This is a genomic window from Nocardioides turkmenicus (genome assembly GCF_011045035.1).
Classification (GTDB): domain Bacteria; phylum Actinomycetota; class Actinomycetes; order Propionibacteriales; family Nocardioidaceae; genus Nocardioides; species Nocardioides turkmenicus.
Genome location: NZ_JAALAA010000003.1, coordinates 1 through 56,320 on the forward strand (window position 1 = coordinate 1; position 56,320 = coordinate 56,320).

General features: G+C 69.5%; 53 protein-coding genes and 1 riboswitch (1 of these 54 cut by a window edge). Of the genes, 23 read left to right on the plus strand and 30 right to left on the minus strand.

The features are described from left to right. Nucleotides 1–272 precede the first annotated feature (272 nt). The 3 genes from lepA to G5C66_RS03925 are packed head-to-tail and all read right to left on the minus strand — an operon-like array spanning nucleotide 273 to nucleotide 3,486. A complete protein-coding gene (lepA, locus tag G5C66_RS03915; RefSeq protein WP_165109661.1) occupies nucleotides 273–2,126 on the minus strand; it encodes a translation elongation factor 4 in 1,854 nt (617 codons plus the stop codon). A 22-nt stretch (nucleotides 2,127–2,148) separates the two neighbouring features. Continuing rightward, nucleotides 2,149–3,084 (minus strand): glycoside hydrolase family 25 domain-containing protein, encoded by a 936-nt coding sequence (locus G5C66_RS03920; protein ID WP_165109662.1) that lies wholly within the window; start codon nucleotides 3,082–3,084, stop codon nucleotides 2,149–2,151. Nucleotides 3,085–3,117: 33 nt separating this feature from the next. After that, a complete protein-coding gene (locus G5C66_RS03925; RefSeq protein WP_165109663.1) occupies nucleotides 3,118–3,486 on the minus strand; it encodes a YciI family protein in 369 nt (122 codons plus the stop codon). A 25-nt stretch (nucleotides 3,487–3,511) separates the two neighbouring features. Here G5C66_RS03925 and G5C66_RS03930 point away from each other — a divergent pair, with 25 nt between their 5' ends. Continuing rightward, nucleotides 3,512–4,756 carry an RNA polymerase sigma factor gene (locus tag G5C66_RS03930; protein ID WP_165109664.1) on the plus strand — a complete coding sequence of 415 codons (1,245 nt, stop codon included), beginning with the start codon at nucleotides 3,512–3,514 and terminating at the stop codon, nucleotides 4,754–4,756. Here G5C66_RS03930 and G5C66_RS03935 read toward each other — a convergent pair. Next, entirely contained in the window at nucleotides 4,729–5,172 is a 444-nt protein-coding gene (locus tag G5C66_RS03935; RefSeq protein WP_165109665.1) for a hypothetical protein, read from the minus strand. The genes G5C66_RS03930 and G5C66_RS03935 overlap by 28 nt on opposite strands. Nucleotides 5,173–5,358: 186 nt before the next feature. Here G5C66_RS03935 and G5C66_RS03940 point away from each other — a divergent pair, with 186 nt between their 5' ends. The 7 genes from G5C66_RS03940 to G5C66_RS03970 all read left to right on the plus strand — a co-directional run bounded on the left by G5C66_RS03940 (nucleotide 5,359) and on the right by G5C66_RS03970 (nucleotide 12,092). Further along, nucleotides 5,359–6,936, plus strand: a complete 1,578-nt coding sequence (locus G5C66_RS03940; protein WP_165109666.1) for an alkaline phosphatase D family protein — start codon at nucleotides 5,359–5,361, stop codon at nucleotides 6,934–6,936. A gap of 76 nt (nucleotides 6,937–7,012) precedes the next feature. Beyond that, entirely contained in the window at nucleotides 7,013–7,315 is a 303-nt protein-coding gene (locus tag G5C66_RS03945) for a hypothetical protein (RefSeq protein WP_165109667.1), read from the plus strand. Next, the gene (locus G5C66_RS03950) at nucleotides 7,315–8,370 is read left to right on the plus strand and encodes a hypothetical protein (protein WP_165109668.1); all 1,056 of its coding nucleotides are present in this window, start codon (nucleotides 7,315–7,317) and stop codon (nucleotides 8,368–8,370) included. The genes G5C66_RS03945 and G5C66_RS03950 overlap by 1 nt, the downstream gene beginning before the upstream one ends. Beyond that, on the plus strand, nucleotides 8,367–8,864 hold the full coding sequence (locus G5C66_RS03955; RefSeq protein WP_165109669.1) for a DUF4919 domain-containing protein: 498 nt from the start codon (nucleotides 8,367–8,369) through the stop codon (nucleotides 8,862–8,864). Before G5C66_RS03950 ends, G5C66_RS03955 begins: the two co-directional genes overlap by 4 nt. Further along, entirely contained in the window at nucleotides 8,864–9,934 is a 1,071-nt protein-coding gene (locus G5C66_RS03960; protein WP_165109670.1) for a hypothetical protein, read from the plus strand. The genes G5C66_RS03955 and G5C66_RS03960 overlap by 1 nt, the downstream gene beginning before the upstream one ends. Nucleotides 9,935–10,027: 93 nt before the next feature. Further along, the gene (locus G5C66_RS03965) at nucleotides 10,028–11,104 is read left to right on the plus strand and encodes a WD40 repeat domain-containing protein (RefSeq protein WP_165109671.1); all 1,077 of its coding nucleotides are present in this window, start codon (nucleotides 10,028–10,030) and stop codon (nucleotides 11,102–11,104) included. Nucleotides 11,105–11,147: 43 nt separating this feature from the next. Continuing rightward, a complete protein-coding gene (locus tag G5C66_RS03970; protein WP_165109672.1) occupies nucleotides 11,148–12,092 on the plus strand; it encodes a phosphotransferase family protein in 945 nt (314 codons plus the stop codon). On the opposite strand, the gene G5C66_RS03975 is transcribed toward G5C66_RS03970, so the two are convergent. Then, a complete protein-coding gene (locus G5C66_RS03975; RefSeq protein ID WP_165109673.1) occupies nucleotides 12,077–13,936 on the minus strand; it encodes an AMP-dependent synthetase/ligase in 1,860 nt (619 codons plus the stop codon). The two genes, G5C66_RS03970 and G5C66_RS03975, sit on opposite strands and share 16 nt — an antisense overlap. Nucleotides 13,937–14,244: 308 nt before the next feature. Between G5C66_RS03975 and rpsT the strand changes: the two genes are divergently transcribed. Beyond that, nucleotides 14,245–14,505: a 30S ribosomal protein S20 gene (gene rpsT, locus G5C66_RS03980; protein WP_165109674.1), complete on the plus strand. Its 261-nt coding sequence runs from the start codon at nucleotides 14,245–14,247 to the stop codon at nucleotides 14,503–14,505. 305 nt (nucleotides 14,506–14,810) lie between these two features. On the opposite strand, the gene G5C66_RS03985 is transcribed toward rpsT, so the two are convergent. Then, nucleotides 14,811–15,320 carry a DinB family protein gene (locus tag G5C66_RS03985; protein ID WP_165109675.1) on the minus strand — a complete coding sequence of 170 codons (510 nt, stop codon included), beginning with the start codon at nucleotides 15,318–15,320 and terminating at the stop codon, nucleotides 14,811–14,813. A gap of 213 nt (nucleotides 15,321–15,533) precedes the next feature. On the opposite strand from G5C66_RS03985, the gene G5C66_RS03990 reads away from it, so the two are divergent. Then, a complete protein-coding gene (locus G5C66_RS03990; RefSeq protein ID WP_165109676.1) occupies nucleotides 15,534–15,716 on the plus strand; it encodes a hypothetical protein in 183 nt (60 codons plus the stop codon). Here G5C66_RS03990 and holA read toward each other — a convergent pair. From holA to G5C66_RS04060, 14 genes are all read right to left on the minus strand, one after another. Next, nucleotides 15,707–16,690, minus strand: a complete 984-nt coding sequence (gene holA / locus G5C66_RS03995) for a DNA polymerase III subunit delta (protein WP_165109677.1) — start codon at nucleotides 16,688–16,690, stop codon at nucleotides 15,707–15,709. The two genes, G5C66_RS03990 and holA, sit on opposite strands and share 10 nt — an antisense overlap. Before the next feature lie 29 nt (nucleotides 16,691–16,719). Then, on the minus strand, nucleotides 16,720–18,957 hold the full coding sequence (locus G5C66_RS04000; protein ID WP_241248230.1) for a ComEC/Rec2 family competence protein: 2,238 nt from the start codon (nucleotides 18,955–18,957) through the stop codon (nucleotides 16,720–16,722). 47 nt (nucleotides 18,958–19,004) lie between these two features. Next, nucleotides 19,005–19,898: a helix-hairpin-helix domain-containing protein gene (locus G5C66_RS04005; protein ID WP_165109679.1), complete on the minus strand. Its 894-nt coding sequence runs from the start codon at nucleotides 19,896–19,898 to the stop codon at nucleotides 19,005–19,007. 116 nt (nucleotides 19,899–20,014) lie between these two features. Further along, nucleotides 20,015–20,875, minus strand: coding sequence for a DegV family protein (locus G5C66_RS04010; RefSeq protein ID WP_165109680.1), 861 nt, complete (start codon nucleotides 20,873–20,875; stop codon nucleotides 20,015–20,017). 419 nt (nucleotides 20,876–21,294) lie between these two features. After that, nucleotides 21,295–22,083, minus strand: coding sequence for an aminotransferase class IV (locus G5C66_RS04015; RefSeq protein WP_165109681.1), 789 nt, complete (start codon nucleotides 22,081–22,083; stop codon nucleotides 21,295–21,297). Between the two features lie 165 nt (nucleotides 22,084–22,248). Then, complete coding sequence (leuS, locus tag G5C66_RS04020) at nucleotides 22,249–24,732, minus strand: leucine--tRNA ligase (RefSeq protein ID WP_165109682.1); 2,484 nt, start codon at nucleotides 24,730–24,732, stop codon at nucleotides 22,249–22,251. A gap of 556 nt (nucleotides 24,733–25,288) precedes the next feature. Then, nucleotides 25,289–26,344: a lipoate-protein ligase small subunit gene (locus G5C66_RS04025; protein WP_338144059.1), complete on the minus strand. Its 1,056-nt coding sequence runs from the start codon at nucleotides 26,342–26,344 to the stop codon at nucleotides 25,289–25,291. Nucleotides 26,345–26,383: 39 nt separating this feature from the next. Continuing rightward, entirely contained in the window at nucleotides 26,384–27,703 is a 1,320-nt protein-coding gene (locus G5C66_RS04030; RefSeq protein ID WP_165109683.1) for an aminotransferase class V-fold PLP-dependent enzyme, read from the minus strand. 56 nt (nucleotides 27,704–27,759) lie between these two features. Continuing rightward, nucleotides 27,760–27,873: riboswitch (SAM riboswitch) on the minus strand. Between the two features lie 88 nt (nucleotides 27,874–27,961). Continuing rightward, complete coding sequence (locus tag G5C66_RS04035; protein ID WP_241248231.1) at nucleotides 27,962–30,442, minus strand: transglycosylase domain-containing protein; 2,481 nt, start codon at nucleotides 30,440–30,442, stop codon at nucleotides 27,962–27,964. Nucleotides 30,443–30,569: 127 nt separating this feature from the next. After that, complete coding sequence (gene katG / locus G5C66_RS04040) at nucleotides 30,570–32,720, minus strand: catalase/peroxidase HPI (RefSeq protein ID WP_165109684.1); 2,151 nt, start codon at nucleotides 32,718–32,720, stop codon at nucleotides 30,570–30,572. Nucleotides 32,721–32,745: 25 nt separating this feature from the next. Next, nucleotides 32,746–33,177: a transcriptional repressor gene (locus tag G5C66_RS04045; protein ID WP_165109685.1), complete on the minus strand. Its 432-nt coding sequence runs from the start codon at nucleotides 33,175–33,177 to the stop codon at nucleotides 32,746–32,748. A 63-nt stretch (nucleotides 33,178–33,240) separates the two neighbouring features. Further along, nucleotides 33,241–34,422 carry an MFS transporter gene (locus G5C66_RS04050; protein WP_165109686.1) on the minus strand — a complete coding sequence of 394 codons (1,182 nt, stop codon included), beginning with the start codon at nucleotides 34,420–34,422 and terminating at the stop codon, nucleotides 33,241–33,243. Between the two features lie 50 nt (nucleotides 34,423–34,472). Then, entirely contained in the window at nucleotides 34,473–35,924 is a 1,452-nt protein-coding gene (locus G5C66_RS04055; RefSeq protein WP_165109687.1) for a protein kinase domain-containing protein, read from the minus strand. Between the two features lie 8 nt (nucleotides 35,925–35,932). Then, entirely contained in the window at nucleotides 35,933–37,036 is a 1,104-nt protein-coding gene (locus G5C66_RS04060; protein ID WP_165109688.1) for a serpin family protein, read from the minus strand. Between the two features lie 76 nt (nucleotides 37,037–37,112). Between G5C66_RS04060 and G5C66_RS04065 the strand changes: the two genes are divergently transcribed. From G5C66_RS04065 to G5C66_RS04075, 3 genes are all read left to right on the plus strand, one after another. Further along, entirely contained in the window at nucleotides 37,113–38,000 is an 888-nt protein-coding gene (locus tag G5C66_RS04065) for an oxygenase MpaB family protein (protein WP_165109689.1), read from the plus strand. 86 nt (nucleotides 38,001–38,086) lie between these two features. Beyond that, the gene (locus tag G5C66_RS04070) at nucleotides 38,087–39,709 is read left to right on the plus strand and encodes an alkaline phosphatase D family protein (RefSeq protein WP_165109690.1); all 1,623 of its coding nucleotides are present in this window, start codon (nucleotides 38,087–38,089) and stop codon (nucleotides 39,707–39,709) included. 64 nt (nucleotides 39,710–39,773) lie between these two features. Continuing rightward, entirely contained in the window at nucleotides 39,774–40,802 is a 1,029-nt protein-coding gene (locus G5C66_RS04075; RefSeq protein ID WP_165109691.1) for a VanZ family protein, read from the plus strand. Between the two features lie 18 nt (nucleotides 40,803–40,820). Here G5C66_RS04075 and G5C66_RS04080 read toward each other — a convergent pair whose 3' ends face one another. Both G5C66_RS04080 and G5C66_RS04085 read right to left on the minus strand, forming a co-directional pair. Continuing rightward, nucleotides 40,821–41,213: a hypothetical protein gene (locus tag G5C66_RS04080; protein ID WP_165109692.1), complete on the minus strand. Its 393-nt coding sequence runs from the start codon at nucleotides 41,211–41,213 to the stop codon at nucleotides 40,821–40,823. Further along, nucleotides 41,207–41,683, minus strand: a complete 477-nt coding sequence (locus G5C66_RS04085) for a hypothetical protein (RefSeq protein WP_165109693.1) — start codon at nucleotides 41,681–41,683, stop codon at nucleotides 41,207–41,209. Before G5C66_RS04085 ends, G5C66_RS04080 begins: the two co-directional genes overlap by 7 nt. Before the next feature lie 56 nt (nucleotides 41,684–41,739). Here G5C66_RS04085 and G5C66_RS04090 point away from each other — a divergent pair, with 56 nt between their 5' ends. After that, on the plus strand, nucleotides 41,740–42,315 hold the full coding sequence (locus G5C66_RS04090) for a DUF6199 family natural product biosynthesis protein (RefSeq protein WP_165109694.1): 576 nt from the start codon (nucleotides 41,740–41,742) through the stop codon (nucleotides 42,313–42,315). A 16-nt stretch (nucleotides 42,316–42,331) separates the two neighbouring features. Here the strand turns inward: G5C66_RS04090 and G5C66_RS04095 are convergent, their stop codons facing one another. The 4 genes from G5C66_RS04095 to G5C66_RS04110 all read right to left on the minus strand — a co-directional run bounded on the left by G5C66_RS04095 (nucleotide 42,332) and on the right by G5C66_RS04110 (nucleotide 46,375). Continuing rightward, nucleotides 42,332–42,709: a hypothetical protein gene (locus tag G5C66_RS04095; RefSeq protein ID WP_165109695.1), complete on the minus strand. Its 378-nt coding sequence runs from the start codon at nucleotides 42,707–42,709 to the stop codon at nucleotides 42,332–42,334. Nucleotides 42,710–42,813: 104 nt separating this feature from the next. Beyond that, nucleotides 42,814–43,422 (minus strand): hypothetical protein, encoded by a 609-nt coding sequence (locus G5C66_RS04100; protein ID WP_165109696.1) that lies wholly within the window; start codon nucleotides 43,420–43,422, stop codon nucleotides 42,814–42,816. Nucleotides 43,423–43,442: 20 nt separating this feature from the next. After that, nucleotides 43,443–46,070 carry a hypothetical protein gene (locus G5C66_RS04105; RefSeq protein ID WP_165109697.1) on the minus strand — a complete coding sequence of 876 codons (2,628 nt, stop codon included), beginning with the start codon at nucleotides 46,068–46,070 and terminating at the stop codon, nucleotides 43,443–43,445. Continuing rightward, entirely contained in the window at nucleotides 46,067–46,375 is a 309-nt protein-coding gene (locus tag G5C66_RS04110; protein WP_165109698.1) for a hypothetical protein, read from the minus strand. Before G5C66_RS04110 ends, G5C66_RS04105 begins: the two co-directional genes overlap by 4 nt. Before the next feature lie 316 nt (nucleotides 46,376–46,691). Between G5C66_RS04110 and G5C66_RS04115 the strand changes: the two genes are divergently transcribed. The 4 genes from G5C66_RS04115 to G5C66_RS04130 are packed head-to-tail and all read left to right on the plus strand — an operon-like array spanning nucleotide 46,692 to nucleotide 48,912. Beyond that, complete coding sequence (locus G5C66_RS04115; protein ID WP_165109699.1) at nucleotides 46,692–47,021, plus strand: PadR family transcriptional regulator; 330 nt, start codon at nucleotides 46,692–46,694, stop codon at nucleotides 47,019–47,021. A 3-nt stretch (nucleotides 47,022–47,024) separates the two neighbouring features. Further along, entirely contained in the window at nucleotides 47,025–47,396 is a 372-nt protein-coding gene (locus tag G5C66_RS04120; protein ID WP_241248232.1) for a DUF1048 domain-containing protein, read from the plus strand. Next, nucleotides 47,393–48,154: an ABC transporter ATP-binding protein gene (locus G5C66_RS04125; protein ID WP_165109700.1), complete on the plus strand. Its 762-nt coding sequence runs from the start codon at nucleotides 47,393–47,395 to the stop codon at nucleotides 48,152–48,154. The genes G5C66_RS04120 and G5C66_RS04125 overlap by 4 nt, the downstream gene beginning before the upstream one ends. Continuing rightward, the gene (locus G5C66_RS04130; protein WP_165109701.1) at nucleotides 48,151–48,912 is read left to right on the plus strand and encodes an ABC transporter permease; all 762 of its coding nucleotides are present in this window, start codon (nucleotides 48,151–48,153) and stop codon (nucleotides 48,910–48,912) included. Before G5C66_RS04125 ends, G5C66_RS04130 begins: the two co-directional genes overlap by 4 nt. 27 nt (nucleotides 48,913–48,939) lie before the next feature. On the opposite strand, the gene G5C66_RS04135 is transcribed toward G5C66_RS04130, so the two are convergent. Beyond that, nucleotides 48,940–49,740: a metallophosphoesterase family protein gene (locus G5C66_RS04135; RefSeq protein ID WP_165109702.1), complete on the minus strand. Its 801-nt coding sequence runs from the start codon at nucleotides 49,738–49,740 to the stop codon at nucleotides 48,940–48,942. A 37-nt stretch (nucleotides 49,741–49,777) separates the two neighbouring features. Here G5C66_RS04135 and cobU point away from each other — a divergent pair, with 37 nt between their 5' ends. Further along, nucleotides 49,778–50,317 carry a bifunctional adenosylcobinamide kinase/adenosylcobinamide-phosphate guanylyltransferase gene (gene cobU / locus G5C66_RS04140; protein WP_165109703.1) on the plus strand — a complete coding sequence of 180 codons (540 nt, stop codon included), beginning with the start codon at nucleotides 49,778–49,780 and terminating at the stop codon, nucleotides 50,315–50,317. On the opposite strand, the gene cobS is transcribed toward cobU, so the two are convergent. From cobS to G5C66_RS04155, 3 genes are read right to left on the minus strand one after another with little or no spacing between them, the layout of a single operon-like run. Continuing rightward, nucleotides 50,314–51,087, minus strand: a complete 774-nt coding sequence (gene cobS, locus G5C66_RS04145) for an adenosylcobinamide-GDP ribazoletransferase (protein ID WP_165109704.1) — start codon at nucleotides 51,085–51,087, stop codon at nucleotides 50,314–50,316. The genes cobU and cobS overlap by 4 nt on opposite strands. Continuing rightward, the gene (gene cobT / locus G5C66_RS04150) at nucleotides 51,087–52,136 is read right to left on the minus strand and encodes a nicotinate-nucleotide--dimethylbenzimidazole phosphoribosyltransferase (protein WP_338144060.1); all 1,050 of its coding nucleotides are present in this window, start codon (nucleotides 52,134–52,136) and stop codon (nucleotides 51,087–51,089) included. Before cobT ends, cobS begins: the two co-directional genes overlap by 1 nt. 19 nt (nucleotides 52,137–52,155) lie before the next feature. Beyond that, nucleotides 52,156–52,899: an IclR family transcriptional regulator gene (locus G5C66_RS04155; protein WP_165109705.1), complete on the minus strand. Its 744-nt coding sequence runs from the start codon at nucleotides 52,897–52,899 to the stop codon at nucleotides 52,156–52,158. 69 nt (nucleotides 52,900–52,968) lie between these two features. Between G5C66_RS04155 and pcaH the strand changes: the two genes are divergently transcribed. The 4 genes in view from pcaH to pcaDC are tightly spaced (at most 8 nt apart) and all read left to right on the plus strand, a layout consistent with a single transcriptional unit that may run on beyond the window. Continuing rightward, nucleotides 52,969–53,745, plus strand: a complete 777-nt coding sequence (pcaH, locus tag G5C66_RS04160; RefSeq protein ID WP_165109706.1) for a protocatechuate 3,4-dioxygenase subunit beta — start codon at nucleotides 52,969–52,971, stop codon at nucleotides 53,743–53,745. Further along, nucleotides 53,742–54,317, plus strand: a complete 576-nt coding sequence (gene pcaG, locus G5C66_RS04165; RefSeq protein WP_338144061.1) for a protocatechuate 3,4-dioxygenase subunit alpha — start codon at nucleotides 53,742–53,744, stop codon at nucleotides 54,315–54,317. Before pcaH ends, pcaG begins: the two co-directional genes overlap by 4 nt. A gap of 8 nt (nucleotides 54,318–54,325) precedes the next feature. Continuing rightward, nucleotides 54,326–55,585 carry a lyase family protein gene (locus G5C66_RS04170; RefSeq protein WP_165109707.1) on the plus strand — a complete coding sequence of 420 codons (1,260 nt, stop codon included), beginning with the start codon at nucleotides 54,326–54,328 and terminating at the stop codon, nucleotides 55,583–55,585. Then, nucleotides 55,582–56,320, plus strand: partial view of a bifunctional 3-oxoadipate enol-lactonase/4-carboxymuconolactone decarboxylase PcaDC gene (gene pcaDC, locus G5C66_RS04175; RefSeq protein WP_165109708.1) — the 5' portion only. The gene runs 419 nt beyond the window's last position; the window shows 739 of its 1,158 coding nt (coding positions 1–739); the start codon lies at nucleotides 55,582–55,584; its stop codon lies beyond the right edge, outside the window. Before G5C66_RS04170 ends, pcaDC begins: the two co-directional genes overlap by 4 nt.

Genomic DNA, 56,320 nt, shown 5'->3' on the forward strand with positions numbered 1-56,320 from the left:
GCCGCCGCCCCGATACAGGCGAAATCTTTTCTCGATCGGGTGCCGGGTCAAGGATGGCCGAAGGCCACCGCGAAGCGGCGCCCGAAGGGCGTCCTTGACGCGGCGGCTGATCGAGAAACACTCAAAGAACGGGTCGGCGGCGAACCCTGAAACGAAAACACAGTCGCCAAACCGAGGTGGTCTCGACAAGCTCGACCACCGAAAGGCGAAACCCTGTTGGTCTCGACACGCCTCCGCCCAGCGGCTCCGGCGGCTCGACCAGCGGGGAAGCGTTACTTCTTGTCGTTCGACGGCTGAGTGGTCGAGAGCGCAGCGACGAAGGCCTCCTGAGGAACCTCGACGCGACCGACCATCTTCATCCGCTTCTTGCCTTCCTTCTGCTTCTCGAGCAGCTTGCGCTTACGCGAGATGTCACCGCCGTAGCACTTGGCGAGGACGTCCTTGCGGATGGCGCGGATGTTCTCGCGGGCGATGACGCGGGCACCGATGGCGGCCTGGATGGGCACCTCGAACTGCTGCCGAGGGATGAGCTCCTTGAGCTTGCCGGCCATCATCACGCCGTACCCGTATGCCGCGTCGCGGTGGACGATGGCGGAGAAGGCGTCGACGGGCTCGCCCTGCAGCAGGATGTCGACCTTGACCAGGTCGGCGGCCTGGTCGCCGGAGAACTCGTAGTTGAGCGAGGCGTAGCCCTTGGTCTTCGACTTGAGCTGGTCGAAGAAGTCGAAGGCGATCTCGCCCATCGGCAGGGTGTAGCGCATCTCGACACGGTCCTCGGAGAGGTAGTCCATGCCCTGCAGGGTGCCGCGCTTGTTCTGGCACAGCTCCATGATGGTGCCGATGTAGTCCGACGGCGCCAGGATGGTGGCGTTGACGACGGGCTCGCGGACCTCGTTGATCTTGCCCTCGGGGAACTCCGAGGGGTTGGTCACGATGTGCTCGGTGCCGTCCTCCATGATCACGTCGTAGACCACGTTGGGCGCGGTCGAGATCAGGTCGAGGTTGAACTCGCGCTCGAGCCGGTCGCGGGTGATCTCCATGTGGAGCAGGCCGAGGAAGCCGCAGCGGAAGCCGAAGCCGAGCGCGCCGGAGGTCTCCGGCTCGTACGTCAGCGCAGCATCGTTGAGCTGGAGCTTGTCGAGCGCCTCGCGCAAGTCGGGATACTGGTCGCCGTCGATCGGGTAGAGCCCAGCGAAGACCATCGGGTTGGGGTGGGAGTAGCCACCGAGCATCTCCTCGGCGGGCCGCCCGTTGTTGGTGACGGTGTCACCGACGCGCGACTGGCGCACGTCCTTCACGCCGGTGATCAGGTAGCCGGTCTCGCCGACGCCGATGTGATCGGCCTTCACCGGCTCCGGCGAGATCACGCCGAGCTCGAGCATCTCGTGGACGGCGCCGGTCGACATCATCTTGATCTTGTCGCGGTGTTTCAGGGAGCCGTCGAAGACCCGGACGTACGTCACGACACCGCGGTAGGTGTCGTAGACCGAGTCGAAGATCAGGGCGCGCGCGGGCGCGTCCGGGTCACCCACCGGGGGCGGGGTCTGCGCCACGATCTCGTTGAGGAGTGCCTCGACGCCGAGCCCGGTCTTGGCCGAGACCTGGAGCACGTCCTCCGGCTCGCAGCCGACGAGGTTGGCCAGCTCCAGGGCGTACTTCTCGGGGTTGGCCGAGGGCAGGTCGATCTTGTTGAGCACGGGGATGATGTGCAGGTCGGCGCCCATGGCGAGGTAGAGGTTGGCCAGGGTCTGCGCCTCGATGCCCTGCGCCGCGTCGACGAGCAGGATCGCCGCCTCGCACGCCTGCAGCGAGCGGGAGACCTCGTAGGTGAAGTCGACGTGGCCGGGGGTGTCGATCATGTTCAGCACGAACGTCTGACCCTCGTCGTCCCCGGAGGTGACCGTCCACGGCATCCGCACGGCCTGGGACTTGATCGTGATCCCGCGCTCGCGCTCGATGTCCATGCGGTCGAGGTACTGCGCCCGCGCCTCGCGCTCGCCGACCACCCCGGTCAGCTGCAGCATCCGGTCGGCCAGCGTCGACTTGCCGTGGTCGATGTGCGCGATGATGCAGAAGTTGCGGATGATGGCCGGGGGCGTGGAGCCGGGCTTCGGGGCAGCACTCATGATGCCTGCCATCATCCCACGCTCAGTACTGATGGAACCAAAGCGGCAGCTGCACCGACTCGCCCGGGCAGGTCACGTTGCGGTCGCGGCCGTCCTCGAGCCACTGCACGATGACCGCGGCACCGCCCTGGAACATCCACTCACCACCGCAGCGCTCCAGGGCCGCGGCCCGCGATGTCTCCCCCGCCGGGCGCCACTCGGGCAGCTGCAGCTGCAGGTCGCCGACGATCGGCGTCCACAGCCCCTCGATCGAGTAGACCCCGACCCGCTTCCCGGCGTCCTGGTAGCCGGCCAGGGCGCCCTTGACGACCGCCTGGTTGGCCGCTATGTCGCCGGACCACTCCCACACCGCGACCGGCTCGACGTCGAGCCAGACCGAGGGCGACTCCAGCCCGGCACGTTCCATCTGCTCGAGGTTCCACCGGGCCTGCTGGTAGCCGACGTTGGTGAGCCGGCCGATCTTGGTGTCCGGGTCGCCGGGGCCCTGCTCGCCGTGCTCGCGGAGATGGGCCGCGGTGGGATAGGAGACGACCGCGTAGGCCGAGGTCATCAGCTTCTTCGTCTTGGCCCACTCGGCCTGCGCGGCCAGGCAGGGGTTGGGGGTGAATGCCGGGCCGTTGGTGAGCCCGATGACGACGTACTCCGCCGAGTCGAGCGGCATCGGCATCCCGAGCGTCCGGCGCTCCTTGATGCCCATCCCCTCGGGACACTGCGGCCAGCTGACGTCGCCGCCCTCGACGATCCCGCGGTCCTCGGCGGGCGGGACGGTCGGGATCTCGAGCGACTGCGGCGCACGTGGCGCCGGGCCGGCCGGCGTCTCGGCCTCGGTCCCGGGCTGCGCGGGCACCGACGGCGAAGCCGACTCCGCGTCGGCCCTCGGCTCGGCGGCGCAGCCGAACAACGCCGGCGCCGCCAGGAGCAGCAGCGCGGCGGCGTACGTCTTCTTTCGTGCCGACATCACCGCCGATACTGCCAGCCGTGTCCCAGCAGGTCACACCTGCGCGAAGTCGTCCCCCATCACGGGACGGATCTCGATGGGCTCGCCGAGGACCGCGACGATCCGCGACACGATGTCGATGGCACGCTCCTGGCTAGCCACGTCGATGACCGCGAAGCTGGCCAGGACCTCCTTCAGCTCGGCGAACGGCCCGTCGGTGGCGACCGGGCCGCTCTCGCCGGGCCGGACCGTGACCGAGACCGCCGGGTGCCCCAGGCCCTCGGTGCTGACCAGCTCGCCGTTGGCGACCAGCTCCTCCTCGAACCTCTGGTATTCCGCGAAGGCTGCCAGCGCCTCCTCGGAGGCCATGTCCGAGGCGTCCCAGGCGTCGGCAGGGGTGTATCCGAGCAGCAGGTATTTCATGCCGTCGAAACTAGTCTCTGTGGACATGACCGGGCCAACGGATCTCGAGGATCTCCTTCGTACGGAGGCACCGTACGTCCTCGGCGCCCTGGTCCGCCGTTTCGGACGGTTCGAGGCAGCCGAGGACGCGGTCCAGGAGGCGCTGCTGGACGCCAGCGTCCAGTGGGCGCGCGACGGCATCCCGGCGAACCCGCGCTCCTGGCTGACGCGGATCGGCTACCGGCGGATGGTGGATCTGCTCCGCGCCGAGCAGGCGGCCCACCGTCGCGAGCTCCAGGTCGGGATCGCCGAGGCGGTCACCCCAGCCGGACGTGCCGCGGCGACCGACGACAGCCTCACCCTGTTGCTGCTGTGCTGTCATCCGGCGCTGTCGCGGACCTCCCAGGTGGCGCTCACGCTGCGCGCCGTCGGCGGGCTGACGACGACCGAGATCGCCCATGCGTACGGAGTGCCGGAGGCCACCATGGGCACCCGGATCAGCCGGGCGAAGCAGAGCCTGCGCAAGGCCGGCGTCCGGTTCACGCCGCCCGGCGAGGCGGAGCGTACGGAGCGGATCGCCGCGGTGCTCGATGTGCTCTACCTCGTCTTCAACGAGGGCTACACCGCCACCGCCGGTGCCGCGCTGGGCCGGGTCGACCTGGCACGCGAGGCGATCCGGCTGACCCGGATGCTCCGCCGGATCGCTCCCGGCGAGCCGGAGGTCGCCGGGCTGCTGGCGCTGATGCTGCTCACCGAGGCTCGCCGGCCCGCTCGCACCGATCCCGACCTCGGCCTGGTGCCGCTGGCCGAGCAGGACCGGACGCAGTGGGACCGGGCTCTGCTCGACGAGGGCCTGGCGCTGCTCGAGGAGGTGTGGGGCACCGGCGACCCCGGGCACTTCCGGCTCCAGGCGGCGATCGCGGCCGTGCACGCCCACGCGGAGTCTGCGGCGGAGACCGACTGGCGCGAGATCCTCGGCCTCTACCTGCTGCTGGAACGTACGCTGCCCACCGCTCCGGTCCGCCTGGGCCGCGTGGTCGCGGCGGCCCACGCGTTCGGCCCGATGGTCGGCCTGCGGCTGCTCGATGAGCTCGACGCCGAGCACGGCCTCGCCGGCGACCCGTTGACCGCGCAGCGGTTCCTGGCGGTGCGGGCACACCTGCTGGACCAGCGGCGCGACCCGTCCGCAGCCGCCCAGTTCCGGGCGGCTGCGGAGCTGACCGCCAACGAGGCCGAACGCGGCTACCTGTTGCGGCGCGCGGATCAGGCCCGGGTCATCGTCGACTCGTAGCCGCCCTGGCCGGCGTAGTCCCACTCGCCGGTCATGACGTCCCCGGTCTCGTCGAAGGTGCCCACGAACTTCACCGGCGACCTCTTCTCCCCTCCCCAGATGGTGAGCGTGTCGCCGTCGAGCTCGTAGACGTAGTCGAGGGTGGCGCCGGTGTTGTCGTAGTAGCGCGAGTGCACGTCGGCGCTCGCCTCCTCGCCGAAGGGGCGCAGGTTGCCGATCACCTCGATCCCGGTCGTGACCTGGCCGAACTGCTCCAGACGAACATCCTGGCGCAGGAAGTAGCCGCCTTCCATCCAGCGGTAGGTCACCTCACCCTCCGCTCCGCCGGTCACCTTCCAGGTGCCGATCAGCCGGTCCAGGGCGCGGACACCCTGACTCGGGGCGGGCGCTGCGGGCATGGCGTACTCGTCGTTCATGATGTCGCTCCTCAGGTGCAGCCGGCGTCTCCGGCCTTCACCCCTCTCTCGGAGCCCGTCCGGAGATCTCGACATCCCCGGCGAAGAAATGTTTCTTCGCCGCGACCGGCACCCTCGGCGTACGTGTTCACCGACACGACCCGCGGAACTCACCGGTAGTTCTGCGGGAATCGGCAGGTTTGGCCCATGACCTCCCTCAACCGCCGCTCCGTCCTCGGCCTCGGTGCCGCCGCCGGTGCCGGACTCGTCATCCCCACGACCGCTGCCGCCCACGCCGCCCGCGCTGTCCCCACCTCTGCCCCCGCCTTCGTCCGCGGCAACCGCCCGACCCTCACCCACGGCGTCCAGTCGGGCGACGTCGGCGCCCGGGGCGGGGTGCTCTGGAGCCGCGCGGACAAGACCTCCCGCCTGGTGGCCGAGATCTCCACCGACGAGTCGTTCCGCCGGGCACGGCCGGTCAGCGGTCCGGTGGTGACCGCGAAGAGCGACTTCACCGGCGAGCTGAAGGTCGACGGCCTCGAGGCCGGGCGCGACTACTTCTACCGCGTCCGCGCCGTCGACCCCGACGACCCGCGACGCGGCAGCGCCTGGGAGCTGGGCCGTCTCCGCACGTCGCCGAGCAAGTCCCAGGACATCCGGTTCCTGTGGTCCGGCGACATCGCCGGCCAGGGCTGGGGCGCCAACCCCGACTTCGGCGGCTTCCGGATCGCGCCCGCGATGGCGGCACGCGAGGCCGACTTCTTCCTGAGCTCGGGCGACAACGTCTACGCCGACGGCCCGCTCACCTCGACCGTGACCCTCCCCGACGGGCGGGTCTGGAACAACATCGTCACCGAGGAGAAGCACAAGGTCGCCGAGACGCTGGCCGAGTTCCGCGGCCAGTACGCCTACAACCTGCTCGCCGACAACTGGCGCGCCTTCCTCGCCCAGACGCCGATCGTGGCGCAGTGGGACGACCACGAGGTCACCAACAACTGGTACCCGGGCGAGATCCTCCCCGACGACGGCCGCTACACCGAGCGCCGTGTGGACGTCCTCGCGGCGCGCGCGAAGCAGGCGTTCCACGAGTACATCCCGGTCGGCGACGCCTCCCCCGACCCGGACGGCCGGATCTACCGCAAGCTCTCCTACGGCCCGCTGATGGATCTCTTCGTCCTCGACATGCGCACCCACAAGGACGCCAACACGACCAACGCGGAGACCAGCGCCGACGGTGGTGTGCTCGGCGAGCGCCAGACCCGCTGGCTCCTGCGCGAGCTGGCCGCCTCCCGCGCCACCTGGAAGGTCATCGCCGCCGACCTGCCGATCGGCCTGATCGTCCCCGACGGCCCGCTCCAGGAGGGCATCTCCCAGGGCGACGGCGGCGCCCCGCTGGGCCGCGAGCTCGACATCGCGAAGGTGCTCACCGGGCTCAAGCGCCTCGGCATCCGCAACCACGTCTGGCTGACCGCCGACGTCCACTACACGGCCGCGCACTCCTACTCGCCGGACCGTGCGGCCTACCAGGACTTCGACCCGTTCTGGGAGTTCGTCTCCGGTCCGCTCAACGCCGGCGCCTTCGGCCCCAACAAGCTGGACGCCACCTTCGGTCCGGCCGCCGAGTTCGTGGCCGCTCCCCCGGCCGCCAACACCTCGCCCGCCGACGGGTTCCAGTTCTTCGGTGAGGTCGAGATCGACGGACGTACGCAGCAGCTCACCGTCACCCTCCGCGACATCGACGGCGGTGCTCTTTTTACGAAGACGCTGGACCCGAGTTTCCGTTAAGGTCTGCGGGCTAGGGCGTGTCTGTCGTGACACGCCCTAGCCGTCTCCCGTTCGGGCCCAGGAGGACCAGCAGACCATGAGCGAAATTCATGTCGTACCCAAGGACATGAAGGCATCCATCGGCGTCGCCACCGACGCCGAGAGCAACGTACGCAAAGCCGATTCCGCCGGTCACCTGAGCAAGGCGGGCGCGGCGGTCCCGGGGGCGGAGTCGGTCGGATACCTGTCCGAGCTCGGCACCCGCTGGACCGACGAGACCAAGTCCGCGGCCGACCGCTCCCAGAAGCTCGCCGCGGAGATGCAGAAGGCCCTCAACGAGTTCGAGGCCGCTGACCAGGCCGCCGGCCAGAACGCCGGGAAGGTCATGGGCCCGAACTGATGGCGATCACGTTCGGCCAGGTCAAGACCTGGAAGGCAGCGCCTCTCGGCGATGCCGGTGACGGACTCAAGGCCGACCTCCGCCTGCTGGAGACCAGCCGCGACGAGCTCGAGGCCAACGGCGTCGCCAAGTCCTGGACCGGCGCCGCCGCCGACGCCGCCCGCGGCCACCGCGACAGCCTCGTCGCAGACCTCAGCAGCCACATCACCGGCAAGCAGCAGATGCAGAAGGCCCTCTACAGCGCCGAGACCGAGGTCGAGACGATCGAGCGTCTCGTCCAGGGCATCCTGGACCGTGCCAAGACCCAGGAGTTCACCGTCAGCGACGACGGCACGGTCACCAGCACCGCCACCCCGCCCACCTTCAAGAGCCGGTTCGAGGCCGAGGAGTGGGGAAACAGCCGCCAGACCATCGCCCAGGAGCTCGCCGACGACGTCACCGCCGCCCTCGCCAAGGCGGCCGGCGTCGACATGATCCTCACCGACGCCATCCCGGCCGGCACCGACAAGGACCTCGATCACACCCGCGACGAGCGCGGCATGGTCTCCCCCGAGGTGGCCGAGCGATGGGCCCAGCTCACCGACGCCGAGCGCAAGGCGATCATCGACCAGAAGATCGCAGAGCTCGCCGAGGAGTACGGCGTCGACGTCGAGGACATCGTCTGGGACGCGCAGGGCAGCACCAACGGCTACTGGAGCGAGGACGACCACACCGTGCACCTCAATCCGGCCAACGTCGGCGATCCCGACATCCTGCACACCGTGGCCCACGAGATGCGCCATGCCCGCCAGTTCGAGGCGATCGAGGACAACAACGACTTCCAGTTCTGGTGGGAGGACGATCCCTTCGACATGCACGAAGAGGACGGCATCACCGAGGAGCAGGCCGAGGAGTGGGAGGAGAACTTCGACGACTACAAGAGCACCGACAACGGCGACTCCTACGACGAGTACTACAACCAGCCCGTCGAGGCCGACGCCCGCAAGTCCGGCCGCGAATATCTCGACAACCTGACCACCGAAGAGCTCGACCGTCTCCTGAAGGAGTCGAAATGACGACGTACGCCGACCTGGTCACCGCCTACCTGGACGACCCGGGCCCCGAGACCCTGGCGCCGCTGCGTCGTGCGGTCCGCAACTCCTCCAACTTCACCGTCGACCTCGACCTGGGCCCGATCGACAAGATGCTCGCCGAGGGCGCCTACGCCGAGGCCGCGACCGCGCTGCGGGCGCTCATGCCGGGCGCGATCTTCAGCCCGTCGGCACACCTGCGCCTGGCGACCGCCCTGGAGCGCTCGGGTGAGGAGCGCTCCGCCGCCCGTGAGCGCCAGGTGGCCAGCGCTGCCCTGCGGAGCATCCGGGCGACCGGCGACGGCAGCGAGGAGCACCCCTGGACGGTGCTGCGGATCAACGACGAGTACGACCTGCTCCGTGCCCTCGACAAGGTGCCGGGACGGCAGGATCTCGTCGAGACCGGCGGGCGGCGGATCGACCGTCACACCTGCACCGACGGCACCCTCGTCCACTTCGACGCCACCGCGCTCGTCTGATGGCGATCACGTTCGGCCAGGTCAAGACCTGGAAGGCAGCGCCTCTCGGCGATGCCGGTGACGGGCTCAAGGCCGACCTCCGCCTGCTGGAGACCAGCCGCGACGAGCTCGAGGCCAACGGCGTCGCCAAGTCCTGGACCGGCGCCGCCGCCGACGCCGCCCGCGGCCACCGCGACGCCCTGGTCAAGGACCTCAGCAGCCACATCACCGGCAAGCAGGACATGCAGAAGGCGCTCTACACCGCCGAGACCGAGGTCGAGGCCATCGAGCGCATCGTCCAAGGCGTCCTCGACCGCGCCAAGACCCAGGAGTTCACCGTCAGCGACGACGGCACGGTCACCAGCACCGCCACCCCGCCGACGTTCAAGAGCCGGTTCGAGGCCGAGGAATGGGGCAACAGCCGTCAGACCGTCGCCCAGGAGCTCGCCGACGAGATCGAGAAGGCGCTGGCCAAGGCGGTCGGCGTCGACGCGCTCCTCGCCCGCGCTCTGCCGACCGGCATCGACGAGGAGGGCGACGAGTACGGCACCATCGACCCGGCCATCGCCGAGAAGTGGGAGACGCTCACCATCGAGGAGCGCAAGGCCGTGCTCGAGGAGATGACCAGGAAGATCGCCGAGGAGAGCGGCGTCGACATGCCCACCATCGACTGGGACGACCTGGGCAACGACACCTGGGACGACGGCAGCATCACCTACGGCTACTGGAGCGACGAAGAGCCCACGATGGCGCTCAACCCGAACGTCCTCGACGACCCCGGTCAGCTGATCAACACCGTCGCGCACGAGGTGCGCCACGGTCGCCAGCACGAGGCCATCGACGACAAGAACGACTGGCAGTTCTGGTGGGAGGACGACCCGTTCGACGAGCACAAGGAGGACGGGATCACCGAGCAGCAGGCCGAGGAGTGGGAGGAGAACTTCGACGACTACAAGAGCACCGACAACGGCGACAGCTTCGACGACTACTACAACCAGCCCGTCGAGGTCGACGCCCGCAACTCCGGCCGCGACTACCTGAACAACCTCACCGAGGAGGAGTTCAACCGACTCCTGGAAGAGTCGCGATGACGACGTACGCCGTCGCATGCTTCGATGTGACCTCGTTCGCCTGACAGATCTCGCCTGACAGATGCTCGCCTGACAGACCTTCGCGAAGGACCGATGAAACCCCGAACGTACGCCCTCAGTATCCCGCTCATCGGCGTGCTCGCCGCCGCGCTCCTGGCTGGGTGCGCCAGCGACCCCGACCAGGACGGCTGCGACATCTCGGCGCTGGGGACGGCCGACGACGCGATCAGCCTGGCCGCCGCGGTGGCGCCCTCGCGACTCGTCGCCGGCTCGCTGACCGCCGGTGCCGACGGGAAGTACGTCGTGGCCAGCTGCACCGACGGCACCTGCCGCTGGAACGCCGACGGCGGGGCGTACGAGACGATCTCGGACACCGGCTACGGTGCCATCAGCCCCGACCTCACGCTCGTGGCACGGAAGGTCGGCTGCGCGGACATCGCGCTGGTCGAGGTGGACGGCGACAAGCAGGTCCAGCGGCTCGAGGGCCTGCCGAACCCGAAGGTCACCGACGCCAGCCCGGTCGGTGAGATCGCGTTCAGCCCCGACGGCCGGCTCGTGGCCGGCACCGGTCTCGAGGGCGACCTGGTGATCTGGTCGGTCGAGGACGGCGAGAAGGTGGTGAGCACCGATCTCGGCAGCGGTGTCGGATCGATGTCGTTCAGCCCCGACAGCAAGCTGGTCGCGGTCGTCGCCGGCGACAGCGTCTCGATCCGTGCCAGCGACTCGGGCGAGGAGCTCGCCAGCGTGCCGGCCGGAAACCAGGCCCGGCCGGTCTGGAGCCCGGACAGCCGTTGGCTGGCGGCCGCAACCTCGACCGGGGCCGCGACGATCTGGGACTCTCGGAGGTTCACGGCCGTGGCCGACCTGGCCGGCTACGACACCGAAGCCGTCGCCTTCTCACCGGACTCCCGCTCCCTGGCCACGATCAGCACAGCCGCCGCCGACGACTCGACCAGCGTGCGGCTCTGGGCACCGGCCGCGCTCGGCGGCTCGGGACCGAGCCGAGAGCTGGCGTCGGTGTCTCCGGACGCGAACGTGGTCTTCAGCCCCGACGGCAAGACCCTCTACACCGCCTCGGCCGAGGACGGTCTCGCCGGCTGGAACGTCGCGACCGGGAAGCCGGTGGCCACCTTCGACGCCCCGGAGCTGTCGTCCTCCCCCACCGGCTGACGCGCCGCTGGCCCGGGTGGGCGGTGTACGTCAGGATGTCGCTGTGAGCGCGATCCCGACGAACATCCCGCACGGACAGACCGCCCGCCGTCTGGAGTGGACCCACCTGCCTCCGTTCCTGCGATCCTCGATCGAGAAGCGGCTCGGCGGCGGCCCGGTGGTCTCCGCGCAGTCGCACGGGGCCGGCTTCACCCCGGGGTTCGCCTCGATACTGACCTGCCAGGACGGATCCCGGCACTTCGTGAAGGCCGCCTCCGCCAAGGCGCAGCGTGACTCCGCGGCGCTCCACCGCGAGGAGGCGGCGAAGCTGAAGAAGCTCGCCGGCTGGGTGCCCGCACCGAAGCTGCGGTGGTTCGACGACGGTGAATGGGTCGTGATGGCCTTCGAGTACGTCGAGTCGCGGCTGCCGTCGCGTCCCTGGACCGCCTCGGACCTCGAGGTCGTCTCACAGGCGCTGGTCGAGACCGCCGCCGCACTCACGCCCGCCCCGGGCATCGGCTGGCCCACCTTCGCCGAGGAGCACGCCGCGTACCCGGGTCTGTGGGACCGGGTCGCCGGCTATCCGCACGCCGACCGGGCGGCGGCGCTCGCGGCCGGCTTCGCGGAGCACACGGCCGGCGAGACGCTGGTCCACCTGGACGTACGCGACGACACCATCCTCATCCGCCCCGACGGTGGCGTGCTGCTGGTCGACTGGACCTGGCCGGTGCTCGGCGCGGACTGGATCGACTCGCTCCTGCTGCTGATCGGCCCGCGCGGGGACGGTCTCGACGCCGACTCGTTCCTGGCCGGGCACCCGCTGCTGTCGAAGGCCGCACCCGAGGCCATCGACTCCGTCCTGGCCCTCTTCGCCGGCTACTTCCTGGCCGCCGCCGACCAGCCGGTGAAGACGACCTCGCCCCACCTCCGCAGGATGCAGCGGTGGCAGGGCGAGGTGTGTCTGGACTGGCTGGCGCAGCGCCAGGGGTGGGCTCAGGAACCGGCGTAGAAGGCGTCGATGCGCGCCTTCTCCCGCTCCTCGACGACGTTGCGCTTCACCTTGAGCGACGGGGTCAGCTCACCGCGCTCGACGGTCAGGTCGTGCTCGAGGATCTCCCACTTCTTGATGGTCTCCCAGCGGTTGAGGCCGGCGTTGAGCTCGTCGACGTAGCCGCCGATCAGCTCGCGCACCTGCGGGGAGGTGACGATCTCCTCGTAGGACTTCCCCTCCAGACCGTTGGCGGCGCCCCAGGCGGTGATCGACTCGGGGTCGAGGGCGATCAGCGCGGTGACGAAGTTGCGGTTGGCGCCGAAGACGAGGAACTGGCTGGTGTAGGGGCACAGCGCGGCGAACTTCGACTCGATCGCCGGCGGCGCGACGTACTTGCCGCCCGAGGTCTTGAACAGCTCCTTGATCCGGCCGGTGATGGTGATGTAACCCTCCTCGTCGATGGAGGCCTTGTCACCGGTGTGGTACCAGCCGTCGGCGTCGAGCGCCTTGGCGGTCTCCTCGGGCAGGTTGTGGTAGCCCGGCATCACGTGCGGGCCGCGGATGAGCAGCTCGTCGTTGTCGCCGATCTTGACCTCGCTGCCGGGGAACGCCTTGCCGACCGTGCCGAGCTTGTTCTCCGTCAGGGTGCCGACGGACGCGCCCGCAGCGTTCTCGGTGGAGCCGTAGCCCTCCATGATCAGGATCCCCGCGGCCCGGAACCACTCGGCGATGTCGCGGTTGAGCGGGGCGGAGCCGGAGATGAAGAAGCGTACGCGGCCTCCGAAGCGGTCACGGACCTTGCTGAGCACGAGCTTGTCGAGCACGGCGTGCTTGATCGCCATGCCGGTCGGCACGGGCTTGCCCTCGCGCAGCAGCCGGTCGCGGGCGATGCCGTTGGCGAAGGCGGCGTCGAAGAGCTTCTTCTTCACGCCACCGTCGTTCTCGACCATCATCGTGATCTTGGCGTGGACCTTCTCGAAGATGCGCGGGGCGGCGCCCATGAAGGTCGGCTTCACGATCGCCAGGTTGTCGACGATCTTGTCCATCCGGCCGTCGATCGCGGTCGGGAAGCCGCAGGCGATCTGGATCGAGAGCAGCACCTTGCCGAAGACGTGCGACATCGGCAGCCACAGGAACTGCAGGTCGTCGGGACCGAGCACGTCGCCCTGGACCCGGATGGCCTCGCCCTCGTAGACCCAGGCGCGGTGGAGCAGGCGGACGCCCTTCGGCCGGCCGGTGGTGCCGGAGGTGTAGACCAGGGTGGCCAGGTGGTCCGGCGTGATCTTGGCGGCGGTCTCCTCGATCAGGTCCGGGTGCTCGGCGAGGTACTTGTCACCGATGGCCGCCAGGTCGTCCAGGCCGATGACCCGGTCACCGTCGGTCTCACCGTCGAAGGTGATGACCTTGACGATCTCGGGGAGCTCGGCCGCCTTCTCGGCGATCTTGGCGAGCTGGCCGTCGTCCTCGGCGAAGACGAAGCGGCACTCGGCGTCGCCGAGGATGTAGGCGGTGTCATCGACGTTGGTCGTCGGGTAGACCGTCGTGGTGGCGCCGCCGGCGAGCATCACCGCGAGGTCGGCGATGATCCACTCGTAGCGCGTGGTCGAGGCGATGCCGACCCGCTGCTCGAGCTCGAGACCGAGCGACACCAGACCCGCGGCGAGGCGGCTGGCCTGGTCGCTGGCCTCCTTCCAGGTCAGCGACTTCCACTCCTCCCCGCCGGACTCGGTCGTCGAGCCGACCACGGGATAGCGGAACGCCTCTGCGTCGGGCGTCGCCTTGACACGGTTGAGGAAATGAAGGGCGAAGTTCGCCGGCATCTCGTCGAGGAATGCGAGATCGATCGCGGACTGGGTCGGCATGATTCTCCTGGCCTGCAGTATTTGCGTGGGGGTGGCAATGGGCGGTGTGCACGAGAGGCGCCGCGCGGGGGACCTTAGACGCTCGAGTCGCGCCGCAACAGGGGTCCCGCTCGGAAATCTCGTGACCGAGATCACCACAGCCTACCCCGGAGTAGCTACCGACGGTACGGCGATTTGAGGCCACACGACGCGTGTCTGTAATCTTGACCGCAAGCGTGTTCGCGTAGGCCTCTCCCCTCTCATTCCCCCGAGAGGCCGGATTGAGAGCCCGCACCACCACACGTCGAAGCACTGGAGAGCATTTACCCATGGCGAACATCAAGTCGCAGATCAAGCGCAACAAGCAGAACGAGAAGGCGCACGAGCGCAACAAGGCCGTCAAGAGCGAGCTCAAGACCGTCATCCGCAAGTTCCACGCCGCCGCCGAGGCCGGCGAGAAGGACGCCGCGGTCGAGACCGCCAAGGTTGCCGCCAAGAAGCTGGACAAGGCCGCTTCCAAGGGTGTCATCCACAAGAACCAGGCCGCCAACCGCAAGTCGGCGATCGCCAAGAAGGCCGCCTCCCTCTGAGGTTCCTTCTCTGACAAGCCCCGTCCTGATGGACGGGGCTTTCGTCATTCCTGCCGAGGCGTCAGTTACGTCGGCCGAATGGGCACTTTTGGCAGGTCGAGTCTGTAGTTGTGGCGGACGAAAGTGGACTTTCCTGGCTCTTCGCAGTCAAGGGTGTAGTCCGATCGACGCGTCGGTGGCCGGGTAGAGGTCGAGGTCTCCCGAGGATGGGGTGACCATGATCTCGGGCTCGAAGTGCTCGGGCAGCGGTTGGAGCCCGATCGGGCGATTCTCCGGTGCCGGGTTGTCGAGCGGGCCGCGAGCCGTCAGTCGCCGACGCTGCCGTCGATCATCTCGCGCAGGATGTCCGCGTGGCCCGCGTGCCGGGCGGTCTCCACGATCACATGCAGGTACATCCACGTCAGCTCCCTGCCCTGCGGTGTGGTGACGGCATAGTCGAGGCTGTGCTGGGCGGCGATCTCGCGGGAGCGGTCGCACTCCGCCTGGTAGGCGGCGATGACGTCGTCGAGCTTCTCGTTCGGCTCCAGCCGCAGGTCGGCCTCCGGGTCTGCGTCGGTCCACGGCGGCGTGGGCAGCTCCGCGGCGGGTATCTGCCCGATCTGCTCGGCGAACCCGCCCAGTTCCACCCACCGCAGGTGTTTGATCAGGCCGCCGAGGTTGGTGCCGGTCGGCACCGGGCTGCGCCGGGCGTCCTCCTCCGACACCCCGCGGACCTTGCGCACGACGGCGTCGCGCAAGTAATCCAGGAACGTCTCGAGCTGCTCGCGCTCGCTGGCTGCGAACACGCTGCCCAGGATCTCGCCGGGTCTGGTCATGGCCCGAACGTAGCACGTGGGCCGACCCTCGCACCGGGGCTATTTTGGGCTCTTCGCAGTCGCAGTTGAAGGTGTCGTCCGGTCGGCGCGTCGGTGGCCACGGTTTTGGAGGTCAGCCTCCGCCGATACCGGTGCACCCGGTGCGGTCACGTGTGGCGCTAGGACACGTCGCGGGCCGCCGAGCCGCGGGCAAAGCTGTCGCGACGTGGCCTGGTGCTCACTGAGACCCAGCAGCACCGGTTGACGGAGCTGTTCGCGGCCGACGCCCACGTCGAGGTCGAAGCCGCCTGGGGCATCTACCAGCGGATGATCGCCGGCTACGTGAGCCCGACCGAACCCGACTACAGAATCGACCCGCCAGAACTACAGATTCGGCGTGTTTGTGGTCAGCGCTGACGCAGCGCGGCGATGGTGAGGACGAGGCGCTCGAGCGTGTACGCAGGGTCGCTGGCAGCGCCCTTGAGGTCGGCGTCGGCGCGGGCGACCGAGCGGAGGGCCTCGCCGATGGCCTCGCGGGACCAGCCGCGGGCGAGGGCGGCGATGGACTTCTGCTTCCAGGGCGGGGTGCCGCTGTCGCGGATGCCGGCGACGTGGTTGGCGACCGTACGCAGCTGGCCGGCCACCGCGGAGAGGACGTAGACCGGGGAGGAGCCGGTGTCGAGGGCCCAGCGGATCTCCTCGAGGGCCTTGACCCGGTCGCCGGAGATGATCGCGTCGGCGATCACGTAGTTCTTCACCTCGGCCCGGCCGCCGAAGTACTGCTTCACGTGCTCGAGGCCGAGTCGCTTCGCCTCGTTGTCGTTGGCGAGCTGGCTGGCCGCAGCCGCCAGGGCGCGAAGGTCCTGGCCGACCGCTTGGATCAGGAAGTCGGCGCCCTCCTCGTCGATGCTCGCTCCGTGCAGCCGCAGCTCGGCCTTGACGAAGCTGCCGAACTCGCGCGCCTTCAGCTCGACGGACTTGTGCTCGGTCACCTTGGGGAGCTTGCGGAGCTTGGCGAGCGTGCCGCTGCCCTTCTGCCCTCCCCCGTGGACGAGGACGAGCGCGACCTCCTCCGACGGCATTCCGGCATAGTCGATCAGGCCAGCCACCGACTCGTCGGGAAGGTTCTCCAGGTTGCGCACCACGACGCAGCGGATGCTCGAGAAGAGCGACGGAGCGCTCAGCTCGCCCAGCGTGGCCAGTGTCAGGTCGGCGGCGGTCGCCTCGGAGACCTCGGCCTCGGCGTCGTAGGCCCTCACCGCGGCCTTCGCCGCAGCGACCGTACGTTCCCCCAGGAACTCCTCCTTGCCCGTCACCAGCGTCACCCGGCCGAGGACGTCGGCGGCCGACAGGCTTCCGGTGGGGCTGGGGGCGGAGGCGGTGCGTGCCATGCTCAAACCTTCCCACACGGCACCGACAATCAGCGCGTCACCACGGCCACCTCTCCTCCCGACTCCACGACCGCGACCGTGCCGTCCCGGTCGGTGCGGTAGACCTCGGTGCCGGTCTCCTCGAGCCCCTTGACCGTGGCCGTGGCGGGGTGACCGTAGTCGTTGCGGGCACCGACCGAGGTGAGCGCGACCTGCGCCTGCAACGTACGCAGCCAGCCGAGGTCCTGGTAGCGAGATCCGTGGTGGGGCACCTTGAGCACGTCGATGTCGAGCCCGGCCAGGTCGTCGGCGAGCTGGTCCTGTCCCTCCGGCTCGATGTCACCGGTCAGCAGCAGACGCAGGCCGCGGGACTCGACGAGGAGGACCACGCTCGCGTCGTTGGCCGTCGAGCCGTCGCCCGGCCCACGGGTGTCGGAGTCGGCCGTCGGCCAGAGCACCTGGATCCGCGCCTCCCCGATGGTGGTCGTGGCGCCGTAGGGAGCAGGGACCGGCACGACCCCGGCCGCCCCGGCAGCCTCACCGAGGATCTGCACTCCATCGGGCGGGTCCTGGAGACGGGAGGTCCACAGCTCGCCGACCTGGCGCCCGGCGAAGACACCCTCGACACCGTTGACGTGGTCGGCGTGGAAGTGGGTGATCACCGCCAGCGGGATGTGTTGGATCTCCAGCCCGTCGAGACAGTCGTCGACGAGGTCCGGGTCGGGGCCGGCGTCGACGACCACCGCGCTTCCCGGCCCCGTACGCACCGCCAGCGCGTCTCCCTGCCCGACATCGCACATCACCAGCACCCATCCCGCCGGTGGCCAGCCCGGGCTCGGCAGCCGCACCAGCGCGACCGCGAGCAGCACCAGGCATCCGGCGACCCCGGTGACCGGGTGTCGCAGGACCCGTGGCGCCAGGAACGCGATCGCGGCGCAGACGGCGACCAGCACCGCCAGAGCGAGCGGTCCGGTCGCCCAGCCGACCTGGGCACTCGGCAGGTCGGCGCCGAAGCGGGCCACCGCGATGATCCATGCGACGCACCACGTGGCGACCGTGCCGGCGACCATCCCGAGGGGATCCCACACCAGCCCGAGCAGCCCGCCCAGGAGGCCGAGCACGGTCGCCGGCGCGACGGCGGGCTCGACGAGCAGGTTGGCGAGCACCGCGACCAGGCTGACCTGGCCGGAGATGGCGGCGACCACCGGCGTGCAGGCCAGCTGCGCCGCCGCCGGGACCGCGATCGCCTCCGCACACCACTGCGGCATCCAGCGGCGCAGCGCATCCCGCCACGGCGGCCCGAAGAGGAGGATCCCGGCGGTGGCGAGCACCGAGAGGGTGAAGCCGACCGAGGTCGCCAGCCCCGGGTCGATCAGCAGGAGGCCGATCACCGCCGCACCGAGCCCGCGCAGCGCGCGCTGACGTCCGTTGTTCGTCATCGCCAGGAGTCCGACCGCGCCCATCGCCGCCGCCCGCACGACGCTCGGCTCCGTGCGCGCGAGCACGACGAACCCGATGATGCCGAGCACCCCGACGGCGTAGAGACCTCTCCCCCGCACCCCGGACCAGCGAGCCACGATGAGCAGGAACCCCACCACGAGGGTCAGGTTGGTGCCCGAGACGGCGAGCAGATGGGTGAGTCCGGTGGTGCGGAAGTCGTCGGCGAGGTCGTCGGAGAGCCCGGTGTCGTCGCCGTCGACCAGGGCCGGGACCAGTGCGGCCTGGTCGGGTGGCCGGTGCGCGACCGCGTCCCGGATCGAGGCGCGCAGCCTGTCCGAGGCGCGCCACCAGATCCCCGGGCCGGCGACGACCCGAGGTTCATCGGCGACGAGCAGCGCGGACTCCTCGTGGGAGTCGCTCCTGCCCAGCCGTCCCGCCGCCGACACCGTCGTCCCCAGCGGGACGTCCGCCCACGCCTCGTCACCGAGCACCACCACCGGCGTACGCAGCCGGTAGACCACCCCGCGGCCCCGGATCTCCCGCACGCTGGCGCGCCGGAGCTGGTAGGTCGCGTGCTCTCCTCTCACCTCCTTCGGATCGGTGGTGACGGTGGCGACCACCCTCACCTGGGCCTTGCGCGCGGCCAGGTCTGCGACCGGGTTGTCCCTGACCCGGGCGGCGTGCAGTCCCGCGACGACCGCTGTCCCGGCGATCATCAGCACCAGCGCCAGCACGGTCGCGCGACGCTTCCGGACCGCCCATCCACCACCGATGCCGACGACCGCGGCGAGCAGCACCATCAGAACCAACCCGGCCCGCCCGCCGGCCGCCACGACAGGGCCAGCCAACGCTCCGGCCCACGCACCCGCCCCGAGAATCGGCAGCCGCAGGTCGTTCACAGCGTGACCAGCGGTTCCAAGGAGTCGAAGGTCTTCGGCCCGATCCCGTCCACCTCGAGCAGCTCGTCGACCGATGTGAACGCGCCGTTGGTGGTGCGCCAGTCGATGATCGCCTTCGCCGTCACCGGCCCCACGCCGGGCAGAGTCTCCAGCTCCTCCAGCGAGGCGGTGTTGAGGCTCACCCCTGCGCCGGGCGCCGCTGCACCCGACCCGCCCGACCCCGGCGGCGCGGCGGCGCCCACTCCCCCGTTGGGCGCACCGACCACGATCTGCTGACCGTCGCTGAGCAGAGCGGCGAGGTTGAGTCCGGCGAGATGCTTGTGGGACGCCCCACCGGCGGCTTCGACGGCATCGACCACCCGCGACCCGACCGGCAGCACCACGATGCCGGGCTTGGGCACCTTGCCCTCCACGTCGACCGTGACGGTCCCGGCCGACGCTCCTCCCGATGGCACCGCGGCGACGCCTCCGGGCGCGGCCGAATCGGTGGGCAGCTGGACCAGCGGGGAGGCCGACGGCGACGCCCGGGCGGCCGGCACCACCTCCGGGTCGGCACGGATCATCCACCAGCAGGCCATCGCCAGCCCGGCGACCAGTACCAGTGAGACGACCACCAGATGCCACGGGCCGAGACTCACCCGCCCGCGCAGCGGCTCGGGCAGGACCGCGTCGGGTGAGATCACGACCTGCCGTCGGGACGCGTGACGCCCCGGGACCGGCACCATCGGATCGAGCTCCGCAGTGTCGGTCGCAGCCGGCCCGTCCCACCACGGCGGCTGCCAGTCGTCCTCGCCGTCGTCCACCTCCTCCGGTGGGTCGAGCTCGGCACGCAGCTGCTCCAGCCGCCGGGCGACGGCATCGGCATGGTCAGAGGTCGGTCGGGTGCGCATGACGCCGAAGCTATGCGCCCGCGCCGACGGTTCCGAGCGCGATTTCAGCGTCTGTGGAGAACCCGATCCTCAACCGTCCCTGTGGACAGCAACCGGCCCGCAACCGGGCCCAGAAATCAGAGCCGAGGCCCCACGACGACCGCCACGCACCCCGGCCCGACGTGCGCACCGAGCACGGCACCCAGCTCCCCGACGCGTACGTCGCCGTTGATCTTGCCGTTCAGCTCCGAGGAGAGTCCCTCGGTCATCGCGGCCGCCCGGTCCGGGCTGCCCAGATGGGCGACGACCACCTCTACGGCGTCGGCGTCCTCGCACGCCTCGACGCCGAGAGCCTGAAGCCGGGCGATCGCCCGCTCGGCCGTACGCACCCGCTCGTGCGGCACGACCCGTCCTTCCTCGATCGTGAGCAGGGGCTTGACCGCCAGTGCCGTCCCGAGCAGTGCGGCGGCAGCACCGATCCGGCCGCCGCGACGAAGATACTCGAGCGTGTCGACGTAGAAGTAGGAACGCGTCGCCGCGACCCGCTCCAGCGCGGCCTCGCGCGCCTCGGCGGCGCTCCCGCCGCGACCCGCGACGGCCGCGGCCGCCATCACCGCGAACCCGACACCGGGCCCGACCTGACGCGTGTCGACGGTGACCACCGGAATCGGGGCCTCCCGGGCGGCGAGCATCGAGGACTCGCACGTCGCGCTCAGCTCCGCAGAGAGGTGGATCGAGACGATCTCGTCGAAACCCTCGGCCGCGAGCTTCGCATAGACCTCCCCCAGGAGCGCCGGCGAGGGCCGTGAGGTCGTCACCGTCTTGTGCGCGGCCAACGCCGTCAGCAGCGCATCCGGCGACGTCTCCTCCACCCCGTCGTCGTACGACGTCCCATCCACGATCACCTGCAACGGCACCGATGTGATCAGCTCCGTGGCATCCCCGAGATCGGATGGAAGCATCGCGGTCGAGTCGGTCACGATCGCTACCCGGGCCATGCCAGCAGCCTACAGATCCAGCCCATCCCGGGCCTCCCCCGATCCCGAACAGCAGTCGAATCATCGCCCGATCGCGTCATGAGTCGAGAGGCCGTCCGTTTCATCGACATACCTGGTCGCCCCGGCAACGGAGCCGGCCGCGACCACGTTCCGCACCCGAAGGAGGCACATCATGACCGTCAAGAGCATCGAGTCGAGCAGCCGTCAGACACCATCCGAGACCTCCGGACTCGTCATGCTGCTCATGCTCCTCGCGATCCTGACCGCGGTGACGCTCCTGACCGTCTGACACCGATCAGGAGCCCGCACGTACGCGAAAATCGCGCCGACCCAGGTCGATCCGATGCCGGCGTACTTTCGCGGGCGCCATCTCCGATCCCCAAGCCCATACCGAACCCGAGGCCACGGGCAGGCCTCACCTAAGGTCGCTGCGCAGGAATCTCTCGGTAAGTCTCTTGCAGCGCAACGAGGACCGGATCTTCGGCGTCGAACTCGTGACCGTCGATGAGCCTGATCGGACGCACACCGATGCTCGCGTTCGTGGCGAATGCCGCTCGCATCCTCGAGACATCGGCCAAGGGGACTGCGCGAGTCACGTGCGACGCATCCGCCGCAGTCAGCAAGGCCATCGTGACCCCAGGAAGAACCGCGGCCTCGGGCCAGACGACCTGTCCATCTTCGGTCACGAATCCGACGTTCCAGGTGCTTCCCTCGCTCACACGACCCGACGCGGGGTCGACGAAGAGGACGTCATCGAACCCGGAACGCTTCGCTGCGACTCGATGGTGCAATTGACTGAAGAGTCCGACGTGCTTGACCTCGGGGCTGTCTCGCTGGAACTCCACGGTCTTCACACGCAGCGGCTGCAGTCCTCCAGGTGCACCGGCCCGAGTCGTGATCAGGGAGACCGGGTGTGCTTCGACCGTGCCGACATTACCGAGCGTGATCTGGGGATCGAAGACGGTCACCCGGAGCGTGTAGTCGCCTGACTCGGCGGCGACAACATCCCTGATCTGGGCCAGCAGATGAGAGCGATCCAGCTCCGCGTCGAAGACGGTCTTGCAGTCCCGGGTGAGCCGGTCGAGGTGGAGGTCCAATCCCCTGACCGCGCCACTCGCCACATGCATCGATGTGAAGTGTCCGAAGCCAGTCAGTGCCAGTGCACCCAGCTCAGCGGCGGTCGCGTCCCGGCCATCAACTGTCGCCATGGCGTCACCTTCTCACGAAGTGCAGGAACGCTCAGGGCAGTGTCGAGATCGGATCATTCCGACCGCGGTTTGGTCCCAGAACACAGACCGGGCGGTCGCTGCCGAGCAGCCTCTCCTTCGACCAAAGTGGTCGAACCGGGAGACGCTCAGCAGCGACCGACGACGTCACACGACGATGTTGACCAGCTTGGGCGCGCGGACGATGACCTTGCGTACGGTCTGGCCCTCGATCGCGGCGGCGATCGACGGGTCGGCCAGCGCGGCGGCCTCCAGGTCGGCCTCGGAGATCGAGGGCGAGACCTCCAGGCGGGCGCGCACCTTGCCCTTGATCTGGACGACGGCGGTGACGGAGTCCTCCACGAGCAGCTCCGGCAGAGGCGTCGGCCACGCAACCCGCGCGACCGTCGGCTCGTGCCCCAGACGCTCCCACATCTCCTCGGCGGTGTAGGGCGCGACCAGCGAGAGCAGGATCGCGACCGTCTCCGCGGCCTCACGTACGGCAGGGTCGGCCGGGCCGCAACCCGAGTCGATCGCCTTCCGGGTGGCGTTGACCAGCTCCATCACGCGAGCGACGACCACGTTGAACCGGTAGGACTCGATCAGCTGCTCGGCCTCGGCGACGGTCTTGTGAGTCGTACGCCGCAGCGCGACGTCGCCGTCCTCGAAGGACACACCCGGCGAGGACGTCACGTCCCCGGCCAGGCGCCAGGCGCGCTGCAGGAACTTCGCCGAGCCGCCCGGCGAGACGTCGGCCCAGTCGATGTTGTCCTCGGGCGGGGAGGCGAAGACCAGCGTCAGCCGGGTCGCGTCGACACCGAACTCCTCCAGCACGTCCGAGAGGTTGACGCCGTTGCCCAGCGACTTCGACATCTTCTTGCCGCCGTTGATGACCTTGCCCTGCGACAGGTACGCCGAGAACGGCTCGTCCCAGTCGATCAGGCCGATGTCGCGCAGCGCCTTGGTGAAGAAGCGCGCGTACAGCAGGTGCAGCACCGCGTGCTCGTCGCCACCCAGGTAGAAGTCGACCGGACCCCACTCGCGGGCGGCCTCGGTGGAGAACGCCCGGGTCTCGTCGGTCGGCGACAGGTAGCGCAGGAAGTACCACGAGGAGTCCACGAAGGTGTCCATCGTGTCCGAGTCACGGGTGGCCGGACCGCCACACGTCGGGCAGGACACGTTGACCCACTCCGAGGCGGCCGCCAGCGGCGAGACGCCCTTCGGCTTCAGGTCAGCGCCCTTCAGCTCCGGCAGCTGCACCGGCAGCTCGGACTCGGGCACCGGCACCTCGCCGTCGACCGGGCAGTGGATGATCGGGATCGGCGCGCCCCAGTAGCGCTGGCGCGACAGCAGCCAGTCGCGCAGCCGGTAGTTGATCGTGCCCTTGCCGTGGCCCTCGGCCTCCAGCTTCTCGATGATCTTGTGGATGCCGCTCGCCTTGTCGGCGACACCCTCCAGCTCAGGAGAGTTCACGTACGCACCGTCACCGGCGGTCGCGACGTACGTCTCCTCCGGGTTGTCCGCACCAGGCACGTCCACGACGCGACGGACCGGCAGCGAGAACGCCTTGGCGAAGTCCAGGTCGCGCTGGTCGTGGGCCGGGACGGCCATGACCGCGCCGGTGCCGTAGTCGGCCAGGACGTAGTCGGCGGCCCACACCGGGATCTGCTCGCCGTTGACCGGGTTGGTCGCGGTGACGCCCAGGTCGACGCCGGTCTTGGGACGGTCGGTCGCCAGCCGGTCGATGTCGGAGGCCTTGCGTACGTCCTCCAGATAGCTCTCCAGCGCAGCCGCCCGGTCGGGCGCCACGATCTCGGCGGCCAGGTCGGCGTCGGCGGCGACGACCATGAAGGTCGCGCCGTACAGCGTGTCGGGACGGGTCGTGAAGACGGTGACCTTCTTGGTCTCACCCGAGGTCAGCGAGATCTCGAAGTCGACGTGCGCGCCCTCGGATCTGCCGATCCAGTTGCGCTGCATGTTGACGACCTTGCCGATCCAGGTGTCCTGCAGCGTGTCCAGGCCGTTGTACAGTTCCTCGGCGTAGGCCGTGGTGCGGAAGTACCACTGGGTCAGGTCACGCTTGGTGACCGTCGCGCCACACCGCTCGCACTCGCCGTTGACGACCTGCTCGTTGGCCAGCACGGTCTGGTCGTTGGGACACCAATTGACCGGCGACTTCTTCCGGTAGGCCAGGCCGGCCTCGTACAGCTTCAGGAAGATCCACTGCGTCCACTTGTAGTACTCCGGATCGGAGGTGTGCAGGCGGCGCGACCAGTCGAAGGAGATGCCGTAGCGCTTGAACGACTCCGCCTGGGTCTCGATGTTGGCGTAGGTCCAGCCGGCGGGGTTCTCGTTGCGCTTGATCGCCGCGTTCTCGGCGGGCAGGCCGAAGGAGTCCCAGCCGATCGGGTTCAGGACGTCGAAGCCCTTCAGCCACCAGTAGCGCGCCAGCACGTCGTGCAGCGCGGTCACCTCGGCGTGGCCCATGTGCAGGTCGCCCGAGGGGTAGGGGAACATGGTGAGCGCGTAGCGCTTCTCGGCCCCCTCGCGCTGGCCTGCCTTGAACGGCTCCAGCTTCTCCCAGATGGGGCGCCACTTGTCCTGCAGCTCCACGACGTCGTACGTCGCCTGCTCGGCCTGCTCCTGCGTCATTGGTCTTTCGTCCTTGTCGAGATTCGTGTCGAGACTGCTTCTGGAACGAAGAAACCCCTCACATGGAGGGGTAGCCGCGTGACCGGGGTGTGTCCCTCAGGGTCAGCGCGGCTGCCTAAGAAGCAGGACAGACATCTGCATGTATCCAGGGTAGCCGACCACGGCGGCGACCGACATTCGCAGCCCCGCCATACTCCCGGGCGAGACATCGGTGACAGGGTCGAAGGCCTCTAGAAAGCCACTTTCGATAGGTCATGAGTTCTGCCCTGCGGATCGACCGACAGAAAATATGGCCAGAGGGGCCTTCACCTATTGCGACGGTCAGTTCGAGCGTGCCAAACTGGCGACGCTCCGCTGCTCGTGATGTCGGTCGTGAATGAGGACCCCCCCATCTCATCCAAGGAACGCTCCGAGCAGCGGAGTCCAAATCTTTGAGGCCCAGCGACGAAGTCGCCGGGCCTCAAAACGATTTGGAGATCGAGCGAGCGCAGCGGGTGAGCCTGCGAACCCGCGAAGCGGGTCGAGATCCAGTCGGTACGTGGATTCAGCACCACGCCTACGGCACCCGACTGATCCACTCCCTCGTGCCGTGCTTGCCGGCGACCAGCGCCGCCGCCTCGTCGATCGTGCCCTGATCGATCCCGACGTACGCAGCCCCGAAGCTCTGCTCGAACTCGGCGAGCAGGGCGGCGATGACCTTGTCCCGCGACAGCCCGGTCTGGGAGCGGATCGGGTCGACGCGCTTGGCGGCGCTCCTGGTGCCCTTGTCGGACATCTTCTCCCGGCCGATCCGGAGCACCTCGAGCATCTTGTCGGCGTCGATGTCGTAGGCCATCGTCACGTGGTGCAGGACGCCGCCGGGGATCCGTTTCTGCGCGGCACCCGCGATCTTGCCGACCGGCGAGGCGATGTCGTTCAGGCCGGCGTACGCGGCCTCGATGCCGACGCGCCGCAGGCCACGGAGCACCCACTCGTCGAGGAAGGCGTAGGACTCCTGGAAGGACATGCCGGCCACGAGTGTGTCGGGCACGGCAAGGCTGTAGGTGATCGTGTTGCCCGGCTCGATGAACATCGCGCCGCCACCGGAGATGCGGCGTACGACCTCGATGCCGTGGCGCTCGGCGGCGGCCTGGTCGACCTCGTTGGAGAGGGACTGGTAGCTGCCGATCACGACCGCGCTGCTGGCCCAGTCCCAGAACCTCAGGTTGGGCGCGCGGCGGCCTTCGGCGACCTGCCGGAGGATGACCTCGTCGAGGGCCATCTGCATCGTCGGGGATAGCGGGCCGGTCTCGACGACCTCGAGGTCGAGATCGTCCCAGGTCGTGGCCCGACCGAGCGCCCGCAGCACCGTCAGGGCGATGTCGCGGGTGCCGAAGCCGACCAGCTCCGCGTCGCGCGCGGCGGCGTCCAGGGAGGCGGTCAGATGGTCGAGGGACGCATCGACCGGCTGCCCCTCCAGCGCCGCGGTCAGCCACTCCAGCGCCTCGTCCGGTTCCAGGAAGAAGTCGCCCGAGAGGACGACGTCGATGATCGTGTCAGCGGAGACCGTCGCGTCGACGACGACCAGCTTGCCGCCGCGTACCTTCCGCTCGCCATGCACTCGTTCGCTCACAGTCCCTCAACACCGTGAGCGACCGGAATCATCCCCTGACTACACGGCCGCGCCGCAGGATCCGGCGGTGTCGGCGAGGCGGGTGAGACCGACCGGACCGACCAGGGGACGCGGGTCCTCGGCGAGCGTCCAGGCGCCGTCGACGAGGACGTAGTCGCCCCGGACGTCACCCGCGAGCAGGGACCGTACGCCGGCCACCAGCCGGTCCACGTCGGCGACCGAGGTGCCGAGGCCGATGCTGGCGCGGACCGCGCCGCCGGTGAGCCCGAGGCGCTTGAGGAGCGGCTGGGCGCAGAAGCGGCCGTCGCGTACGCCGAGGCCGTGCTCGGCGGAGAGGTACGCCGCGACCCGGCCGGGCTCGATGCCGTCGACGGTGAACGTGACGACGCCGACCGGCTCGTCGGAGTCGGGCCACAGACGAAGGACCTCGACACCGGAGAGAGCGGACAGGCCGGCCACGAGGCGCCCCCTCAGCGACGCCTCGTGGCGGTCCAGGTCGGTGGCCGGGAGGCCGCCGAGAGTCGTACAGGCGGCCGCGAGCGCGGCGGCGCCGATGACGTTGGGCGAGCCGCCCTCGTGGCGCGCGGGCGCGGGCTGCCACGTGGTCTCCCCGACCTCGACGTCGTCGACCGCCCCTCCCCCGGCGAGGTAGGGGGTGCCGACGTCGAGCCAGTCGCGGCGGCCGACCAGGGCACCGGCACCGTAGGGCGCGTAGAGCTTGTGGCCGGAGAAGGCGACGTAGTCGGCGCCGGTCGCTGCCAGCGAGAAGTGGCGATGGGCGAGCAGCTGGGCGCCGTCGACGAAGACCCGCGCACCGTGGGCGTGGGCCAGGGTGACGATCTCCCCGATCGGGAGCGACTCGCCGGTGACGTTGGAGGCACCGGCGACCGCCACCAGCGCATAGTCACCTCGGGCCAGCTCTCCGGCGAGCGCGTCGATGGTGCCGGCGAGCGTGTCGAGGCCCGCGACCGCGGTGACGCCCGCCTCGACCCGGTGCCACGGGAGCAGGTTGGCGTGGTGCTCGATGTCGAGGACGAGCACGCGCCCGGGTACGCAGCCGGCCAGCAGGTTCACGGCGTCGGTGGTGTTGCGGGTGATGACGGTGACGTCGTCCTCACGGGCGCCGACGTAGGCGCCGATCGTCGCGCGCGACTCCTCGTAGAGGGCGGTCGAGACCTGGGACAGGTAGCCGGCGCCACGGTGCACCGACGCGTACCAGGGCAGGACCTCGGCCACCCGGTCGGCGACGCTCTGCAGCGCCGGCGCCGACGCGGCGACGTCGAGGTTCGCGTACGTCACGGTCGTGCCGTCCAGCAGCGGGACCTGGGTGTTCGAGCCGACGAGCGGAAGCAGGGACATGGGGGCACCCTTCGGGGATCATGGCTCCCCGGGGCCGCACGAGGACCGCCCGGTGGAGCACGCGCTTGCCCGCGCCACCTCGGCGAGGGCCTGGTCGTCACCCGGAGCACCCCACCGCGTGGGAGGGTTGCCCGCCAGCAAGCCGGGGCTTCGCGCTGGCAGTCGTGACCTTCGCCGAGGATCGTGCCGGAGATCCCGGCCACCCGCAAAACCGACGTCTCGCTCCGTGGGCAGGAATCTCGCAGTTCGGACGATCGGTCAGTCGTCTCCGCGCCCCGGGCGACCACCGTCGCCCCACCCGTCGCCGTTCCCCTCGTTGCCGTCGCACGCGCCGAAGAACTCCGCGATCGGGTCGCACTCCTCGCCGTCCCCCTTGTCCTCAGGCGGCGCCGGCGGCGCGATCAGCTGCTCCTCGTGGCCGGACTCCGGGTCCTGACCGTCGACGTAGACGGGCTCGGGGAAGCTCATGACCTCCTTGCCCTCCAAGGCCTTCGCCATGATCGCCGCCCAGGTCTCGGTGGGATAGTCCGCGCCGAAGTAGGACGGCATCCAGCCACCGTCGAGCCTCCCCTCGCCGTTGCCGCGCGAGTAGCGCACCGCGGTGGCGATCTGCGGCGTGAACCCGACGAACCACGACGAGCAGACGTACTGCTCGCTGGTGCACGTGCCGGTGCCGGTCTTGCCGGCGACCGGGCGGCCGATGGCCTGCGCCTTCTGGCCCGAGCCGCTCTGCACCACGCCCTGCATCGCGTACGCCACGTCGGCCGCGATGTCCTCGGAGATCGCATGGCGGGCGTGCTTGCGGCCGTCCCAGCTGTAGAGGACGTTGCCGGCGCGGTCGCGGACCTTCTTCACCACATGGACGTCGTGGCGGTAGCCGCCGTTGGCGATCGTGGCGTAGGCGTTGGCCATGTTGATCGGGCTGACGTTGGCGCCACCCAGCGCGATCCGGTCGTCCTGGTCGGTGAGGTAGCCCGACGTGCTCGGGATGCCGGGATACCTCGGGTCCGCCTTCTCCGGGGTCAGGCCCGCGTCGAGCGCGGTCTGGTAGATGGCCTTGCGGCCCTCCTCGGCCCCGCCCATCGACTCGGTCATGTCGATGTAGGCAGTGTTCACCGACTGCTCCAGCGCCTTGAGCATGGTGATGTGCTGGCCGTAGTCCATCCCGTCGGCGATGCCGGCCTGCTCGCCCTCGTTGACCACCTGGGACCCGGTGTAGGTCGTGAACGGCGAGTCACCGGCCCACGTCGACTCGAGCGAGTAGCCCTTCGCGATCGCCGCGGCCGTGGCGAAGACCTTCATCGTCGACCCTGCGTGGCCGCCGGTCGCGGCCCAGTTGTGCTGGCTGTCGAGGTAGTCCTGGCCGCCGTAGAAACCGAGCAGCCCACCGGACGCGACGTCGACCGAGGCGGTCGCCACGTGCAGGGCGTTCTTCTGCTCGGGGTCGTTCTTGACGTACGCCTTGCGGTTCTTGGGCTTCACCGTCTTCGCTGCGGTCGCGGACGCCTTCATCACCTTCGGCGAGAGCGTCGCGGTGATCCGCAGGCCGCCGCTGTCGATCTTCTCCTCGGTGAACAGGGGCTTGCCGTCGGCACCCTTCAGGGCGAGCAGCTCGGCCTTGATCATGGTGAGCGCGTGGCCGCGCTGTCCGCCGAGACGGCTCGACACCGTCTTGGCGGGGAACTTCGGCAGCGCGTCCTTGACCTTGTCGGCCTCCGCCTGCTTCAGGTAGCCGAGGTCGACCATGCCGGAGAGGACGTACTGGTAGCGGCCGAGCAGCTTCTCCTTGCCGCGGAAGGTGCTGCTGGCCGGGTCGAAGCCGGCCGGGTTGTTGAGGATCGCCGCGAGCGCCGCGGTCTCCTGCAGCGACAGGTCCTTGGTGGACTTCGCGAAGTAGGCCTTCGCGGCCGCCTCGATGCCGTAGGCGCCGCGGTTGAAGTAGATGGTGTTGAGGTAGTCGGTGAGGATCTGGTCCTTGCTCTTCTGCCTGGTCAGCTTCAGGGCGATGACCGCTTCCTTCAGCTTGCGCGAGTAGGACCGCTCGGAGCTGAGGTAGTAGTTCTTGACGTACTGCTGGGTGATCGTGGACGCGCCCCCGGCGGTGCCCGCGGTCGTGTTGGAGAACGCCGCCCGCACGATCCCCTTCACGTCGACGCCGCTGTTCTCGTAGAACGTACGGTCCTCGGCGGCGACCACGGCGTGCTTGACCATCTCCGGGATCTCGTCGGCGTCCAGCTTGATCCGGTTCTGGTCGCCCTCCTGGTAGCGGCCGAGCTCGGTCTTGCCGTTGCTGTAGTAGACGAACGACGTCTCGACCTCGAACTCGGCGTTGGGGTCCGGCACCGTGATCCGGTTGTACGCCACGATCGCCGTCATCGAGCCGATCAACGCGATCGCCAGGAAACCGACGAGCGCCACCTTCGCGGTGAGCTTCCCCCAGCGTCGCCAGCTCGGCGGCGGCGCCGAGGGCCGGTTACCGGAGGACCTGGTCGCAGACGTCTTGGTCGCCGAGCTCCTGGCCGCGGCCCACTTCTCGGCCGCCCAGGCCTTGGCCGGCTCGGCCCTGGCGAGCAGGGCTCGGGCGGTCGACGGTGCGGGGGTGGCCCGGCGCGCACCCGGCCGACTGGGCGTGGCCCGAGGCGGCTCGGCCGCGATCCGAGGGGCGGGCGGAGGAGGCGGCCGCCACGAGGGCGGCGGACCGGTCGGACCCTTCGGAGGCTCGGCGCTCCGGTGTTCCATTGCTCCACCTGACCTAGGCAACTGATTGCGGCGGCCGATGATCCTACCCCGGCAGGTATGACGAAGGAGGCCGACCCCGTCGGGGCCGGCCTCCATGTCGGTCGTACGCCGCGGCGTACGGCCTAGATCACTTCTTGATGTCGAAGCGGTCGTTCTCCATGACCTTGACCCACGCCTTGACGAAGTCGTTGACGAACTTCTCCTTGGCGTCGTCGCCTGCGTAGAGCTCGGCGATGGCGCGGAGCTCGGAGTTGGCGCCGAAGACCAGGTCGACGCGCGAACCGGTCCAGCCGTTGGTGCTGGTGTAGGTCGTCTCGTCGGCGGACGGAGTCCACTGCTGGTCGTAGTCGAGCAGGTTGACGAAGAAGTCGTTCGTCAGCGCGCCCGGGGTCTTGGTGAAGACACCGAGGTCGGAGCCGTCCCAGTTGTTGCCGATCACGCGCAGGCCGCCGGTGAGGACGGTCGCCTCAGGGGCGGAGAGGCCCAGGAGGTTGGCGCGGTCGATGAACAGGAACTCGGAGGGCAGGTTGAGGAACCCGGAGTCGTAGTTGCGGAAGCCGTCGGCCACCGGCTCGAGCCAGGCGAAGTTCTCCGCGTCGGTCTGCTCCTGGGTGGCGTCGACACGACCGGCCGTGAACGGCACGGTCACGTCGTAGCCGGCCGCCTTGGCGGCCTGCTCGACACCCACGCCACCGGCGAGGACGAGTACGTCCGCGAAGGAGACACCGGTCGCGGCGGCGATCTCCTCGTACTTCGCGATGACCGGCTTGAGCTCCTCGGGCTGGTTGACCTTCCACGACACCTGCGGCTCGAGACGGATGCGACCACCGTTGGCGCCACCGCGCTTGTCGGAGTTGCGGTAGGTGGCCGCAGCCTTCCAGGCGGTGGAGACGAGCTGCTGGGGGGTCAGGCCGGACTCGGCGATCGCCTTCTTGGCGGCGGCGATCGAGGCGTCGTCGGTGGCGGCCGAACCGGTCGGGAGCGGGTCCTGCCAGGGCAGGTCCTCGGCCGGGACCTCGGCGCCGGCGTAGCGGCTCTTCGGGCCCATGTCGCGGTGGGTCAGCTTGAACCAGGCTCGGGCGAAGGCGTCGGAGAAGGCCTCCTGGTCGTCCTTGAAGCGGCGCGAGATCGCGTCGAACTCCGGGTCCATGCGCAGGGCGAGGTCGGAGGTGAGCATGCGCGGCTCGCGCTTGCCGTCACCGAACGCCTCGGGCACCAGGTCGGCGCCGCCGTTGTTCTTCGGCTTCCACTGCTTGGCGCCGGCCGGGGACTCGGTGAGCTCCCAGTCGTAGGCGTAGAGGATGTGGAAGAACTCGTTGTCCCAGCGGGTCGGGTGGTAGGTCCAGGTGACCTCCAGGCCCGAGGTGACCGCGTCGGGGCCGACGCCGGTGCCGTGACCGTTCTTCCAGCCGAGGCCCTGGTTCTCCAGGGGCGCGGCCTCCGGGTCGGGGCCGATCAGGTCGTCGGGGTGGGCACCGTGGGTCTTGCCGAAGGTGTGGCCACCGGCGATGAGCGCGACGGTCTCCTCGGAGTTCATCCCCATGCGGCGGAAGGTCTCCTTGATGTCCACCGCGGACTTCAGCGGGTCGGGCTCACCGTTGGGACCCTCCGGGTTGACGTAGATCAGACCCATCTGGACGGCGGCCAGCGGCGCCTGCAGGTCGCGGTCGCCGGTGTAGCGCTCGTCGTCGAGCCAGACCTTCTCCGGGCCCCAGTAGACGTCGTCGTCGGCCTCCCACACGTCCTCGCGGCCACCGGAGAAGCCGAAGGTCTTCAGACCCATGGTCTCCAGCGCGACGTTGCCGACCAGCACGAACAGGTCGGCCCAGGACAGCGACTGGCCGTACTTGGCCTTGACCGGCCACAGCAGACGGCGGCCCTTGTCGAGGGAGACGTTGTCGGGCCAGGAGTTCAGCGGCGCGAAGCGCTGCTGACCGCTGCCGGCGCCACCGCGGCCGTCGTGGCTGCGGTAGGTGCCCGCGGCGTGCCACGCCAGGCGGATCATGAACGGGCCGTAGTTGCCGAAGTCGGCGGGCCACCAGTCCTTGGAGTCGGTCAGGACCGCGGCGATGTCAGCCTTGACGGCGTCCAGGTCGAGAGCCTCGAAGGCCGCCTTGTAGTCGAAGTCGGGGTCGACGGGGTTGGCCGCAGGGTGGTGCTTGGCCAGGATCTTCAGGTTGAGCTTGTTGGGCCACCATTCCTGGTTGGCGCTGCCGACGGTCGGGTGAACGCGGCCGGCGTTCATGACCGGGCACTTGCTCACGGACTCTTCAGACATCAGGTTCCAATCCTTCTTGTTCGGATCACTTGCTGCTCTGGGCGGCCTGGCACTGCGGACAGGTGCCCCAGTAGATGACCTCGGCCTCGTCGACGACGAAGCCGTTGTCGTCCGATGCCGTCAAGCAGGGCGCATGGCCGACGGCGCAGTCGACGTCGGCGATGCTCCCGCAGGAGCGGCAGACCACGTGGTGGTGGTTGTCCCCGACCCGGGTCTCGTAACGAGCCACCGAGCCGGACGGCTGGATGCGGCGTACGATCCCGGCCGCGGAGAGCGCGGCGAGGGAGTCGTAGACGGCTTGATGGGAGACGTCCGGAAGCCGTTCACGCACCGCTCCGAGGATGGTCTCGGTGTCGGCGTGCGCGTTCTCGGTGACGGCCCCCAGAACGGCCACTCGCGGGCGAGTGACGCGCAGAGAGGCACCTCTCAGCAGCTGTTCGTAGTCCGCGTTCCCCACGCCCCAGACACTACGCGAAATCCTGAATGAGTCAAGAAACGGGCCGGAAATTTTCGGCCCGGATCAGCGGATCTCCACCGCGTCCGGTGCGGGGCGGGTGGCGTAGCGGCGGGCCATCATCGGGATCAGCACGGAGAGGGCAAGCGGGATGACGAACATCGAGCGCTCGCCGAACAGCTCGGCGACCCCGGCGATCAGGGAGGCGGCGGCGAGATAGCCGGCGTAGTTGGCCAGGTTGACCCGGGCGATCGCCTCCTCGGCGTCCTCCGGGGAGATGTGGGCAGCGGCGACGAAGGACTGCGGCGGGACCATGGCCAGGCTGCCGCCGAGGACGGCGAACCCGACGGCGGCCACGCTCCAGTGCGGCGCGACGACGATCAGCACCAGAGCGCCGACCCCGACGATCCCGCCGGTCCGGATCACCCGCTCGGGTCCGAAGCGGGCGACGAGACGGTCGCCGGGGAGACGTACGGCCAGGAGGACCAGCTGGTAGGCGGCGTAGATCGCGGGGCCGACCGCGGCGGCGGCGCCCAGGCCGTCGACCACGTAGATCCCGCCCCAGGCCGAGGCCGCGGAGTCGATGAACCACATCGCGAACGTCGGCACGGCGACCAGGAGCAGGGGCAGCCACGGGAGCCGGGGCTTCGCGCGCAGCGTACCGCTGGTTCGGTGCTCCTCGGCGTCGACCGCCTCCGGCGGCAGCAGCAGCTTGAACGTGGCGGCGTTGGCGGCCAGGCCGAGGAGCGCGATGGGGATCATGTCCAAACCCAGAGGTACGCCGAGGGCGATCGTCACGGTCGCGTAGACGGCGCCGAGGACGGCCGCCGCGCTCCACATCGCGTGGAAACCGTTCATCAGCGGCCGGGCGTACGCGTCCTGGGTGGCCGTGCCCTGCATGTTCATCGAGGCGTCGACGCCGCCGAGGAAGAAGCCGTAGACGCCGTTGAGGACCAGCAGGGTCGCCATCGTCGGGGCGAAGGCGGGAGCGACGGCGGCCAAGGACGCGCCGGCGAGCATCAGCGACAGGGTCCCTGCGCTGCCGATCCTCGACGCGAGGCGACCCGCGACGACGCTGCCGACCGCCCCGATCGCGGTGGTGACGCCGAGCACGACGAAGACGTCACCGGCGCCGAGGTCGAGCTTGGTCGCGATCGACTCGAGCCGGGTGATCAGCGAGGCGAAGGTCAGTCCCTGGATCGCGAACGCGACGAAGACCGCCGTCCGGGCCAGCTGGAGTCGGGTCATGGACGCGAAGTCTGCACCCTCGCACCCGGGTCGCGCACCGGTTCCTGGGGTCAGCTGCCCTTGAGCAGCCCGTCGAGGATCTTCTCGCCGTCCTTGCCGTCGCGCTTGCCCAGGCTGTCGAACTCGTCGCGGAGCTGCTCCATCTCGCGCTTGGCGCTCTCGCCCCTCTCCACGAGGTCGCGGATGTCCTGGATCTGGTCCTCCCACTCCTGGGACTGACCTTCGTCGATGACGTTCCAGCTCTCCAGGTTCTCGCGCCAGCGGTCGAGCTTGTCGAGACGGTTGAGAGTCTTGTTGTCCGACGCGTCGGTGTTCTGGTCGGTGCCGTTGTCAGAGCCGGTGTCGGTGTTGTCGTCGGAGCTGCCGGAGTTGTCCGAGTTGTCCGAGTTGTCGGAGCTCTGCGAGGGCTGGTCGGCCTCGGCCGGCGCGGGCTCGTACGCCGCCAGCCAGGACGCCGCGAAGAGGCAGGCGATCACGATCGCCGCCGCGCCGAGAAGCCGGCCGGTCGGGAACTTCCGCAGGGACCTCGGCCGCGGGCCGCGGACGGGCGGCGCGGTGTCCGGGCGCGGCAGGACGCCGGTGCGTGAGTTGGGCAGCGCCATCGGCTCGTCGAGCGGCCGCTGCGGCATCGCCTGCGTCGGCCGCGGCGCCTGCCCGGACGCCAGCAGGTCGGTGGCATCGGGGTCGGCCCCGTTGAGCACGTAGCCGAGCTCGTGGACGACCTGGTCCATCGAGGGCCGGGCAGCTGGGTTCTTGTCGAGCATCCGGGTGACGAGGCGCGCCAGCGGCGCGGGAACCGAGCGGAAGTCGGTGATCCGCGGCACCGGCTCGCTCAGGTGCATGTGCAGGATCTTGACCGGGTGGGGCGCGGAGTAGGGCACCTTGCCGGTGAGCATCTCGAAGAGCACGCAGCCCAGCGAGTAGACGTCGGCGGGTGGGCCGACCGGGTCGCCCGCGGCCTGCTCGGGCGAGAGGTAGGACGGGCTCCCGATCACGTGGCCCGTCTGGGTCAGCCCGGCGTCCACCCCCGTCATGGCGTACGCGATGCCGAAGTCGAGCACGGTCAGCCGGCCGTCGCCGTCGAACATCAGGTTCGCCGGCTTGATGTCTCGGTGCACCACACCGGCCCGGTGAGCGGCTCCGAGGGCGCCGGCGACCTGGCGGGCGTACTCGACCGCCACCTCGACCGGCATCGGGCCGCGCTCCTGCAGCGGCTCGGCCAGGGTCGGGCCGGGCAGCAGCTCCATCACCAGGAAGACGTCGTTGTCGTCGCTGCCCGCGTCGAAGATCTTGACCACGTCGTCGTGGACGACCCGGGCCGTGGAAAGGGACTCCCGGCGGAACCGCTCGGCCATCGTCGGGTCGTCGACGTCACGCAGCAGCTTCACCGCGACATCGCGGTCGAGGACGGTGTCACGCGCCCGCCAGACCTCCCCCATACCGCCGGCTCCGAGCAGAGCGAGGAGCTGATATCGGCCGGCGATCGGGGGAAGCTCGTCCATGACGGAAATTATGCCGGGGTCACCCACGAGCTGAAGAGCGGGATGCCCTCCCAGGCTCCCCCGCGCGCGACCGCGACCACCGCGTGCGGCCGGTCGAACCTCAGGTCGATCTGCCGCACCTTCGTCTCCCGCGGCGCGGCGGCCGCCCGGACCATCATCCCGGTCACCGCGGCGGCCTCGAACCCCTCCCGGTCGTAGGACGCGACGGCCTTCTGTACGCAGGCGGCCTCGGTCTCCTCCTCGATCGCCGCCATCACCCCGCGGGCGATCTCGCCGACCCCCGGCGCGGCCGAGAGATCATGCCGGTCCTCCGCGCGCCACTCCGGGAGATGGCTGCGCCAGCGTTCGGACGGCGAACCGCCGCCGAACACGGTGACCTCCTCGACCGTCCAGGCATGACCGGCGCCGTCGATGTCATCCGGGTCGAACGTGCGGTCGTGGATCTCGCCCGCGTCGATCCTCCGGACGACCTCGTCGGCGGCTCGCCACACGTCGTCGGCGGCGACGCCGTCCGCGGCGATCACCGAGTAGACCGAGATGCCGTCCTCGCTCGCCGGGCAGGCGACCGCGACCGGTCCGGCAGCCTCGGTCTCGACCACCGCCTGGAACCCGCCCTCGAGCAGCAGCAACCCGTCGCCGTCGTCGTCGAGCGGCTCGCTCCAGCGTGGCGTCACCACGAGCGCCGAGGCGAGCACCAGCAGCGTCCGGGCGTCGATCTCGAGCGGGAACTCCGTGATCAGGCCACGGGTGTGCTCCTCGGCCCACGCGTCGAGCCCGGCCTGCTCCGGGAGCGGGTCGAGCATGACCGGCAGTCCCTTCGTGAGCTCGACCCCCGGGCGCAGCCAGCCCGCGACCGCGGCGCCGATCGTGGGGTGCGGCGCCGCCAGCAGGGTCAGCGCGGCGCCCCGGGCGTCGGCGCGGTTCAGCCCCAGGATCTCGTCGGTCTCGGTCTCCGAGGCGGGCGCCAGCGAGGCGAGCAGCAGCCACAGACCGGCGTACGAGATCACGGGCGACTCGGCCGAGCCGAGCGCGGAGCGGGTGGTGGCGGCGTACGTGCGGACCGCCTGGGCGGCAGCGAGGGACAGCGGCGTCTGGGTTCCCGACTTCTCCATGCTGAAGACATTACGGCGAGGGCCACGACAGGTGACCCAAATCACGATACGGTTATGTATCGAGCGAGGAGGCACGATGGCCAAGAAGTCGCGCACGGCCGGGTTGGACCCGGAGACCGATTTTCAGGAGATCTCGAGGCTTCTGGGGCTCTACGAGTTCCCGTGGGACACGACCCAGGCGCTCAGCTTCGCGTTGTTCCGCACCTATGCGGTGCCCTCGATCGGGCGGCTGCTGGCCGACACCCACCAGTTCACCGAGAACACCCAGAAGCGCTACGACGACACCGCGCTGCTGCTGGAGGACGCGGCGATCGAGGACCTGGACAGTCCCCGGGGTCGGACGGCGGTGCGGCGGATCAACCAGATGCACCGGATGTACGACATCTCCAACGACGACATGCGCTACGTCCTCTCCACCTTCGTGGTGATCCCGCGCCGCTGGAACCAGGAGTTCGGCTGGCGGCAGTCGACCCCCGACGAGCAGCTCGCCGCGCTGCGCTACTACCAGGCGCTCGGGAAGCGGATGGGGATCAAGGACATCCCGGCGACCTACGAGGAGTTCGAGGAGCTGCTCGACACCTACGAGGCCGAGCACTTCGGGTACGACGAGGGCGGCCGTGCCGTCGCCGACTCGACCCTCGACCTGCTCACCACCTTCTACCCGCGCCCGCTGGCACCGCTCATCCGGGTCTTCTCGCTCTCGCTGATGGAGCCGCACCTGCTCGAGGCGTTCGGCTACCCCGAGCCCGGGCGGCTCCCGCGGGCGCTCTCTCGCGGGGCGCTGAAGGCCCGGGCGCGCTTCGTCGCGCTGCTGCCGCCGCGGCGCAAGCCGGCGTACGTCCGGGACATGCCGCGCATCAAGAGCTACCCCCACGGGTTCGACGCCGCGACCCTCGGGACCTTCGCGCCGGGGTGTCCGGTGCACCACGGGGCGGCTGAGTCCGTCGAGGGCACCAAGGCGTAGCCCACCCCTCCCCCACACTTCACGAGGCCTTCACCGGGCACCGCTTCGCTGATGTCGATAACCCCCATGTCGACAGGAGCACGTCCATGCCCGGCCCCAGCAACACTCCTGATCTCCGCGGTGCCGTTCGAGGCCTCGACCGCCGCCGCTTCCTGACCGTCTCGGCCGCTGCGACCGCGCTGGCCTTCACCACCGGCCTGCCGCGTACCGGCGCCTTCGCCGCTCCGGCCGGCTCTCCCTCCGCCATCACCTCGGACCCGTTCACCCTCGCCGTCGCCTCCGGCGACCCGCTTCCCGACTCGGTGCTGCTGTGGACCCGGCTCGCACCGCTCCCGCTCGAGCCCACGGGCGGGATGCCGCCCTCGCGCTTCGACGTCGACTGGGAGGTGTCCCGCGACGCCACCTTCACCCGGGTCGTACGCCGCGGCACCGCGTCTGCGCACACCGAGTTCAACCACTCCGTGCACGCCGAGGTCCGCGGCCTCGACGCCGCGACCGAGTACTTCTACCGCTTCCGGGTCGGCCAGTGGATCAGCCCGGTCGGTCGGACCCGGACCGCCCCCGCCGTCGGTGCCGCGGTGTCGTCGCTGACCTTCGCCCTCGCCTCGTGCCAGCGCTACGACCAGGGCTACTACACCGCGTACAAGCATCTTGCCGGTGAGGACGTGGACGCGGTCTTCCACCTGGGCGACTACCTCTACGAGTACGCCGTGAACGCCTCGGCCGGGGCGCGCGCGTACACCCAGCCGCTGCCGGCGCACCTCAACCACGAGACCGTCACGCTGGACGACTACCGGGCGCGCTACGGGCTCTACAAGTCCGACCCGGACCAGATCGCCGCCCACCTGGCGCACCCGTTCATCGTGACCTGGGACGACCACGAGACCGAGAACAACTACGCCGCAGACACCCCGGAGAACTCGGTGCCGCCGGAGGAGTTCCTGGTGCGTCGCGCCGCCGCCTACCGCGCCTACTGGGAGAACCAGCCGCTGAGGATGCCGCAGCAGCCGTCGGGGCCGGACCTGAGGCTCTACCGGCGGCTGCAGTGGGGCCGGCTGGCGCAGTTCGACATCCTCGACACCCGCCAGTACCGCACCAACCAGGCCAACGGCGACGGCTGGAAGGTGCCCTCGGCCGAGTCGGAGGCGGAGTTGATGACCCTGCCGGGGAACGAGCAGGAGCAGTGGCTGATCGACGGCTGGCGCCGATCCTCCGCGCTGTGGAACGTGGTCCCGCAGCAGGTCACCTTCTCGCGTCGCGACAACCCGTCCGGCGACGGCACCCGGTCGATGGACTCGTGGGACGGCTACCCCGCGTCGCGGCGCCGGATCCTCGAGGGCTGGAAGGCGTCCGAGCAGTCGAACCTGATGGTGCTGACCGGCGACGTACACGTCCACTACGGGCTGAACATCCACGACGACTTCGACGACCCGTCCTCGCGGATCATGGGGACCGAGATCGTCACCAGCTCCATCACCTCCGGCGGCAACGGCGCCGAGCGCCCGGCCAACTGGGCCGCCTATCTGGAGCGCAACCCGCACATGAAGTTCTACAACGGCCTCCGCGGCTACACGACCGTCTCGCTCGACGCGACCGGTGCGGAGATCACCTACAAGAACGTGCCGTACGTCAGCACGCCCGGCGCGCCGCTGACCATCGGTGGCCGATTCTTCACCGAGTCCGGCAAGCCCGGGCTCGTCCCGGCGTAGCGAGTCGATCCGGGACGGGTGTCGAACCACGCCCGTCCCGGGTCGGGCGGCTTAACGTACCGATGTGAGCAACGTCGTCGGCAACGCCGCGGTGGCGATCTTCCTCGGGGTGCTGCTGGCCGTCGCCGGCTTCGTCCCGGCAGCGGCGGTCGCCTACCGCCGCAGGGGCACGTTCCCGCTCGTACGCATCCTCCTGCTGTTGGCCGCCACGATCTATGCCGTGGCACTGTGGGCCTACACCCTGCTTCCGGTGCCCGACGTGGGCAGCTACGCCTGCGCGGGGACCCAGTTCCACCCGTTCGGGTTCGTCGCCGACATCCTGCGGGCGCGGGAGGAGGTCGGTCTCCGAGGGCTCCTCACCAGCGCCGCGTTCCTCCAGGTGGCGCTCAACGTCGTCCTGTTCGTGCCCCTCGGCTTCTTCGTCCGGGCGATCGCCGGTCGGGGCGTGCTCGTCGCCGGCCTTCTCGGGCTGGCGACCTCGCTCCTCATCGAGCTCACCCAGCTCACCGGGATCTGGGGCCTCTACCCCTGCGCCTACCGTGTCTTCGACGTCGACGACCTGATGATCAACACCCTCGGCGCGGTGATCGGCTCCGTGATCTCCATGCGCCTCGTCCGCCCGCGCGCACGGAAGGCACCCACGACGGTCACCGTGGGTCGACGGCTGGTCGGGATGACCGCCGACCTGCTGGTCATCCTCGGCAGCGGCACCCCGCTCGCGCTGGCCTGGCGCGCGTGGCAGCTCTACGGGCTGGACGTGCCCTTCTCGGCGATCCCGGCGACCCCTCAGTACTGGCTGCTCTGGGGTCCGCCGATCGTGCTGGAGACGGTCGCCGTCCTCGGCTTCGGGCGGACCGTCGGCGAGTGGGTCGTCGGCCTCCGCACGATCGCTCCGTCCGGGATGTGGTGGCGCCGGGTCGTCAAGCTGCTGACCGGTGCCGGCGGCCTCACCCTGCTGCTCATGGCCGACTTCCCCGGCTCGGGTCTCCTCCTGCTCGCCTTCGTCGCCGCGACCCTCGTGGTCCTCCCCCGCACCGACGGTCACCGGGGGCTGAGCAACATGCTCGCGGGGATGCGGGTCCGGCCGGACTGACTCCCGTCCTCGGCGTCCTCAGCGTCCGCTGGGCAGCGGCGACTCCTCGAGGTCGCCGGTGAGGTAGGCCAGCGTGACACCGTTCGAGAGCGCGATCCGCCGGGCGTCGTCGTCCCGGCGTCGGCGCAGCGACGTCAGGGTCGTGAGCACCCGCTCCGGGTGGTCGAGGAGCCAGAACCCGACCCGGACCACCCTGCGTCGCCACCGCCGCGGCAGCAGCCGGATCTGGTGGCGCCGTGTCGACGACCACGACGGCGCATCCCGCCTCGGCGTGACCTCGAGGAACCGGTTGGTCACCGTGATCCCCTCGTGGGTCGAGACCTGCTCGAACACGTCGACGTGGATCTCCTTCCAGGCGACGCTGACGGCTTCGCCGCTGAGCTCCACGACGAGGCTCTCGGGGGTCAGCACCAACGCCCGGCGATCGTCATCGTCAACGCGTGGTCGACCACGACCACCGCGAAGAACGCCGCCGCTGCCGTGCACAACACCCCGATCACCACCATGCCGCTCCGGAACGAGAGCCCCGCGAACTGGCACAGCATCCCCACGAAGCACACGAGCATCAGCTCGCCACAGATCCCCGGTCCCCGCCGCAGCCTGATCTCGATCCCGCCGCCGTCCAGCCGCCGGATCCTGCGGTGGGCGCTGCGGTTGCCGATGCGTACGCCTTTCATCAGCTGCACGCAGATCGACAGCAGGACGAACATCACCCCGCAGGTGAATCCGATCAGGTACGGCCCGACCTCCCCGGCGTCCGCCGCCAAGGAGCCGACGCACAGCGCGAGACCGAACAGCAGGTTGACCAGCCCGAGCAGCGTCCATCCCACCCGGCGCGCCGCCGGCTTCCACGGCGACCCGAGATCCTCGTCCCTGACCACGCCGTAGACCCTAGACGGCGTACGTCACCGCCGCCCCGGGGTATACGTATCTCGTGATGCTGCTCGCGATCATCTGCGTTCTCGGGGCCGCGTGGTCCTTCTTCGTCGCCGCACGGCCGGACGTCGGCTTCTTCCTCGAGGAGGGCTGGAAGTTCCGCGACGCCGAGCCCTCCGACCTCTACCTCGGCGTGACCCGCTTCGGCGCGGCCGTCACCGGCATCGCCTGCCTCGTGTTCGCCGCGATCTTCGCTTTCAGCGGGCCCAGCGACACCGTGTCTCCTCCAACGGAACGTGCCGATCCCTCGCCAACCCGATCTGGTCCGGCCGTCACAGTCACAGCACGGCCGCCCAGTCCCGAGCAGGCGGCCAAGAAGAAGGCCAAGGAGCAGTGCCAAGATCTCCTGCCTCTCATCGAGGATGAGGCGGAGTGGAACCCCCAAGGGAAACTTGCCAACCGCGACCACGTTTCCTCCATCGTCGCCTACCAGCAAGCCACGATGACGCTCGAGTCGCGGCCTGACGGCGACCTCGTCACGATCCGAAGCGATCTACCCACGGTCGACAAGTTCGTGCGGCCCCTCGTCACGATGACATCGTCCAGCGCCACGTGTGTCGCTAACAAAGGTGACTAGAGGCGTCGGCGTCACGCTACGCCCAGAGCCCGACGTACTCGATGAACATCCGGAACCCGCCGTTGAACTCGGCAGCGTTGGTGATCGCGTTGATGAGGCGTACGACCCAGAAGACGACCAACGTGTAGCCGACCCCGAGCGCGATCCCGGAGACCGCAGCGCCCGTGCCGGTCGCCTTCGCCCGGCTGACGCCGAGGTGGCCGAGGACGACCGCCACGGCGATCGGGACGATCGAGGCGATCATCAGCAGCCCGAGAATCAGCCAGACGACCTGGCGATCCTCCATGTTGTAGAGGGCGTTGTAGTAGCCCTGGCTGACCTTCGGGATACCGACGATCACCCGCACCAGCGCGACGATCCCCAGCATCCCGGCCGCGAGCCCCAGGGCCGTCATCCCGAGCCAGCCGCCACTTCGTGGATTGCCTTGAGACGACGGCGTGGTTGTCGCCGTCCATGCCGGCCCTGCTCCTGCCGCCTCGTGTGCCTGCGACATCGGGCTCACCCCAACCTGGTCGACAACCAACTGGGCGCGTCGCCACGATCCGGGCGGGGTGCGCCCTCGGCGCGTTCCGACAGCGCTTCAGTGCTGGTGGTCGATGTGTCTGCTCCCTCGATCACGTCTCCCAAATTCGAGTCTGCGTCCTCGATGAGGGCAACGATGGCCTTCGCGTCTTTAGTTGGATCTGTATGGCCAGGGGTGTAGATGAGGTGGATGAGGTAGTCGTCGGTAGCAGCACCGACGTAGTACTTCTCCCTCACCCCGCTGTCGTCGCGCGTGACGCGGGCAGCATCGAGCTCCTCCAGGCCGGCCACTTCAACTTCGGATCCGGCCTTGGTGAGGTCCGCTACGCGTTGCGCCATCTTGGCGTCGTCACCGTCGGATCGAGCCCCGGCATTCACCGTCACAACCGAATGACCAAGAGTGTCGTCATAGATAACACACGAGGCACTGTTCGACGACGAGTCGCTTTTCTCTACGCGCAGTACGTCCTCGCCGAAAATGCCCTCGAGGACGCCGTCACTGAATATTCCGCACATCGAATCACCTTCTGTCTGCGCGGACTCCTGGCCGCACGCAACGGCAACGAGAATGAACGCAAGAGACACCGCTTGGAGTGCCCACCGAATCACTTCTCGCCCCTCTTCCACTTCTGCTGGTCTTCGTAGTCCATCCCAGCTACTTCTTGCGCCTCGGCGACGGCTTCAGCGTAGTAGTGCTTGAACTCTTGTCGCCCATCCGTCGCCGATTCCTCTGCTGCCGCAAGATCCAAACTGTACGAGTCGGATGTTGGATCCTTAAGATCCTGCCAGAGCGTTTCGAGGCGCTCACGCTGCCCCGCCAATTCGGGCACGTCCTTGATATCGTCGGAGTTGAAGATGTCGGGGTGGAAAGAGGGGCCATCGGGCCCTTGAACGATGAACTCCTTCGGAACATCATCGATCATCCCGGCGCGAAGGTAACTATTCATCAAGTTACGCTCGATGAGTGCATCTTGCGTTCGAACTGTCTTCGGGTCGTGGTAGTCGACCTCACCCGATGCGCCGATCGTTCCCTTCAACGCGTCAAGACCACTAGATGTCGCGGTGTCCACGCCGGTGGTGATCAGATGAGTTCCCGCCTTGCCCACCGATTCCTTGAGGACGTCACCGACGACGTCGCCGGCGCCCGGCACGAAACCGGCCGCTACATCGAAAGCCTTCTGCATGTACGCAGCGTTCGCCGCCTCACGCATGTCGTCCTCGACATTGACTAGGACAGAGAATCCGATGGAGTTCCCCAGCACCGCTCCTGTGTCACTGGTCTGTTTTGAGATCAGGGCACGCAACTTGTCATCGGACACTTCGCCCTTGTTATCGGCAATAATCGCATCAACACGCTCGTTGCCTTCGTGAGCTAGTGCAGCGTTGAGAACTTGCACCCCAGTGTCGTCCCCTCGACCCATCTCGCCAAGGACGATCTTCATCTCGTTCGGAGACACGGAGAGTGGTCCACCTTCACCGCCGCCGTCCGGCAGGAGAGTGTTGTACACATCGTCTGAGTAGCCAGCAGCAATGGCGCCCAGGCTGTCGTTGAACTCAGGCCAGGTGTGCCAGGCCTTGTTTCCGTCGATCAACCATCCTTCAGCGCCGCTGTTGCTGTGCTCGGCGATGGTCTTGAACAGCCGGTCCGTCAAGTGGTTGCTGAACTCTGCGTCGCCGGACTCTCTCGCCCCCACGGTGGCGGCTTCGAGCGCCAGACCGAGTCCGTCACCCTCGTCACTGCCCTTGTTGCCCGCGAAGGTGCGCTCCCGAATGAAGTAGTCGAACCGGTCGTCCTTGTCGCCGTTGTCGAGAGTGCCGTCCTTGAAGAATTGCTGCGCCGCTTCAGGCGAGTGAGCCATCCCGCCGAGCAGGTTCGCCATGCCATCGTTGGCAGACCCGGACTGCAACTCGTAGGCCCCGCGTCCACGCGCCGCGTAGTCGACATCAGCATCGGGGTCCACCAAGCCGACGTCCTTCGGCTTCCACACTGGATCGCCGTCGTGACCGCGCTCCCAGTTGTAGACGTCATCGGTGAGGTTGTACATGAAGTCAGTCTGGAACGTCGAGCCGTCCTCACCGCCCTTCTTGATCATGAGTGTCAGAGCCGACGCGTTCTCGTCATCACCTTCAGTGATCGACTTGAACCACTCATCTGCGAGGCCCTTCGGGTCGGGGTGACCCTGGGTATAAGTCGCAAGGGCGGAACCACCTGCACGTAGGAACTCGGAGTAGACCTTTCGATCAGCCTCGTCGATCTTGCCCCCGCTGAACGCTTCGCCGTTCTCGTGCTTGATCGCGTCAGCCCACTGGTCGGGCGAGACGTTGGTGAAGAGTTCCTTGGTGAACTCGGCGTCCTTCTTGTACGCCCCGAGGAGGGTCGCCGTATCTCCGCTGACGCCCTTGTTCTTGACGTCGTACTCGACCCAGTCCTCGATCACCCCGCGGCCGGTCGCACCCATCGCAGCATGCAGGTCGACACCGGTGCCCTCGGCATTCTTGAAGGCGTTGGCGATGCCCTCGCGACCCATCTGGCTCATGATCTCGCGCTTGAGCTCGGGCTCGTCCTCGAGCTCGTCCATGTAGGCCGCGTAGCGCTGCATCGCCGCCTTGTCAGGCTTGTCGCCGTCTTCCTGGCCGGAGGCGAGGATCTTGCCGATCTCGGGCGGGATGGCGTCGGCGATCTCACCATCGCCGCCGTCGTACCCGCCGCTCGTCGCGGTGTTGAGGACGCCCTCCAGCTCGGACTCGGCCTCGGTTGCGTCAGCCAGTGCCTTCGAGATGGTCTGAGCGTAGGAGTCCATCGTGCTCTGATCCGGGTGTCCCGTCGGCACACCGCGGCGGCCACCGGGAGCCGTCGACTCCGGCGGGGTGGGATCTTCGATCTCCACCTGCGTGCCGCCCGGGAACTTCACGGTCCACCCCTTGCCGACTGCGGCATCGTAGGCGGTCTTGGCGGACTCCTTCGCGCTCCGGAGTGACGAGGCCGCGCTGTCGAGTCCGGCGACGACTGCCGACAACGGAGCGGCGATGTCGTTCAGGTCCTCAACCAGACGCTTGTGGCGGCTGCGCGCGGCTTCGGAGCTGTTAGGCGTCTGCCAGGTCTCCGGCGGCTTGCCGGCATCCATCTCGTCCTGCTGGTCGATGAGCTTCTTGCGCAGACTGTTGAACTTGTCGGCGGCATCGCTCAGACCGTCAGGCTTCCAGCTCTGCAGCTTCTCGTACGTGACCGTCATCGCTGACCCACCTGCTGATTGATCTTGTTACCGGTCCGCTGACTGGTCTCGTCGGCGGCGACGATGTGGTCGGCCGCGTTGTTCGTGAGCTCGTGGTGGCTGTTCGCCGACTTCACCCACGCGTCGAGGTTGGTCTTCAGCTCGGTCTTGAGCTTGTTCGCCGCACCAACGCAGGTGCTGCCGGGGAGAGCGGAGGTGATCGCACTGATCGAGTCAGAGAAGTCGATACCTTTGACGTTGTTCGCTGCGGCTTGGATCTTCTGCGCAGACTTCCTGACGTCTGCTTCGATCATCTGCACATTCATGCGCGGCCCCCAAGACCTTCGGCGGTGGTTACAACCACCTCATACCCCGATACCGGAGTTCTAAACATAAAAGTTTCAGACCGTTCGCGGCAGTCAACGCCCACCACGCCGCAGCGAAAATCGAGGTCGAATGTCGTTGGTCGGCATCGTAACCACCCGACACGGGCAGTCACCACAACATCGCGCACCTGCCAGCACGCCTCGGTATGCGCCCGTCGCATCGATCTCCATCGCAATCGGACTTGACCTTCCGTCACTACTCAGCGCTACTATGTACCAGTAGTCAGCAACACTGAGTAGTGGAAGGAGGTGCCCGATGGGCAAGCAGATGACCGAGATGCTCAAGGGGACGCTGGAGGGGATCGTGCTGGCGTTCCTGACCGGCAACCCGGCGTACGGATACGAGATCACGACCTGGCTGCGGAGCCAGGGGTTCACCGATATCGCCGAGGGCACGGTCTACGCGCTGCTGGTCCGGATCGAGAAGAACGGGCTGGTGGACGTGGAGAAGCGGCCGTCGGAGAAGGGGCCGCCGCGGAAGGTCTACTCGCTCAACGCAGACGGCGAGAAGTACCTCGAAGAGTTCTGGACCACCTGGGGGTTCCTGGCCGAACGGCTGGAGAGCCTGCGTACGGAAGGGAAGTAAGACATGTCTATCCGATCGATGTTCGAGACGGTCGTCGGCGAGCTCGAGCTCAAGAAGCGCTGGCGGCAGCTCAAGGCCCGCAAGCAGCAGCTCCCCGACAACCACCGCAAGGCGCACGATGCGGTCGAGCGCTACCTGATGTACTCCGCCGGCATCGCCGACGGCGCGATCGTGACAGCGATGGCCGAGGACCTCCTCGAGCTCTTCGAGCAGAGCGCCGCCGACGGCACGCCGGTGAGCGCGATCGTCGGCGACAACCCCGTCGAGTTCGCCGAGGAGTTCGGCAGGAACTACGCAGAGGGCGCCTGGATCAAGAAGGAGCGCGCCCGGCTCAACGAGGCGATCGAAGCCATCAACAAGGAGGAGGAGTCATGAGCGCGACAGCCGCGATCTCCGTACGCGGTCTGGAGAAGTCCTACAAGGACAACCAAGTGCTGCGGGGTGTGGACTTCGAGGTGGCGCGGGGATCGATCTTCGCGCTGCTCGGGTCGAACGGAGCCGGCAAGACCACGGCCGTACGCATCCTCTCGACGCTCCTGAAACCTGATGCCGGCGCGGCGCTGGTCGAGGGTGCCTCGGTTGTGGAGGAGGCGCAGCAGGTGCGGGAGGTGATCTCGTTGACCGGCCAGTTCGCGGCGGTCGACGAGATCCTGACCGGCCGGGAGAACCTGGTCCTGGTCGCGAAGCTCCGCCACCTCCCCTCCCCCGGCGACGTGGCCGACGGGCTGCTCGAGCGCTTCGACCTGGTCGAGGCGGGCGCCCGGAAGGTCGGGACGTACTCCGGGGGGATGCGGCGGCGACTGGACATCGCGATGAGCCTCATCGGCTCGCCGTCGGTGATCTTCCTCGACGAGCCGACGACGGGGCTGGACCCGGAGGCGCGGCTGGAGGTGTGGAAGGTCGTCAAGGAGCTGACCGAGCAGGGCACGACCGTGCTGCTCACCACGCAGTACCTCGAGGAGGCCGAGCAGCTCGCCGACCGGATCGCGATCCTCCACGGCGGGACGATCATCGCCAACGGGACCCTCGCCGAGCTCAAGGCGATGCTGCCGCCGGCGAAGGTCGAGTACGTCGAGAAGCAGCCGTCGCTGGAGGAGATCTTCCTTTCACTCACAGGAAAGAGTCAGTCATGAACAAGCACGCATTCGCCGACGCCGGCACCCTGCTGGGGCGCTCGCTGCGGCACATCACCCGCAGCCCGGACACGATCATCACCACCGCGCTCACCCCGATCGCAATGATGCTGCTCTTCGTCTACGTCCTGGGCGGCGCGATCCGGACCGGCACCGACAACTACGTCAACTACGTCCTCCCCGGGATCATGATCATGGCGATCGCCTCGGGCATCGCGTACACCGCGCTTCGGCTCTTCACCGACATGAAGGGCGGGATCTTCGAGCGGTTCCAGTCGATGCCGATCGCCCGGTCGGCGGTGCTCTGGGCCCACGTCGGCACCTCGATGGTGGCCAACATGCTCACCTTGGCGATCATCCTGGGCGTCGCGTTCCTGATGGGCTTCCGCACCTCGGCGGGGCTGGGTGCCTGGCTCGCGGTCGCCGGGATCCTGGCGCTGCTCACCCTGGCACTGACCTGGCTCGCGGTCATCCCCGGGCTGGCGGCGCAGACCATGGAGGGAGCCACCGGGTTCTCCTACCCGCTGATCTTCCTGCCGTTCATCAGCTCGGCGTTCGCGCCGACGGAGACGATGCCGGGTCCGGTGCGCGCCTTCGCCGAGAACCAGCCGGTGACCTCGATCGTCAACACCATCCAGGCGCTCTTCGCCGAGCGGCCGGTCGGGGACGACATCTGGGTGGCGCTGGCCTGGTGTGTGGGCATCCTGGTCGTCTCGTACGCCTTCGCCATGGCTGCCTACCGGCGCAAGATCAGTTGAGTGCTTCACGAGCGGCGAAGAGCCGATCTACCTCCTTCGGTGGTAGGTCGGCTGCTCGTCGTTCCTGAGGCCCTCCCTGAGGTTGCCCCGGTAGAAGCCCGTGCGCAGCTCGTAGGTGTACTCCTCCAGCTCGGGCATCCCGACCTCGGCGGCGTACGCGATCTCAGCCTCCGCGTCGTAGGGCACCCGCACCCACTGGATGCCGAACGGCGCCTCCTGCTCGCTGTCCATGACGCCCTCGAGGATGACGTAGACCGGGGTCGGGTCGCTCATGCAGTTGCCGACGCTGCCGGTGTTGAAGACGGTGCGCCGGTTGCGGTCGGTCTCGTAGTAGGGGTCGTGGGTGTCTGCGTAGCCGACGATGTCGGGCTCCGGCAGGTCGAAGCCGGTCGCCTCGGTGTTGCGGAACAAGCCCAGGAACTCCTGTTCGTCGTGGTCGAACCTGACCCGGCGGTGGACGGTCTCCTCGGAGGCGTGGAAGAGCCTGACCCGCCGGCCGCTGATCCAGAAGTCGTGGCTGAACGGGAGCGTACGCAGCCACTCTGCCTGCTCCCACGCCTGCAGGCGCCACCACATCAGCCCGACCGACTCGCGGCCGAAGTCGGGCTCGGGGGCGAGCAGGAAGTCCTCCCAGTTGCCGAGGATGTTGACCTCGCACCGCTCCCGGCAGAGCTCGGCGACCTCGCGTCCCCGCGGGCCCTTGCCGACGTAGTCGCCGAGGTTGAAGATCCGCGTGATCCCCCGCGCGTCGATGTCTGCGAGGACGGCCTCGAGGGCGGTGAGGTTGCCGTGTACGTCCGAGATCAGCGCGATCCGCTCAGGGGTCATGGGCCGCAGGCTATGCGATGGCTGGGAGACTGGCTGCGTGAGGATTCTGGTGACGGGTGGAGTGCGGTCGGGGAAATCCCGGCACGCCGAGTCGCTGCTCGCTGCCGCGCCGTCGGTCGCGTACGTCGCGCCGGGGCCGACGCTCGAGGAGGAGCCGGATCCGGACTGGGCCGCGCGGCTGGCCTCGCATCAGGCCCGGAGGCCGCAGCGGTGGCGTACGGTCGAGTCGCGGGACCTCGCCGGGGCGCTGGTCGAGGGGCTGGCGGCCGGTGACGCGGTGATGGTCGACTGCCTGGGCACGTGGCTCACCGGGGTCATGGACTCACGCGGGCTGTGGGAGGCCACCTCGGAGGAGGCGACCGCGGCGGTCTCGGCACTGGTCGACGATGCCGTCGAGGTGCTCGGCCGGCAGAGCGGCGACGTGGTGCTGGTGACCAACGAGGTCGGTCTCGGGGTCGTGCCCGCCCATCGCTCGGGACGGCTCTTCCGCGACCTCCTCGGGCTGGTCAACCAGCGGCTGGCCGAGGCCTGCGACGAGGTGCACCTCGTCATCGCGGGACGGGTGCTGAAGCTCTAGCCGGCGCTCAGCGTGACCAGGATCGTCGCCAGCGCGGCCTCGACAGCGGCGCCGAAGACGTCGCCGGTCACACCCCCGAACCGCTTGACCGCGCGGAGGACGATGGCACCCACGACCGCCCCGGCGAGGGCGACCGCGAGGGCTCCGCGCCACCATGGCAGGCCGGCCCAGGCGCCGGCGGCCGCGAGCGCGGCCGCACCGACGGTCCAGACGAGGACGGTGACAGCGGGCGGCAGGGTCTGGGTGAACGTACGCCCCAGTCCGTCCTCGCGGGCCGGCCTGATGCCGCGGGTGCAGCACAGCGCCAGGGCCGCGCGCGACGCGCAGACGGCGACCGTGGCGAGCACCGCCGAGGAGATGGCCGCGCCGTCCAGCAGCGAGGCGAGCGCCGCCACCTGGAGGCCGAGGACGAGGACGATCGCGGTGACACCGGCAGGGCCGGAGGTGCCCGTCTTCATGACCGCCAGCGAGCGCTCGCGGTCGTAGGAGGCGGCCATCCCGTCGACCGTGTCGGCGAGACCGTCGAGGTGGAACGCTCGGTTGCCGGCGACCACGGCGCCGATCGCGAGCAGGGCGGTGACCAGGTGCGGTAGCCCGGCGAGCTGTCCCAGGAGTGCGATAGCGCCGGCACCCAGCGCGAGCGGGAGCGCAGCCAGCGGCGCGACCGTCATCGCCACCGCGGCGCGGCGGCGGTCGACGCGCTCGGGCGGCGGCACGGGCAGCGCGGTCAGGGTGCCGACCGCGAGACGCCAGGCGTCCCGCACGAGCATCAGGCAGGGTCTCCCGGGGCGAGCTCGGAGAGCAGGGCGACGTCACGCAGGAGGGCGACAGCGCTGCGTACGACCGGGACCGCGGCGACCGCACCGGAACCCTCGCCGAGACGCAGGTCGAGGTCGAGCAGCGGCACCAGGCCGAGCTTCTCCAGCGCCATCGACTGGGCGGGCTCGGTGGAGCGGTGGCCGGCGGCGAACCACGCGGCCGCACCCGGCTCGATCCGGTCGGCGGTCAGCGCACAGGCGACGCTCATCAGACCGTCGAGCAGGACCGGGACGCCCTGACGGGCGGCCTCGAGGAGGTAGCCCGTGGTGGCGGCGAGGTCGGCGCTGCCGAGCGCGGCCAGGGTCTCGACCGGGTCGGCGGCGCGTACGCCGGCACGCGCGAGGGCCGCATCGATGACGTCGGTCTTGGTGCGCAGCGCGTCGTCGCCGATGCCGGTGCCGCGGCCGGTGACCTCACTCGCCGGCAGCCCGAGCCCGGCGGCCACCATCGCCGCCGCGGGCGTGGTGTTGCCGATGCCCATGTCACCGCTGATCAGCAGCTGCGCACCGGCCGCGATCTCCTCACGGGCCACCGCGGCGCCGGCCTCCAGCGCGGCACGGGTCTCCTCAGCGGTCAGCGCGTCCTCGAGGTGGATCGCGCCGCTCCCCCGCCGGATCTTGTGCGCGGTCAGCACCTCGCGGGTCGCCGCGTCGAGGTCCCCGAACTCCTCGTCGACACCGAGGTCGAGCACCCGGACCTGGACGCCGTGGGCCTTGGCGAGCGCGCTGACCCCGGCACGGCCGCCCAGGAACGTACGCACCATCGCGCCCGTGATCGCCGGCGGGAACGCCGAGACCCCGTGCTGCGCGACGCCGTGGTCGCCGGCGAAGATCACCAGACGTACGTCGTCGACCGGTCGCGGCGGCACCTCGCCCTGGCACGCCGCCACCCAGACCGCCAGCTCTCCCAGCCGGCCCAGGGCACCCGGCGGGGTCGCCAGGGCTCCGAGGCGCTCGGCGGCAGCGCGGCGTACGTCGTCGTTCGGGGTCTGGATCGTCACCAGCGCAAGGTACCCCACGTCATCCGAGGCCGCGGGAGACGCCCTGGGCGGCGACCTTCAGGGCGGAGACGAGGCGGAGGCGGTTGCGGCGCAGGTCGGAGACGACGATGCCCAGGGAGCCGACGACACCGGCCGAGGTGGTGATCGGGACCGCGACCGAGCAGGCGCCCAGGGTCATCTCCTCGGCGGTGGTCGCGTAGCCCTCGGTGATCACCCGGTCGAGCTGGCGGCGCAGCAGGCCGGGGGTCGTGATGGTGTGGCGGGTGAAGGGGCGGAGCGGGCCGGACAGCACCTGGGTGCGTACGTCCTCGGGCGCATGGGCCAGGAGCACCTTGCCGACGCCGGTGGAGTACATCGGCAGGCGGGAGCCGACCGAGGAGACGATGGGGACGTTGCGGGTGCCGCGGAGGGTGTCCAGGTAGAGCACGTGGTCGTCCTCGCGGACCGCGAGGTGGACCGTCTCCAGCGTCGCGCCGTAGAGGTCGTGGAGGAACGGCGCCGCGACCGAGCGCAGGTCGGTGGCGACCGGGGCGAGCAGGCCGGCGTCCCAGAGCCGGCGGCCGACGGCGTACGTCCCGTCCTCTTCCCGCACCAAGGCTCCCCACTCGACCAGCTCGGCGACCAGACGATGGGCGGTCGGGAGCGAGACGTCGGCACGGGCGGCCAGCTCGCTGAGCGTGAGCCGGCGGTGGGTCGCGTCGAAGGCGCCGATGAGGCCGAGGACGCGCGAGGCGACCGTGCGGCCACCGCTGCCACCTGCCATGCTCCGCACCTTTCGCTCAGCGGAAGTCAACGCTTTCATCGTACGCCTCGCTCTCCTAGCGTTCGGAACGTGACAGCGACCACCGAGACCCAAGCCGACCTCTCGGCCGAGATCGCGAAGATCGAGGCCGACGCCGAGGGCCAGACCCAAGAAGGTAAGCCCAGCCGTCAGCCGCTGCTGGACTACCCGCCCTACCGGTCCAGCATCCTGCGCCACCCCACCAAGGACCCGCGCCACGCCGACCCCGAGACGATCGAGCTCTGGGCCCCCTGCTTCGGCCACTCCGACGTCGACCCGCTCGAGGCCGACCTGACCATCGCCGGCAGCAACGAGCCGATCGGCGAGCGGATCACGGTCAGCGGCCGGGTCCTCGACGGCGAGGGTCGCCCGGTGCGCAACCAGCTGGTCGAGATCTGGCAGGCCAACTCGGCCGGCCGCTACGTCCACAAGCGCGAGCAGCACCCGGCGCCGCTCGACCCCAACTTCACCGGCGTCGGCCGCTGCATCACCGACGCGGAGGGGCGCTACCGGTTCCAGACGATCAAGCCCGGCCCCTACCCGTGGGGCAACCACATCAACGCCTGGCGTCCCGCGCACATCCACTTCTCGCTCTTCGGGCGCGCGTTCACGCAGCGGCTGATCACGCAGATGTACTTCCCCAGCGACCCGCTCTTCGCGCTCGACCCGATCTACCAGTCGATCACGTCGCAGAAGGACCGGGACGCGTTGGTGGCGAGGTACGACCACGACCTCTCCGTCCCCGAGTACTCGATGGGCTACAGCTGGGACATCGTCGTGACCGGCCCGAGCCGCACCTGGACCGAGCCCGAGGAGGGGGACCTGTGAGCACCATCCCCACCCAGATTGCCTCGGGCTCCGCTTCGGCCACTCCCGGCCAGACGATCGGCCCGTTCTTCGGCTACGCGCTCCCCTACGAGGGCGACGCCGACCTGGTCCCGCCGGGCAGCCCCGGCTCGATCCGGCTGCACGGCTGGGTCTACGACGGCGCCGGAAACCCGATCCCCGACGCGCTGCTCGAGATCTGGCAGACCGACGCCGACGGCAACGTCCCGCAGGCCGAGGGCTCGCTGCACCGCGACGGCTGGACCTTCACCGGCTGGGGCCGTGCCGGCACCGACCTGCACGGTCACTACAGCTTCTCGACGGTGCTCCCGGGCGCCGCCGGCGAGGGCCGGGTGCCGTTCTTCGCCCTGACCGTCTTCGCCCGCGGTCTGCTCGACAAACTGCAGACCCGGATCTACCTGCCCGAACACCCCGCGAACGCCGGTGACCCCCTGCTGGTATCGCTCTCCGAGGACGAGCGTGCGACGCTGGTGGCGACTGCGGACGCAACCGGGTTGCGGTTCGACATCCACCTCCAGGGCGACCGCGAGACCACCTTTCTCAACTACGGCTGAGGAGTCGAATGTCGCTGCTGTGGCCAGGCGAGGAGCGCGCCGGGGACCTCTTCTCCGAGGCGGCCTTTCTCGCTGCGATGGTGCGGGTCGAGGAGGCCTGGCTGGCCGCGATCGTGTCCTCGGGGATCGCCCCCGAGGAAGCGCGTACGCCGCTGGCCGGCCTGGTCTCCGAGGATGATGTCCCGGGGCTTGCCGAGGGCGCGGAGGGCGGGGGCAACCCGGTCATCGGCCTCGTCAAGGTCCTGCGCGGCCGGCTGGACGGCGAGCCCGCGCGGTGGCTCCACAAGGGCCTGACCAGCCAAGACGTGGTCGACACCGCGCTCGTGCTCTGCCTGCGCGATGTGCTCGAACGGGTCGAGGAGGAGCTCGCTTCCCAGGCTGTCTCGCTGGTCGGCCTCGCCCGCGACCACCGTGCCACGGTGATGTCCGGCCGCACCCTGACCCAGCACGCGGTGCCGATCACGTTCGGCCTCAAGGCCGCGACCTGGCTCGGCGGCCTGACCGATGCCACCGAGCCGCTGCGTCGGGCGCGGACGTCGCTGCCCGCCCAGATCGGCGGCGCGGCCGGCACCCTGGCGGCCGTCGTCGGGCTGGCCCGGCTCCGTGGTGTCGCCGACCCGGTCGGCGCCGCGCGGACCGCGGCAGAGACCACCGCGACCACCCTCGGACTGGCCCCGCGGGCCCCGTGGCACACCTCCCGCGGCCCGCTGACCACGGCCGGGGACGCGCTGGTCGCCGCGGCCGATGTCTGGGGCCGGATCGCCACCGACATCACCCTCCTCACCCGTCCCGAGATCGGCGAGCTGGTCGAGCCCGCCGGCGAGGGGCGCGGCGGCTCCTCGACGATGCCGCACAAGTCCAACCCGGTGCTGTCGGTGCTCGTCCGCCGCCACGCGCTCGCCGCTCCCCCGCTGGCCGCGACGCTCCACACCGCCGCGGCGAGCTACGTCGACGAGCGGCCCGACGGCGCCTGGCACGCCGAGTGGGAGACCCTCGCCACGCTGGCCCGGCGCAGCGTCGTGGCCGCCTCGCAGACCACCGAGCTGCTCGCCGGGCTCCGCGTCGACGCGGCCCGGATGCGCGCCACCGCCGAGGCTGCGGGTGCGGACCTGCTGGCCGAGCAGCGGTCGCTGACCGGTTTCGTGGGGGGCGACGTACTCACCGGGACCGATGCCGCGAGCGGTCTCGACGACTATCTCGGCGCCACCGACGCCCTCATCGACTCCGCCGTCGCCCGCGCCCACGAAACCTGGAAGGACCTCTCATGACGCCGAGGATCACCGCTGTCGAGCTGGCCGGAGACCCGAGCAAGCCGATCCTGGTCGTCGGCCCCTCCCTGGGCACCTCGGTCACCGCGCTGTGGACCGCCACCGCCGAGCTGCTCGCGGACAGGTTCCACGTCATCGGCTGGGAGCTCCCGGGCCACGGCCACGGCACTCCCACCACCGACGCGTTCTCGATGGCCGACCTCGCCGCCGGCGTGCTCGCCTGCGCCGACCGGGTCCTCAACGACCGCGGTGAGCGCCAGGGCACCTTCGCCTACGCCGGCGACTCGGTCGGCGGCGCCGTCGGCCTCCAGCTCCTGCTCGACGCGCCCACCAGGGTGAGCGCTGCCGTGCTCACCAACACCGGCGCCAAGATCGGAGAGCCCGCCGGCTGGAACGACCGCGCCACGACCGTACGCGCCGCCGGCACCGCCTCCCAGATCGCCGGCTCCACCCAGCGCTGGTTCTCCCCCGGCTTCCTCGAGCGCCAGCCCGAGCGGGGCGGCGCGCTGCTCCACTCGCTGCGCGACGCCGACGCGGAGAGCTACGCGCTGGTGTGCGATGCGCTGGCGGCGTACGACGTCCGCGGGCGGCTCGCCGAGATCACCGCGCCGGTGCTGGCCATCGCCGGCGTCGACGACGCCCCGACCCCACCGGCCTCGCTCGAGGAGATCGCCGTCGGGGTGCGCAACGGGCAGCTCGTCACGCTCGACGCCGTCGGCCACCTCGCCCCCGCCG

Bases quoted from the DNA above. Each gene is read 5' to 3' on its own strand.
- lepA (WP_165109661.1), bottom strand. From the start codon at position 2,126: ATGAGTGCTGCCCCGAAGCCCGGCTCCACGCCCCCGGCCATCATCCGC.
- G5C66_RS03920 (WP_165109662.1), bottom strand. From the start codon at position 3,084: ATGTCGGCACGAAAGAAGACGTACGCCGCCGCGCTGCTGCTCCTGGCG.
- G5C66_RS03925 (WP_165109663.1), bottom strand. From the start codon at position 3,486: ATGAAATACCTGCTGCTCGGATACACCCCTGCCGACGCCTGGGACGCC.
- G5C66_RS03930 (WP_165109664.1), top strand. From the start codon at position 3,512: ATGACCGGGCCAACGGATCTCGAGGATCTCCTTCGTACGGAGGCACCG.
- G5C66_RS03935 (WP_165109665.1), bottom strand. From the start codon at position 5,172: ATGAACGACGAGTACGCCATGCCCGCAGCGCCCGCCCCGAGTCAGGGT.
- G5C66_RS03940 (WP_165109666.1), top strand. From the start codon at position 5,359: ATGACCTCCCTCAACCGCCGCTCCGTCCTCGGCCTCGGTGCCGCCGCC.
- G5C66_RS03945 (WP_165109667.1), top strand. From the start codon at position 7,013: ATGAGCGAAATTCATGTCGTACCCAAGGACATGAAGGCATCCATCGGC.
- G5C66_RS03950 (WP_165109668.1), top strand. From the start codon at position 7,315: ATGGCGATCACGTTCGGCCAGGTCAAGACCTGGAAGGCAGCGCCTCTC.
- G5C66_RS03955 (WP_165109669.1), top strand. From the start codon at position 8,367: ATGACGACGTACGCCGACCTGGTCACCGCCTACCTGGACGACCCGGGC.
- G5C66_RS03960 (WP_165109670.1), top strand. From the start codon at position 8,864: ATGGCGATCACGTTCGGCCAGGTCAAGACCTGGAAGGCAGCGCCTCTC.
- G5C66_RS03965 (WP_165109671.1), top strand. From the start codon at position 10,028: ATGAAACCCCGAACGTACGCCCTCAGTATCCCGCTCATCGGCGTGCTC.
- G5C66_RS03975 (WP_165109673.1), bottom strand. From the start codon at position 13,936: ATGCCGACCCAGTCCGCGATCGATCTCGCATTCCTCGACGAGATGCCG.
- rpsT (WP_165109674.1), top strand. From the start codon at position 14,245: ATGGCGAACATCAAGTCGCAGATCAAGCGCAACAAGCAGAACGAGAAG.
- G5C66_RS03985 (WP_165109675.1), bottom strand. From the start codon at position 15,320: ATGACCAGACCCGGCGAGATCCTGGGCAGCGTGTTCGCAGCCAGCGAG.
- holA (WP_165109677.1), bottom strand. From the start codon at position 16,690: ATGGCACGCACCGCCTCCGCCCCCAGCCCCACCGGAAGCCTGTCGGCC.
- G5C66_RS04005 (WP_165109679.1), bottom strand. From the start codon at position 19,898: ATGCGCACCCGACCGACCTCTGACCATGCCGATGCCGTCGCCCGGCGG.
- G5C66_RS04010 (WP_165109680.1), bottom strand. From the start codon at position 20,875: ATGGCCCGGGTAGCGATCGTGACCGACTCGACCGCGATGCTTCCATCC.
- G5C66_RS04015 (WP_165109681.1), bottom strand. From the start codon at position 22,083: ATGGCGACAGTTGATGGCCGGGACGCGACCGCCGCTGAGCTGGGTGCA.
- leuS (WP_165109682.1), bottom strand. From the start codon at position 24,732: ATGACGCAGGAGCAGGCCGAGCAGGCGACGTACGACGTCGTGGAGCTG.
- G5C66_RS04030 (WP_165109683.1), bottom strand. From the start codon at position 27,703: ATGTCCCTGCTTCCGCTCGTCGGCTCGAACACCCAGGTCCCGCTGCTG.
- G5C66_RS04035 (WP_241248231.1), bottom strand. From the start codon at position 30,442: ATGGAACACCGGAGCGCCGAGCCTCCGAAGGGTCCGACCGGTCCGCCG.
- katG (WP_165109684.1), bottom strand. From the start codon at position 32,720: ATGTCTGAAGAGTCCGTGAGCAAGTGCCCGGTCATGAACGCCGGCCGC.
- G5C66_RS04050 (WP_165109686.1), bottom strand. From the start codon at position 34,422: ATGACCCGACTCCAGCTGGCCCGGACGGCGGTCTTCGTCGCGTTCGCG.
- G5C66_RS04055 (WP_165109687.1), bottom strand. From the start codon at position 35,924: ATGGACGAGCTTCCCCCGATCGCCGGCCGATATCAGCTCCTCGCTCTG.
- G5C66_RS04060 (WP_165109688.1), bottom strand. From the start codon at position 37,036: ATGGAGAAGTCGGGAACCCAGACGCCGCTGTCCCTCGCTGCCGCCCAG.
- G5C66_RS04065 (WP_165109689.1), top strand. From the start codon at position 37,113: ATGGCCAAGAAGTCGCGCACGGCCGGGTTGGACCCGGAGACCGATTTT.
- G5C66_RS04070 (WP_165109690.1), top strand. From the start codon at position 38,087: ATGCCCGGCCCCAGCAACACTCCTGATCTCCGCGGTGCCGTTCGAGGC.
- G5C66_RS04090 (WP_165109694.1), top strand. From the start codon at position 41,740: ATGCTGCTCGCGATCATCTGCGTTCTCGGGGCCGCGTGGTCCTTCTTC.
- G5C66_RS04095 (WP_165109695.1), bottom strand. From the start codon at position 42,709: ATGACGGCCCTGGGGCTCGCGGCCGGGATGCTGGGGATCGTCGCGCTG.
- G5C66_RS04105 (WP_165109697.1), bottom strand. From the start codon at position 46,070: ATGACGGTCACGTACGAGAAGCTGCAGAGCTGGAAGCCTGACGGTCTG.
- G5C66_RS04110 (WP_165109698.1), bottom strand. From the start codon at position 46,375: ATGAATGTGCAGATGATCGAAGCAGACGTCAGGAAGTCTGCGCAGAAG.
- G5C66_RS04115 (WP_165109699.1), top strand. From the start codon at position 46,692: ATGGGCAAGCAGATGACCGAGATGCTCAAGGGGACGCTGGAGGGGATC.
- G5C66_RS04120 (WP_241248232.1), top strand. From the start codon at position 47,025: ATGTCTATCCGATCGATGTTCGAGACGGTCGTCGGCGAGCTCGAGCTC.
- G5C66_RS04125 (WP_165109700.1), top strand. From the start codon at position 47,393: ATGAGCGCGACAGCCGCGATCTCCGTACGCGGTCTGGAGAAGTCCTAC.
- G5C66_RS04130 (WP_165109701.1), top strand. From the start codon at position 48,151: ATGAACAAGCACGCATTCGCCGACGCCGGCACCCTGCTGGGGCGCTCG.
- G5C66_RS04135 (WP_165109702.1), bottom strand. From the start codon at position 49,740: ATGACCCCTGAGCGGATCGCGCTGATCTCGGACGTACACGGCAACCTC.
- cobS (WP_165109704.1), bottom strand. From the start codon at position 51,087: ATGCTCGTGCGGGACGCCTGGCGTCTCGCGGTCGGCACCCTGACCGCG.
- G5C66_RS04155 (WP_165109705.1), bottom strand. From the start codon at position 52,899: ATGGCAGGTGGCAGCGGTGGCCGCACGGTCGCCTCGCGCGTCCTCGGC.
- G5C66_RS04170 (WP_165109707.1), top strand. From the start codon at position 54,326: ATGTCGCTGCTGTGGCCAGGCGAGGAGCGCGCCGGGGACCTCTTCTCC.